General features: G+C 36.8%; 67 protein-coding genes and 1 tRNA gene (2 of these 68 running past the window's edge). 40 read left to right on the forward strand and 28 right to left on the reverse strand.

Annotated elements, in window-relative coordinates:
- Positions 1–572, reverse strand: the 5' portion of a protein-coding gene (locus G7B20_RS01060) for a hypothetical protein (protein WP_164108184.1). 751 nt of this gene lie to the left of the window's left edge; only the first 572 of its 1,323 coding nucleotides appear in the window; its start codon is at positions 570–572; the stop codon falls past the left edge of the window.
- A 262-nt stretch (positions 573–834) separates the two neighbouring features.
- Positions 835–1,554, reverse strand: a complete 720-nt coding sequence (locus tag G7B20_RS01065; RefSeq protein WP_164108185.1) for a DDE-type integrase/transposase/recombinase — start codon at positions 1,552–1,554, stop codon at positions 835–837.
- A 623-nt stretch (positions 1,555–2,177) separates the two neighbouring features.
- Here G7B20_RS01065 and G7B20_RS01070 point away from each other — a divergent pair.
- The 4 genes from G7B20_RS01070 to G7B20_RS01085 all read left to right on the forward strand — a co-directional run bounded on the left by G7B20_RS01070 (position 2,178) and on the right by G7B20_RS01085 (position 3,837).
- On the forward strand, positions 2,178–2,603 hold the full coding sequence (locus G7B20_RS01070; RefSeq protein WP_164108186.1) for an OmpA family protein: 426 nt from the start codon (positions 2,178–2,180) through the stop codon (positions 2,601–2,603).
- 85 nt (positions 2,604–2,688) lie between these two features.
- A complete protein-coding gene (locus G7B20_RS01075; RefSeq protein ID WP_164108187.1) occupies positions 2,689–2,994 on the forward strand; it encodes a hypothetical protein in 306 nt (101 codons plus the stop codon).
- A gap of 276 nt (positions 2,995–3,270) precedes the next feature.
- Positions 3,271–3,609 (forward strand): hypothetical protein, encoded by a 339-nt coding sequence (locus G7B20_RS01080; RefSeq protein ID WP_164108188.1) that lies wholly within the window; start codon positions 3,271–3,273, stop codon positions 3,607–3,609.
- Between the two features lie 36 nt (positions 3,610–3,645).
- On the forward strand, positions 3,646–3,837 hold the full coding sequence (locus tag G7B20_RS01085; protein WP_164108189.1) for a hypothetical protein: 192 nt from the start codon (positions 3,646–3,648) through the stop codon (positions 3,835–3,837).
- Positions 3,838–4,054: 217 nt separating this feature from the next.
- Here the strand turns inward: G7B20_RS01085 and pgl are convergent, their stop codons facing one another.
- Genes pgl through gndA form a run of 3 tightly spaced genes read right to left on the reverse strand, consistent with a single transcriptional unit; the run spans position 4,055 to position 7,766 of the window.
- Positions 4,055–4,789 carry a 6-phosphogluconolactonase gene (pgl, locus tag G7B20_RS01090; protein ID WP_164108190.1) on the reverse strand — a complete coding sequence of 245 codons (735 nt, stop codon included), beginning with the start codon at positions 4,787–4,789 and terminating at the stop codon, positions 4,055–4,057.
- A 32-nt stretch (positions 4,790–4,821) separates the two neighbouring features.
- The gene (gene zwf / locus G7B20_RS01095; RefSeq protein ID WP_164108191.1) at positions 4,822–6,333 is read right to left on the reverse strand and encodes a glucose-6-phosphate dehydrogenase; all 1,512 of its coding nucleotides are present in this window, start codon (positions 6,331–6,333) and stop codon (positions 4,822–4,824) included.
- A gap of 29 nt (positions 6,334–6,362) precedes the next feature.
- The gene (gene gndA, locus G7B20_RS01100; protein WP_164108192.1) at positions 6,363–7,766 is read right to left on the reverse strand and encodes an NADP-dependent phosphogluconate dehydrogenase; all 1,404 of its coding nucleotides are present in this window, start codon (positions 7,764–7,766) and stop codon (positions 6,363–6,365) included.
- 472 nt (positions 7,767–8,238) lie between these two features.
- On the opposite strand from gndA, the gene G7B20_RS01105 reads away from it, so the two are divergent.
- Positions 8,239–9,213, forward strand: a complete 975-nt coding sequence (locus G7B20_RS01105) for a YeiH family protein (RefSeq protein ID WP_205600161.1) — start codon at positions 8,239–8,241, stop codon at positions 9,211–9,213.
- 44 nt (positions 9,214–9,257) lie between these two features.
- Entirely contained in the window at positions 9,258–9,515 is a 258-nt protein-coding gene (locus tag G7B20_RS01110) for a VOC family protein (RefSeq protein ID WP_240452768.1), read from the forward strand.
- 116 nt (positions 9,516–9,631) lie between these two features.
- Here G7B20_RS01110 and G7B20_RS01115 read toward each other — a convergent pair whose 3' ends face one another.
- The 4 genes from G7B20_RS01115 to G7B20_RS01130 all read right to left on the reverse strand — a co-directional run bounded on the left by G7B20_RS01115 (position 9,632) and on the right by G7B20_RS01130 (position 12,429).
- Entirely contained in the window at positions 9,632–10,663 is a 1,032-nt protein-coding gene (locus tag G7B20_RS01115; RefSeq protein WP_164108193.1) for a threonine aldolase family protein, read from the reverse strand.
- A gap of 78 nt (positions 10,664–10,741) precedes the next feature.
- Entirely contained in the window at positions 10,742–11,272 is a 531-nt protein-coding gene (locus G7B20_RS01120) for a hypothetical protein (protein WP_164108194.1), read from the reverse strand.
- A gap of 146 nt (positions 11,273–11,418) precedes the next feature.
- Positions 11,419–12,030: a GNAT family N-acetyltransferase gene (locus G7B20_RS01125; RefSeq protein ID WP_164108195.1), complete on the reverse strand. Its 612-nt coding sequence runs from the start codon at positions 12,028–12,030 to the stop codon at positions 11,419–11,421.
- Positions 12,031–12,216: 186 nt separating this feature from the next.
- Entirely contained in the window at positions 12,217–12,429 is a 213-nt protein-coding gene (locus tag G7B20_RS01130; protein WP_164108196.1) for a hypothetical protein, read from the reverse strand.
- A gap of 212 nt (positions 12,430–12,641) precedes the next feature.
- On the opposite strand from G7B20_RS01130, the gene G7B20_RS19550 reads away from it, so the two are divergent.
- Positions 12,642–13,109 (forward strand): metallophosphoesterase family protein, encoded by a 468-nt coding sequence (locus G7B20_RS19550; protein WP_262886551.1) that lies wholly within the window; start codon positions 12,642–12,644, stop codon positions 13,107–13,109.
- An 11-nt stretch (positions 13,110–13,120) separates the two neighbouring features.
- Complete coding sequence (locus G7B20_RS19555; RefSeq protein ID WP_262886550.1) at positions 13,121–13,375, forward strand: metallophosphoesterase family protein; 255 nt, start codon at positions 13,121–13,123, stop codon at positions 13,373–13,375.
- On the opposite strand, the gene G7B20_RS01140 is transcribed toward G7B20_RS19555, so the two are convergent.
- Complete coding sequence (locus G7B20_RS01140) at positions 13,370–13,564, reverse strand: hypothetical protein (protein ID WP_164108197.1); 195 nt, start codon at positions 13,562–13,564, stop codon at positions 13,370–13,372. The two genes, G7B20_RS19555 and G7B20_RS01140, sit on opposite strands and share 6 nt — an antisense overlap.
- Positions 13,565–13,967: 403 nt before the next feature.
- On the opposite strand from G7B20_RS01140, the gene G7B20_RS01145 reads away from it, so the two are divergent.
- Entirely contained in the window at positions 13,968–14,501 is a 534-nt protein-coding gene (locus G7B20_RS01145) for a hypothetical protein (RefSeq protein WP_164108198.1), read from the forward strand.
- Positions 14,502–14,575: 74 nt separating this feature from the next.
- On the opposite strand, the gene G7B20_RS01150 is transcribed toward G7B20_RS01145, so the two are convergent.
- Both G7B20_RS01150 and G7B20_RS01155 read right to left on the reverse strand, forming a co-directional pair.
- Complete coding sequence (locus G7B20_RS01150; protein WP_164108199.1) at positions 14,576–15,910, reverse strand: GH1 family beta-glucosidase; 1,335 nt, start codon at positions 15,908–15,910, stop codon at positions 14,576–14,578.
- A 227-nt stretch (positions 15,911–16,137) separates the two neighbouring features.
- The gene (locus G7B20_RS01155) at positions 16,138–16,884 is read right to left on the reverse strand and encodes a DeoR/GlpR family DNA-binding transcription regulator (RefSeq protein ID WP_164108200.1); all 747 of its coding nucleotides are present in this window, start codon (positions 16,882–16,884) and stop codon (positions 16,138–16,140) included.
- A gap of 152 nt (positions 16,885–17,036) precedes the next feature.
- Here G7B20_RS01155 and G7B20_RS01160 point away from each other — a divergent pair, with 152 nt between their 5' ends.
- The 3 genes from G7B20_RS01160 (at position 17,037) to G7B20_RS19655 (ending at position 20,807) form a co-directional block, all read left to right on the forward strand.
- On the forward strand, positions 17,037–17,567 hold the full coding sequence (locus G7B20_RS01160) for a 5' nucleotidase, NT5C type (protein WP_164108201.1): 531 nt from the start codon (positions 17,037–17,039) through the stop codon (positions 17,565–17,567).
- 271 nt (positions 17,568–17,838) lie between these two features.
- Positions 17,839–20,031 (forward strand): WG repeat-containing protein, encoded by a 2,193-nt coding sequence (locus G7B20_RS01165; protein WP_164108202.1) that lies wholly within the window; start codon positions 17,839–17,841, stop codon positions 20,029–20,031.
- 338 nt (positions 20,032–20,369) lie between these two features.
- Positions 20,370–20,807, forward strand: a complete 438-nt coding sequence (locus G7B20_RS19655) for an STAS domain-containing protein (RefSeq protein WP_240452767.1) — start codon at positions 20,370–20,372, stop codon at positions 20,805–20,807.
- A gap of 229 nt (positions 20,808–21,036) precedes the next feature.
- Here G7B20_RS19655 and G7B20_RS01175 read toward each other — a convergent pair whose 3' ends face one another.
- Entirely contained in the window at positions 21,037–21,408 is a 372-nt protein-coding gene (locus G7B20_RS01175) for a DUF1801 domain-containing protein (RefSeq protein WP_164108203.1), read from the reverse strand.
- Positions 21,409–21,529: 121 nt separating this feature from the next.
- On the opposite strand from G7B20_RS01175, the gene G7B20_RS01180 reads away from it, so the two are divergent.
- Entirely contained in the window at positions 21,530–22,012 is a 483-nt protein-coding gene (locus G7B20_RS01180; protein ID WP_164108204.1) for a hypothetical protein, read from the forward strand.
- Between the two features lie 8 nt (positions 22,013–22,020).
- Here G7B20_RS01180 and G7B20_RS01185 read toward each other — a convergent pair whose 3' ends face one another.
- The gene (locus tag G7B20_RS01185) at positions 22,021–22,701 is read right to left on the reverse strand and encodes a class I SAM-dependent methyltransferase (protein WP_164108205.1); all 681 of its coding nucleotides are present in this window, start codon (positions 22,699–22,701) and stop codon (positions 22,021–22,023) included.
- 206 nt (positions 22,702–22,907) lie between these two features.
- On the opposite strand from G7B20_RS01185, the gene G7B20_RS01190 reads away from it, so the two are divergent.
- Positions 22,908–23,363: a GNAT family N-acetyltransferase gene (locus G7B20_RS01190; protein WP_164108206.1), complete on the forward strand. Its 456-nt coding sequence runs from the start codon at positions 22,908–22,910 to the stop codon at positions 23,361–23,363.
- 42 nt (positions 23,364–23,405) lie between these two features.
- Here the strand turns inward: G7B20_RS01190 and G7B20_RS01195 are convergent, their stop codons facing one another.
- The 7 genes from G7B20_RS01195 to G7B20_RS01225 form a co-directional block, all read right to left on the reverse strand.
- Positions 23,406–23,657, reverse strand: a complete 252-nt coding sequence (locus G7B20_RS01195) for a DUF1456 family protein (protein ID WP_164108207.1) — start codon at positions 23,655–23,657, stop codon at positions 23,406–23,408.
- A gap of 247 nt (positions 23,658–23,904) precedes the next feature.
- On the reverse strand, positions 23,905–25,014 hold the full coding sequence (locus G7B20_RS01200) for a cytochrome-c peroxidase (protein ID WP_164108208.1): 1,110 nt from the start codon (positions 25,012–25,014) through the stop codon (positions 23,905–23,907).
- Positions 25,015–25,020: 6 nt separating this feature from the next.
- Complete coding sequence (locus tag G7B20_RS01205; protein ID WP_164108209.1) at positions 25,021–25,968, reverse strand: hypothetical protein; 948 nt, start codon at positions 25,966–25,968, stop codon at positions 25,021–25,023.
- An 80-nt stretch (positions 25,969–26,048) separates the two neighbouring features.
- Positions 26,049–26,630, reverse strand: a complete 582-nt coding sequence (locus G7B20_RS01210) for a hypothetical protein (protein ID WP_164108210.1) — start codon at positions 26,628–26,630, stop codon at positions 26,049–26,051.
- A gap of 64 nt (positions 26,631–26,694) precedes the next feature.
- Entirely contained in the window at positions 26,695–27,678 is a 984-nt protein-coding gene (locus G7B20_RS01215) for a hypothetical protein (RefSeq protein ID WP_164108211.1), read from the reverse strand.
- 20 nt (positions 27,679–27,698) lie between these two features.
- The gene (locus G7B20_RS01220; RefSeq protein WP_164108212.1) at positions 27,699–28,496 is read right to left on the reverse strand and encodes an HmuY family protein; all 798 of its coding nucleotides are present in this window, start codon (positions 28,494–28,496) and stop codon (positions 27,699–27,701) included.
- Between the two features lie 222 nt (positions 28,497–28,718).
- Positions 28,719–29,144, reverse strand: coding sequence for a nuclear transport factor 2 family protein (locus G7B20_RS01225; RefSeq protein WP_164108213.1), 426 nt, complete (start codon positions 29,142–29,144; stop codon positions 28,719–28,721).
- Between the two features lie 325 nt (positions 29,145–29,469).
- Between G7B20_RS01225 and G7B20_RS01230 the strand changes: the two genes are divergently transcribed.
- Both G7B20_RS01230 and G7B20_RS01235 read left to right on the forward strand, forming a co-directional pair.
- Positions 29,470–30,552, forward strand: a complete 1,083-nt coding sequence (locus G7B20_RS01230) for a hypothetical protein (protein WP_164108214.1) — start codon at positions 29,470–29,472, stop codon at positions 30,550–30,552.
- Positions 30,553–30,616: 64 nt separating this feature from the next.
- Positions 30,617–32,179 (forward strand): M20/M25/M40 family metallo-hydrolase, encoded by a 1,563-nt coding sequence (locus tag G7B20_RS01235; protein WP_164108215.1) that lies wholly within the window; start codon positions 30,617–30,619, stop codon positions 32,177–32,179.
- A gap of 306 nt (positions 32,180–32,485) precedes the next feature.
- Here G7B20_RS01235 and G7B20_RS01240 read toward each other — a convergent pair.
- Together G7B20_RS01240 and G7B20_RS01245 are read right to left on the reverse strand one after the other, a co-directional pair.
- Positions 32,486–32,570 (reverse strand) — tRNA-Ser (locus tag G7B20_RS01240).
- 123 nt (positions 32,571–32,693) lie between these two features.
- Complete coding sequence (locus G7B20_RS01245) at positions 32,694–33,578, reverse strand: bestrophin family protein (RefSeq protein WP_164108216.1); 885 nt, start codon at positions 33,576–33,578, stop codon at positions 32,694–32,696.
- A 188-nt stretch (positions 33,579–33,766) separates the two neighbouring features.
- On the opposite strand from G7B20_RS01245, the gene G7B20_RS01250 reads away from it, so the two are divergent.
- A complete protein-coding gene (locus G7B20_RS01250; protein ID WP_164108217.1) occupies positions 33,767–34,621 on the forward strand; it encodes a glycoside hydrolase family 25 protein in 855 nt (284 codons plus the stop codon).
- Between the two features lie 46 nt (positions 34,622–34,667).
- Positions 34,668–34,967, forward strand: a complete 300-nt coding sequence (gene trxA / locus G7B20_RS01255; protein ID WP_164108218.1) for a thioredoxin — start codon at positions 34,668–34,670, stop codon at positions 34,965–34,967.
- On the opposite strand, the gene G7B20_RS01260 is transcribed toward trxA, so the two are convergent.
- The gene (locus G7B20_RS01260) at positions 34,964–36,286 is read right to left on the reverse strand and encodes a hemolysin family protein (RefSeq protein WP_164108219.1); all 1,323 of its coding nucleotides are present in this window, start codon (positions 36,284–36,286) and stop codon (positions 34,964–34,966) included. The genes trxA and G7B20_RS01260 overlap by 4 nt on opposite strands.
- Before the next feature lie 186 nt (positions 36,287–36,472).
- Here G7B20_RS01260 and G7B20_RS01265 point away from each other — a divergent pair, with 186 nt between their 5' ends.
- Together G7B20_RS01265 and G7B20_RS01270 are read left to right on the forward strand one after the other, a co-directional pair.
- Complete coding sequence (locus G7B20_RS01265; RefSeq protein WP_164108220.1) at positions 36,473–37,582, forward strand: phosphotransferase enzyme family protein; 1,110 nt, start codon at positions 36,473–36,475, stop codon at positions 37,580–37,582.
- A 92-nt stretch (positions 37,583–37,674) separates the two neighbouring features.
- Positions 37,675–38,301, forward strand: coding sequence for a carbohydrate-binding family 9-like protein (locus tag G7B20_RS01270; protein ID WP_164108221.1), 627 nt, complete (start codon positions 37,675–37,677; stop codon positions 38,299–38,301).
- 70 nt (positions 38,302–38,371) lie between these two features.
- Here G7B20_RS01270 and G7B20_RS01275 read toward each other — a convergent pair whose 3' ends face one another.
- Genes G7B20_RS01275 through G7B20_RS01290 form a run of 4 tightly spaced genes read right to left on the reverse strand, consistent with a single transcriptional unit; the run spans position 38,372 to position 42,284 of the window.
- On the reverse strand, positions 38,372–39,277 hold the full coding sequence (locus tag G7B20_RS01275) for a serine hydrolase (RefSeq protein ID WP_164108222.1): 906 nt from the start codon (positions 39,275–39,277) through the stop codon (positions 38,372–38,374).
- A gap of 9 nt (positions 39,278–39,286) precedes the next feature.
- Complete coding sequence (locus G7B20_RS01280) at positions 39,287–39,976, reverse strand: carboxypeptidase-like regulatory domain-containing protein (protein WP_164108223.1); 690 nt, start codon at positions 39,974–39,976, stop codon at positions 39,287–39,289.
- 2 nt (positions 39,977–39,978) lie between these two features.
- Positions 39,979–41,934 carry a M1 family metallopeptidase gene (locus tag G7B20_RS01285; protein ID WP_164108224.1) on the reverse strand — a complete coding sequence of 652 codons (1,956 nt, stop codon included), beginning with the start codon at positions 41,932–41,934 and terminating at the stop codon, positions 39,979–39,981.
- On the reverse strand, positions 41,934–42,284 hold the full coding sequence (locus G7B20_RS01290) for a Spx/MgsR family RNA polymerase-binding regulatory protein (RefSeq protein WP_164108225.1): 351 nt from the start codon (positions 42,282–42,284) through the stop codon (positions 41,934–41,936). Before G7B20_RS01290 ends, G7B20_RS01285 begins: the two co-directional genes overlap by 1 nt.
- Positions 42,285–42,491: 207 nt before the next feature.
- On the opposite strand from G7B20_RS01290, the gene fbaA reads away from it, so the two are divergent.
- The 20 genes from fbaA to G7B20_RS01390 form a co-directional block, all read left to right on the forward strand.
- Positions 42,492–43,571 carry a class II fructose-bisphosphate aldolase gene (fbaA, locus tag G7B20_RS01295; RefSeq protein ID WP_164108226.1) on the forward strand — a complete coding sequence of 360 codons (1,080 nt, stop codon included), beginning with the start codon at positions 42,492–42,494 and terminating at the stop codon, positions 43,569–43,571.
- A gap of 239 nt (positions 43,572–43,810) precedes the next feature.
- Positions 43,811–44,905, forward strand: coding sequence for a tyrosine-type recombinase/integrase (locus tag G7B20_RS01300; protein ID WP_164108227.1), 1,095 nt, complete (start codon positions 43,811–43,813; stop codon positions 44,903–44,905).
- A gap of 1,077 nt (positions 44,906–45,982) precedes the next feature.
- Positions 45,983–46,849, forward strand: coding sequence for a hypothetical protein (locus G7B20_RS01305; protein ID WP_164108228.1), 867 nt, complete (start codon positions 45,983–45,985; stop codon positions 46,847–46,849).
- The gene (locus tag G7B20_RS01310) at positions 46,839–47,279 is read left to right on the forward strand and encodes a hypothetical protein (RefSeq protein WP_164108229.1); all 441 of its coding nucleotides are present in this window, start codon (positions 46,839–46,841) and stop codon (positions 47,277–47,279) included. Before G7B20_RS01305 ends, G7B20_RS01310 begins: the two co-directional genes overlap by 11 nt.
- A 167-nt stretch (positions 47,280–47,446) precedes the next feature.
- Positions 47,447–47,773, forward strand: a complete 327-nt coding sequence (locus tag G7B20_RS01315; RefSeq protein ID WP_164108230.1) for a hypothetical protein — start codon at positions 47,447–47,449, stop codon at positions 47,771–47,773.
- Between the two features lie 114 nt (positions 47,774–47,887).
- A complete protein-coding gene (locus G7B20_RS01320) occupies positions 47,888–48,448 on the forward strand; it encodes a hypothetical protein (RefSeq protein WP_164108231.1) in 561 nt (186 codons plus the stop codon).
- Positions 48,449–48,543: 95 nt separating this feature from the next.
- Positions 48,544–48,771 carry a hypothetical protein gene (locus tag G7B20_RS01325; protein ID WP_164108232.1) on the forward strand — a complete coding sequence of 76 codons (228 nt, stop codon included), beginning with the start codon at positions 48,544–48,546 and terminating at the stop codon, positions 48,769–48,771.
- Positions 48,772–48,773: 2 nt separating this feature from the next.
- Positions 48,774–49,115 (forward strand): hypothetical protein, encoded by a 342-nt coding sequence (locus tag G7B20_RS01330; protein ID WP_164108233.1) that lies wholly within the window; start codon positions 48,774–48,776, stop codon positions 49,113–49,115.
- A gap of 6 nt (positions 49,116–49,121) precedes the next feature.
- Entirely contained in the window at positions 49,122–49,523 is a 402-nt protein-coding gene (locus G7B20_RS01335) for a hypothetical protein (RefSeq protein ID WP_164108234.1), read from the forward strand.
- Entirely contained in the window at positions 49,513–49,674 is a 162-nt protein-coding gene (locus G7B20_RS01340) for a hypothetical protein (protein ID WP_164108235.1), read from the forward strand. The genes G7B20_RS01335 and G7B20_RS01340 overlap by 11 nt, the downstream gene beginning before the upstream one ends.
- Before the next feature lie 255 nt (positions 49,675–49,929).
- Positions 49,930–50,589, forward strand: a complete 660-nt coding sequence (locus G7B20_RS01345; RefSeq protein WP_164108236.1) for a hypothetical protein — start codon at positions 49,930–49,932, stop codon at positions 50,587–50,589.
- Positions 50,590–50,592: 3 nt separating this feature from the next.
- Positions 50,593–51,087 (forward strand): hypothetical protein, encoded by a 495-nt coding sequence (locus G7B20_RS01350; protein ID WP_164108237.1) that lies wholly within the window; start codon positions 50,593–50,595, stop codon positions 51,085–51,087.
- Positions 51,087–51,593, forward strand: a complete 507-nt coding sequence (locus tag G7B20_RS01355) for a hypothetical protein (RefSeq protein WP_164108238.1) — start codon at positions 51,087–51,089, stop codon at positions 51,591–51,593. Before G7B20_RS01350 ends, G7B20_RS01355 begins: the two co-directional genes overlap by 1 nt.
- 20 nt (positions 51,594–51,613) lie before the next feature.
- Positions 51,614–51,910 (forward strand): hypothetical protein, encoded by a 297-nt coding sequence (locus G7B20_RS01360; protein ID WP_164108239.1) that lies wholly within the window; start codon positions 51,614–51,616, stop codon positions 51,908–51,910.
- Between the two features lie 103 nt (positions 51,911–52,013).
- Positions 52,014–52,367 carry a DUF5681 domain-containing protein gene (locus tag G7B20_RS01365; RefSeq protein WP_164108240.1) on the forward strand — a complete coding sequence of 118 codons (354 nt, stop codon included), beginning with the start codon at positions 52,014–52,016 and terminating at the stop codon, positions 52,365–52,367.
- Positions 52,367–53,569, forward strand: a complete 1,203-nt coding sequence (locus G7B20_RS01370) for a terminase large subunit domain-containing protein (protein WP_164108241.1) — start codon at positions 52,367–52,369, stop codon at positions 53,567–53,569. Before G7B20_RS01365 ends, G7B20_RS01370 begins: the two co-directional genes overlap by 1 nt.
- A gap of 26 nt (positions 53,570–53,595) precedes the next feature.
- Positions 53,596–54,117: a hypothetical protein gene (locus G7B20_RS01375; protein WP_164108242.1), complete on the forward strand. Its 522-nt coding sequence runs from the start codon at positions 53,596–53,598 to the stop codon at positions 54,115–54,117.
- 180 nt (positions 54,118–54,297) lie between these two features.
- Complete coding sequence (locus tag G7B20_RS01380; protein ID WP_164108243.1) at positions 54,298–54,933, forward strand: hypothetical protein; 636 nt, start codon at positions 54,298–54,300, stop codon at positions 54,931–54,933.
- An 81-nt stretch (positions 54,934–55,014) separates the two neighbouring features.
- Positions 55,015–56,349: a hypothetical protein gene (locus G7B20_RS01385; protein WP_164108244.1), complete on the forward strand. Its 1,335-nt coding sequence runs from the start codon at positions 55,015–55,017 to the stop codon at positions 56,347–56,349.
- A gap of 77 nt (positions 56,350–56,426) precedes the next feature.
- On the forward strand, positions 56,427–56,842 hold the start of the coding sequence (locus tag G7B20_RS01390; protein WP_164108245.1) for a hypothetical protein. The gene runs 5,467 nt beyond the window's last position; the window shows 416 of its 5,883 coding nt (coding positions 1–416); it begins with the start codon at positions 56,427–56,429; its stop codon lies beyond the right edge, outside the window.

A 56,842-nucleotide genomic window follows, 5' to 3' on the forward strand; every position in this document is an offset into this window, starting at 1 on the left:
GATACTTCAACACAAACCTCATTACAACTTTGCCCTATTACTTTAGTAACGCAGGATTCTCCTCCTTCTGAGTGCTCAGGTACAGAAGTACAGACTTGACCATATATCGGTGTACAGACGGTAGTACATTGTTGATAAGTACCGGTTGAACTTGAGCTTGTTATCAAATCCGATGACTTTACATTTGCTAAAGCCATTTTATTATTTTTACTTGATCTAGATAATGAATATCGAGCAATCATCCTAACATTCATATAATATTCTAGGCCTATCACCTCCCCGTTAAGTTTCTTATATTCAATATAACCAACAAAAGCCTTGTCAAGAGTGTTTAGTGTCATTCTTTCGCCTGTTTTATAGTAATTTAAATCTTCTATACAACCTGCTTCTGGAATATAAGTTATGATAAGAGTATTTATATCGGTCTTAACTTCACTTTTTTCCTTCTCAAAGTAAATTAAATTACTATAAGAGTAAGCAACTCGAAGTTCTTTGGTTTGATCTGTATCTTCAACAAACCTTTTTACAATGTTGTATAAGTTTATATTATTATTAGTAGTCAGATAAGGCACTTCAATACTTCTAAATTATTTAAGGTATATGTATTTTTCCTATTCCAATCAACTTCCCCTGTTGCCGCAAAATAAAGATCGTTAACTGTATGTCTTGAAACAAATCAGGACAAACTGTTAAGGCGTGTTTCTTATTTATAAATCTATTAATTTTTGTTTTAGATATTGTGCTTATCTGTTACTAATGGCGATTTTTTTCAATCGTTCTCTCTGTTTTAATATCAGTTCTCCACGACCATAATATACGTCAGCAGGAGTTAGGTTATTTAAGGCCTCGTGATAACGTTCCAAACTCTTGGAGGGCTTCTTTTAGCTCTTCTGGTGAATAGTAATTGTTCAATTTGACCACATTTTTCATTGTTCTGTTGTATCTTTCAATTTTTACCTGGGTCTGTGGATGAGCGGGGCTGCCATGGATCTGCTTCATTTCCAGTTCTTCGGTCAGATACCTGCCAAGATCCTTAGAGATATAGCACGATCCATTATCTGACAATAATTTAGGCTTAACCTTTGTCTTTAACTTCGCCTTTTCAATCGCTGTGTCTACATTGCGTATCACGTCCTCATGTTTCATTGATGGACAGAGCTCCCAATGTACAATGTAGGGGCTGTAGTCGTCCAATATGGTGCTTAAATAATAATCTCCCCAGCCTTTTATCCTGAAATAGGTAAAATCTGTCTGCCACATTTCATGTACAATACTGGTCTTACCCTTGAATTCATCGGATGCACTGATCAAAATATGGTATGGAGCGCTTATCAGTCCCTTGTTTTTAAGGATTCTGTAGACAGAGGATTCAGAAATAAAAATCTGATGTTCGTCTGTAATGTGACGAGCCAACTCAAGTGCCGATAAATCAACCTTATCCAGGGCAACCTCGACAACGAATTCTTTAATCTGCTCGGCTGTAATGATTCTGCGGGTACTACGACGTACATCCTTGATAAAATTCTCCGGGATTGTTTTTTTCGGTCTTCCCATCCTGAATAAAGTTAATGTTTTTTAGGAAAACACTCTCTTAGTTTTTAATAAATTATGTCCAAATTATGCTGACGATTTACAGTCCCGGTGAAAAAATTCTTTTTTACGATGATTTCGCGCAGGATGCCATCGGCGATTTCCCGGTACGCTGGAACACCAATGGAGGCAGTGAAATCGTTACGCTTAAAAACCAGTAGGGAAAATGGCTGAAAGTACCAGATAATTCGACCAGCTTCCTAGAATTAGATGGAAAGCTGCTGCAAAAATTTACCATAGAATTTGATTTACTTTATCCCGTATCGGGAGAAAGACCACCTGTTACGTTTGGGTTTTCGGAAGTGGTCAATCCTGCAAAAAACACGATCCAACACAAAAGTGTTTTTTACTTTCTAATTCCACCATCCGTGAAGGAGTTCGTCGGTTATTCCACCAGTTTATATTCGGGACGGGGAACGACTCAGGAATGTGCAGTTAATAAAATGGCAGGTAATAAAATTAGGGTGAGTATTGACGTAAACGGAAATCGTCTTCGCTTGTATTTGAATGATCAGAAGATGTTTGATCTGCCAAAGTGATTTGACAATAGCAGCTATCGCAACAACTTTTATTTTAGGGCATCACCTTTGATACCGAAACCCACAGATGCTTTTTACATAAGCAACCTTCGTATTGCTGAAGCAGGAATGGATGCCAGAAGTACGCTATTGAAAGAAGGGAAATACGTTACCTCGGGAATTTACTTTGCTACGGCTTCGGCAAGGATAGAGCCTGAATCGCACGGTGTATTTAAGGAAATAGCCGATATGAAGAAGAACAATTCTGTGAAAATTGAAATTATAGGACATACGGATAATCTAGGGAACGCTGTTGCTAACCAAAAGCTTTCGGAACAACGTGCCATAGCGGTAAAAACGTATCTGAACGAGACTTTTAATATCGACAGGAACAGGATATCGACGTCGGGAAAAGGAGCCATTGAGCTGGCTGTAAGCAATGCGACTGCCGAGGGAGAAGCTCAAAATCGACGGGTGGAATTTCTAACCTTGTGAATGCAACATACACAACAGTTTAACTTAAAAAACGTCAATTACGCGATATTTCATAGTAGCCTACTTTCTATTGCTTATTCAATCCATGTACGCACAGGAAAAAAAGAAAGTAGAGGTTTTTGAACAGCCTGAGAAAGCGAAACCTTTTGAACCAGACGATAAGATCTGTTTTGATTACAAAGTTAGCTTTAAAGGGAACTTTATCGGAAGAGATGCAACTGTATGTTTTTTAATCAATACAGAAATAGGTGCAATCTTGGGTTTTGGCTTTGATATCTATGGGAAGTCCGGTTACAATTATGATCTTAACAGCCCCAATTTTAATGCTTCTCTGCAGACACTTAAAGGAAATCTGTACTATTATTACAATGGTAGTGAGAAAATTCCGTGAAAAAATGGAATTGGTCGGATCAAGTATCATGTACGAACCTCCAATACGGAGCCGGGAAGTAACGGAAGAATTCTTACTGGAAAGAAATTTCTATATAAGGATGAATGTCGGGAGTTTGCAGGTGGCGAGTTTAAGGGAAGAAAATATGTAGCGGATGATGGCTTTGCAATCTACCTACTTGATAACGATAATTTTCCGGAAACTTTTGAGTCTTTTCAATTTCTAGACGCCTATGGAATCGGGTTTCTTGAAATATCGAAGGGCAATTTCCTCATTTTGGGTTATGATGCAGACGGTAAAATTGGATCGGAAACGGTTTCTTTCCAGAAAGTAGCTGGGAGCAAATGTTTTCATGCGACACAGTTTAGAAAAGATGAGCACACCACGATGATCACTTATCTTGAAGAGAATGAAACCGAATCAGATGAAATCCAGAAGAGGATCAGTAAAGCTAAAAGGGTTGCTGAAACAAGTAAAAGCGATTGTGCGTCTTTAAAGTTGAAATTTCATGATGAAGAAAAGCGGCAAAACGATCAGCAGAAAGAGCAAATGCAATATTTGAAAAACGAAAAGGTAGATTATCAGAAAAAGCAGGATAAGCAGGCTTCTTTCTGAAAATACGAGGCATATGCTACGTTTAAAAAGCTCCGGATGGAAGCAGCATACAAGCTCTGTGAATTGCAGGAGTCGATCAGGAAGGATGCTTATAAAAATGATGCAGAAAAAGCTAAGGCATTCGAGAAAAAAAGCTGTCTTGAAGGTAAAGTCATCGATCTCGAAAAGTTAGAAGCAAAATGGGAGACAGCAAAAGCCGGTTATCGAAATAATAATGCAAGTCTCTAGGAAGAACAGCGAAGGATAATGCAGGAGACTATTGAGGTCATGAAAAAATACAAATGTGGTTAAATATGAAATATCCATGTAGCATAACTGCACAAACACGAATGAAAATAGTTTGGATCCGCCAGCTGGCGGATGACAATTAAAAGTCAAATTATTTACATATGAAAATGGTCCCAAAACTATGAGTTATGGGACCATCTGTGCTATAAAAAATCGTTTAATTCGAAGATGTAATTTTCAATCTACTCGCAGCGGCTTTATCAGTCAAAAATACCAGTGTCCCATTGATCGGAGCCAATAGTTGCGACGGGTATTCCTGTGGATTGCGTTCACCCTCTAATACCTCATACAAAGCATCGGTTTTCTTCTTACCGAATGTAAGTACGGCAATATTCTTGGCTTTATTAATGAGCGGTGCGGTTAAGGTGATACGATACATACTTTGAGGTTCTAGATAATAGGCATCTACCCACTTTTTGTCTTCATTAAGCACATCTGTGTGCGGAAATAAGGAGGCAGTGTGACCATCGTCTCCCATACCCAATAAGATGAGATCAAAAACTCCATCTTCACCCACAATAGCTTTTATTTCTGCCTCGTATTGTACAGCATGCTCCTCCGGTGATAATGTCTCAGAATACATCTTGTAGATATGATCCTTTGGGATTGGCACATAATTTAAGAGGGTGTCAAAAGCCATCTTGGTGTTGCTACGCTCATCGTCAAATGGTACCCAACGCTCATCACCCCAAAATACGAAAACCTTTTGCCAATCTATCATCGCTTGATATTCCGAGGAGGCAAGTATTTTATGAAGAGCTATAGGAGATGAACCTCCAGTAAGTGCTACTGTAAATTTATCTTTTTCAGCTATAGCCTGTTTTGCGGTTGCAATGAATAATGTAGCAGCGGCTTCAATAAGTTGTTGTGTATTGTCAAATATCTGTATCAATTCTTCAAACTTTTAATATACGACTAGTGAAACTAAGAATTTTTATGGTGTGCGTTTACAGCCCATACATGACCGTTTTGAGCAACCAAGGCTTCTGCATTTTCAGGCCCCCAAGTGCCTGATGCATAGTTCGGAAAGTCAAGGGTATTTCTACTTTCCCATGCTTCCTGTATCGGTGTGATCACATCCCAAGCCTCTTCGACCTGATCCGAACGCATGAATAATGTCGCATCACCATTAAGAGCATCAAGCAGTAATGTCTCGTAGGCCTCTGGCGATTGGGTCGAACACGTATCGTAATCGAAAACCATCTCCGAAGGGTTCAATGCCATGGTCAAGCCTGGACGCTTGGTCATAAAGCGTAAACGGATATCCATCTGAGGTTGAATATTGATAGTTAGTTTGTTTGGCATCAAATTATCAACCTGACCATTGGAGAAGGTCGAGTGAGGAACAGGCTTAAATTGTATGGTGATCGAAGAGTGTTTCTCCTGCATACGTTTTCCCGTACGTAAGTAGAAAGGTACACCTTGCCAACGCCAATTATCCAAAAAGAACTTGACAGCAACAAAAGTTTCCGTGTTTGATTTTGGGTTTACACCTTCTTCATCCCGGTATCCTGGTACTTTTTTACCTTGTAACCAACCTTCGCCATACTGGCCTCTTACCGCATAACGTTGTACCTCCTCTGGTTTGATACGTCGTATCGCTCTTAATACATCAACTTTACGGTTACGTATCTCTTCAGATTTGAATGAAGCAGGAGCTTCCATAGCCACCATACATAATATCTGCAAGAGGTGGTTTTGAACCATATCTTTAAGTGCTCCCGCACTTTCGTAAAACCCGCCACGATTTTCTACACCAACTTGCTCAGCAACAGTTATCTGAACGGAATCAATAAAGTTTCTATTCCATAGGGGTTCAAATAATGCATTTCCAAATCGGAAAGCTAGGATATTCTGTACTGTTTCCTTACCTAAGTAATGATCTATTCTATAGATCTGTTTCTCCTGAAAGGTCTGCCTCAATAATTTATTCAAGGCAACTGCCGTCTCTTTATCGTTTCCGAATGGCTTTTCGATGACGATACGATCCTTATCAGGTAGGCTAGCTAGACCGGATTCATTGATATGTAGTGTCGCGGCTTCAATATAGCGAGGAGCGACTGATAGATAAAATAATCTATTTGCCCGTTCGCCCCACAATTCATCTAAAGCATCCAATTGGGCAGCTAAATCTTTGTAGGAATTGATATCTTCGATATTTGATTGAAAATAGGAAATATTAGGATTGAATGTTTCCCACTTTTGTTGCTCCGGTGCTCCAGTTCTTGAAAACTCGGTCAACCCTTCTTGCAGATGCTGCCTGTAAGATGCATTGTCAAGTTCCGTCCGACCTAATCCGATAATTGCGAATTTTTCAGGCATCCAATCGTCCAAAAACAAATTGTAAAAAGCAGGTATCAATTTACGCTTCGCCAAATCTCCCGTTCCTCCGAAAATAACAATAATGGAAGGTCTGGCTTTTTTACTAGTTTTCATTGTAATATTAAAAAGGTAATCAATTTATCTTAGTCCCATTGCGTATGAAACGAACCTTCACGATCGATACGTTCATACGTATGTGCGCCAAAGTAATCCCGTTGAGCTTGTATAATATTTGTAGGCATACGCTCCGAACGGTACGAATCGAAATAAGCCAAAGCATTCATATACGCTGCAAATGGAATACCGCAGTCTACCGCATATTTAACAATGTCCCTTGCGTTTGCTTGTTTCGAAGATACGTTTTGCGCTATAGTGTCATCCAGAAGAATGTTTCGTAAAGAAGGATTGCGATCATAGGCCTGTCTAAAGTCTTCTAAAGCTGCAGCACGGATAATACATCCTCCGCGCCATATTTTCGCAACCTGTTCTAAGTTCAATCCGTAGCTATAGGTTTCTGAAGCGATAGTAAGTTGAGCCAGTCCCTGTGCATAGGTATTTAACATGGCAAAATAGAAAGCATCTTTTAATTGCTCGATAACTAGATTTTCGTCTATGCTTTTTCCGGTTGCCGTCCAATTTAATTTTTTCGCTGCTTGTATACGTTCAGGTTTTAATTTTGACATATCACGCATAGTGACAGCGGCATCGATCACTGGTATCGGAGCCTGTAGATCCATAGCATTTTGTGATGTCCATTTACCGGTACCTTTGGATTTGGCCCAGTCCGAAATCACATTAACTAAACGCTGACCATCTTCATCAAATTTGTTCAGGATCTCTCCGGTAATTTCAACTAAGAAGGACTGTAATTCGGTACTATTCCAATCTGCGAATGTTTGTTGGATTTTAGCATCACTGATACCCAAGCCCCGCTTCATAAGATCATAAGTCTCTGCAATTAATTGCATGATACCATACTCGATCCCATTATGAACCATTTTGACATAGTTTCCAGCAGAACCATTCCCTAAGTAAGCAACACAAGGTTCACCATTTACTTTGGCCGTTACTGCTTCGAAAATTGGGCGTAAACGCTCGTAGGCATTTTTGTCCCCTCCTGGCATTAAGCTAGGACCGAAACGTGCACCCTTCTCACCTCCTGATATACCCATTCCGAAGAAGTGTATGTTCTTTTGAGATAACTCTAAGAAACGACGATCTGTGTCTGGAAAATAAGAGTTACCGCCATCGATGATAATATCACCCTTTTCAAGATGAGGAAGTAGACTTGCTATTGCACCATCAACAGGTTTGCCAGCGGGAACCAAAAGCATGATTGCCCGAGGTCTGCGGATCAACTGCGTGAATTCCTCTACCTGAGTTGTTGCTTTTACGCGTTGGTTGTCATTAATTTCTTCTTGTAAGGATTGTACTTTAGCAGAGTCTAGGTCCAGTCCTGCTACGGCAAATTTGTTGTCGGCCATGTTTAGAAGGAGATTTCTTCCCATAACACCTAGACCGACTATACCAAAATCATATAATTCCATAAAATTTTTATCTGTTGATGCAGATTTTTATCGTTTCGATCGTACTAACTTAATGAGAGAGAATTTGCATCAGATAGCTCCCTCTAATTAATCATCAAAGATATAAATCTTTTCGTTGAAAATACCTGTTTTTTACTCCTTTCGAGGTCGGGGGATCGACTATAATGTTTTTGTTTCTTGAGGCAGAAATCATTTCTGTATACCTTTCCTGAATCAACATCGTGTTTTGTTATAACTAAACGTTATACCCTATGGGATTTTATCGTTTTCTTTTCAGCTGTATAGCCCTGTACTTTGTATAAAAATAGTTGCTATATGAAATATCCATGTAGCAGAACTGCACAAACACCAATGACCGCGGAGCAGTATGCACACCAACAGTAATAAATTCGTGTATAATGTAATTACTTCGTGAGCTCGTTATACTCGGTTTGGATATTCCATATGGCCGTTTTAAAAAAAATATATACTAATGAATAATCGCATGTTTTTCCGAAAGGATATATTTAAGAAGAGTCTATCTGTTCACGAGCTTATTTTTGTCAGTTTAGGCTTTTTGTGTTTATCGCCGCTAATATCGCCGCCAATAGCATTATTGATCGGAATTCTTACAGCGCAATGGCTGGGCAATCCATTTCCAGATTTTACACACAAACTTACCCATATTTTATTACAGGTATCTGTCGTAGGACTGGGGTTTGGTATGGACGTAGAGTCGGCAATTCATGCCAGCAAAAGTGGTTTTATTTTAACGGTTATTTCCTTGTTCGCCATACTGTTTCTAGGTTATTTTATAGGTCGGTTGTTACGTATAGATAGGAAAATAGCTTTTTTGATTACCGTAGGGACAGCAATATGCGGGGGGAGTGCTATTGCTGCAATGTCTCCCGTGATAAAGGCCAAGGAAGGACAGATTAGTGTAGCATTGGCTACTATTTTTATTTTAAATTCCATTGCGTTATTTGTTTTCCCTATAGTTGGACATTTCTTTAACCTTTCACAAGAACAGTTTGGTCTTTGGAGTGCAGTGGCTATTCAGGATACCAGTTCTGTTGTCGGTGCAGCGAGCAAATATGGCGAGGAGGCGCTGCAGATTGCTACCTCAGTCAAGTTGACACGTGCACTGTGGATCATACCTGTTACATTTTTTAGCGCTTTGGTTTTTAAAAGCAAGGGAAACCGTATACAGGTCCCTTACTTTATCGGCCTCTTTGTATTAGCTATTATTGGCAATACTTATGTCGCTCCTCTACACAAGATCGCTCCTTATATCGTGTACATGTCCAAAAGTGGACTTACAGCAGTATTGTTTTTAATCGGAGCTGGGCTTTCTGCCAAAGTGATAAAGTCTGTAGGTCCTAAACCATTTATTTTGGGACTTGTACTATGGGGACTGATAGCTATACCATCCTTGTTATTTATCCTTTGTTTTTTTGCTAAATGTTAGATGTAGATATTGTATATTTATATACTCTTTTACATGTACAAAAAATGTCAGTAACAAATCCTGTAGTATTTTTCGAAATACCGATAAAGGATTTAGATCGTGTCGAATCTTTCTATTCCAATGTCTTTGGTTTTATCTTTGAAAGGGAGCTGATAGATGATTATGAGATGGCATTATTTCCTTTTACAGACTCGAAGGGAGGAGTATCAGGTTCTTTGGCTAAAGGACATGTATCTGTACCGAGTAAAAACCGGGCTATCCTCTATTTTAAGACGAAAGATATTGATGATAGGGATTCGTAAAGCAGAGGAACAGGGGCAAGTGTATTGTATACCAAGACGGCCAAAGATAAATACGGTTTCTTCGTTGCCGAAATTGAAGATTCAGAAGGAAACAGAATTGCTTTGCATCAAGAGTTTTAACGTCTAATGGATCTTAGATCTGAAATAAATTCATCAACTACCTTTTCTGGGGTAGCCCAAGAAGTTATCAAACGTACGGCGGAATGTTGATCATCGACTCTCTTCCATTCAAAAAATAGGTATTTCTTAAGTAGTTCATCAATAATGTGTCTAGGTAGAATTGGGAAGATCTGATTTGTCGTCGAAGGGGTCAAAAAAATGAATTCTTCTTCTGTCGCGGCCTTTACGATTTTCATCGCCATTTTGTTAGCATGATCTGCCAATTCAAAGTAAAGCCCCTCCCGAAATAATTCGAGAAACTGAATACCTAATATTCTTCCTTTTGCCAATAAGGCACCCTTTTGTTTTAATGCGTAGTCAAAATCAGGATAGAGCATAGGATCATTGAAGATTACCGCCTCACCCAATAAAGCCCCGTTTTTCGTTGCTCCGATGTAGAATACATCGGTCAATCGACTGATGTCAACCATTGTTAGGTCATTATCTGATGCCATGAGTGCATTTCCTATCCGTGCACCATCTAGGAATAAGAGAAGTCCCTCTTGTCGGCAATAGCGTGATAATGTCTCTAATTCATCTTTATAATATATTGTTCCGATCTCTGTCGAATTGGAAATATAAACTACTCTTGGTTTAACAACATGCGGTCTTAAGGTATGGTTTTCTATGATAACTTTGATATCAGTTGGTTTAAGCTTGCCATCCTCTGTTGTTACTGTAATAACTCGGTGTCCAGTAGCCTCGATAGCTCCAGCTTCATGAGCAAAAATATGTCCCGATAGTGCGCTGATGACTGCTTCATGAGATTTCAACAGACAAGATAATACCAACAGATTCGTCTGTGTACCTCCAGATAAGAAATAAACTTCAGCATTGGGATTTTCAATCTCTTTTTTAAGAATTTCTTTAGCTTCTAAACTAAATGCATCGTCTCCATAGCCCAGTTGTTGTACAAGGTTGGTTGAGGCAAGTTTATTTAAAATATTTGGGTGCGTTCCTTCTGAATAGTCGTTCTTAAAGTTATACATGTTAGAATTCGCTTTGACCGGATAAGCACAAATATAGAAAGATAGCTTTACAGTTGTCTAGTCCAGAATAGAAATAAACTAGGATATCGTTAAGAATCTTTTATAGTGATCCCAATATGCTTCTGGAAGGGTAGAGGTCGTTTTTAACCAAAATTGTTCTCTGATTTTAGTTTTTGATTCCTGATCTTTATTTTCAAAATTACCTTTTAATAATAGATACAGTTCAAAAAAAAGTTGTAAAAACTGTTGGTCTGTTTTTGCACATTTCAGGTTGATACAATCACCATATACATAATATATAACAACTTCTCCTGACGGGATATGATACCCCAAACGATCACCTATAGTATCCCAACCGAAGAATATATAATCTCCATATACTTCAGGTTCTGGATCAAAAGTGATATCAAAAATGTTTAACCTGGAGACATCGAAATTGTAAATAAGATTTAATATTTCATTTCCATAGTCTTTGTAGTTAGTTTTTAAATCTGAAATTTGAGCATCACTTAAAATGTTATTTAATAATTCGGTCTCAAATTTGTCTTGCAGATTTGAAATTTGAGGCTGGTTTGCTCTGATGTTAAGCACAAATTCTTTTGCCGTCATAGTTGTAAGTTAATCTTTGTGTCTAATCTTTTGTATCTCTTATAATTTTCCCCAATACAAAAGTGACGCTTTATTTTAAATAAAATTTACGGGAATCCGTATTTCGTTCTGTTGAAATTGAAACAATGTGATTTCATGCGGTTGATCTATGTTAATTTCAAGAATAACTTGTTTTCAGCGTGATCGTACCATTCAGCTCGTAGCGAACTGAAAACAGCACTGTCCCTCCGGGTATGATCTGCTCTGTACATATTGCTTCGGAGCAAACCTTCAAAGGTGCAGCCTAGACTCAATAGGGCTTGTATACTACGTTTGTTTTCATTATCGGCTTTAAATTGTATGCGTTCCATGTGGAGTGTATCAAAAGCAAATTTTAACAATAGATATTTAGCATGTTTGTTCAGACCTGTTCCCTGAAATTTCTTACCGTACCAAGTATAGCCGATGGAGCATACCTTTTGGTTTAGATCTATTTCATACAATCGGGTAGAACCCGCTGTTTCTCTTTGTTGTTTGTCAAAAACGATAAACGCATGTTCTTTACCCTCTTTCTTCTTTTGCAAGGTATTAGCGATGTAAGTAGCCATTTTTTGCTTGCTTGTAGGTTGCTCCAATGAGAATTTCCAGATTTCAGGCTCGTGATCTGAAAACTGAGCCAGATCATCCAAGTGGATCTCGGAAAGTGTATGTAAGGCAATCCTTTCATTTTCGAGGATATATCTTTCTTGCAAAGATTGGTCTTTGGGCTCTGTCTTCATGTCTTTCTGCTACTAATGTTATATTATTCCTTTTTTAAGTCTTTGAGTAGGACGCGGCCAAAATAGAAGATAAGGATCGCTCCAAGTGCTAGACATACGGTCAGGATGATCCTATCATAGTTCTCTTTTTTCGTAGGTGTATTTTTAGAGAGTTCCTCCACTTTGTCTAGCTTGGCAAGAGGTAAGTCAGATGATAGATTGAGGGCGATTGGTATCTCTTGTGATAAAAACTCTGGTAATGGAGGAGGAGTCGGTACGATTTTTTCTATCAGATTCTCTTCCCTGATTAACGGTACTCGGTCTGGCTAGGCCTTCTCTCAATCCCTTGATTTCTTCTTTCTGCCTATTTAGTAAGTATACCATAACGGTAAATCCAAGTACAATCAATAATATTTCCATAAACTAGGGTTTCGTTTCAGCTTTCGTGCTAAAATCGTACCAAGGTGCAAAAACTTATGAATGACTTTTTACTTGCCAAATAATTTTCAAAAGAACCCTTTTCCCTCTTTTCCGAGATGCCAAGAGATAATTGTTCCACAGATTAGATTAAAAGCACTTCTCTGCAGAAAGATGATTTGATATCTTTGTTTTTTCATAAATAAGCAAATTTGGTGAAATCAATACAAGTAGCAGTAATTAGTGATATCCATGGTAATCTTACAGCGTTAGAACATGTTCTAACCGATATTTGTCAAAAAGGGATACCGCAAATATATTGTTTAGGTGATTTGGTAGACTTTGCACCTTGGGGCAATGAAGTGATTTTTCTACTTAAACAGAGGGAGATCCCTTGCTTACTGGGCAATCACGATGAGCTTATTGCTTTTGATTATCCGGTGGTACCTTTGACACATCATGATGCGGTAGAGACGGCAAATCGTGATATTGCGATTGCATTCTCCAAACGGACTATTTCTCGGGAAAATAAGTTATGGCTTTCAAACCTTCCTTTTGAGCTTTCTCTGACATTTAAAATAGACGGTATATTCAAGCGTGTTTTATTAGTGCATGCAACCCCAGCAGTAATGAAGAATACCTATTTGAAGAAGATGATAAAGGAGCTATATTATCGGAATTAGCAAGGAGAGGCATGGACGTCCTCGTCATGGGGCATACCCATCATTCCTACATACAGAAATTCCCTGAAGCTCTTTTGGTCAATTGTGGGTCGGTAGGTCGTAGTAAGGAAGCGGATAGGAAAGCGACATACACCATTTTGACTATTTCTGCTGATGGCATAATCGCTGAAATTCACAAAGTGGAATATCCGAAACACGCTGTAGCAAATGCTATCTACAATAGTGAGATTCCTGATTTCTATGTCAATTTCTTATTGAAATCATGATTTTCTATCACAGATCTCCTTTTTGAGTTTCATGTAATGATCTTTGTCATCGTCTTCTCCCAAGAGGAATCCCCATGGTTTTAATTCTAAGATACGGTCAAAGACAATTTTACAGATCTCAAGGATGGGAATGGCCAAGAACATTCCTGATATTCCCCATAGTAACTCTCCGAAAAAGATAGCCATCATAGCTACCATGGAGTTTACCTGAACTTTAGAACACTCCTAAATTCGGGGAGAGGTCATAATACTGCTTAACGTACAGGCTAATTTGATGTAAAAAGGGAGAGTTAAGAATTTCGTCATATCCACAATTTGATTTTAGAGAACAAATATCAAACCAATAAAGTCTGAAATAAAAATCAGAAAATAATATGGAATTACAAATCAAAGACTCTTGATCATTTGCTGAAAATATATTTTCGTAAATTAGAGGAATAGATTGTTAATGAACAAACATGATGATTACAAGTAGAAGGAAATATGGAACAGTTTTCGTTAAAACGTATGTCTTCAGAACAATGGGAAGATTATCAATTTGTGTATATATACTGGATTTGGTTAATTTGTATTCTTAAATTTTTATATATCTATGAAGCAGTTCCGTTTTATTATTTTTTTATTAGCTAGTTTATTTTTTATTGCTTGTCAATCTACCAGTCCAGATAAATTTTTTGGACAAGTGGTACTCAACACAAATCTGATTGCCGATTTTGATCCGGCAACTTTTGGCAAACGTCTTCAACAAGAGACGGTCGAATTCCCTGATATCCCATCTAGTAAGAAGAATGGAGATGAAGCACAACAGATTGTCAATCTGAAAGTCCTAACGGTAGAGAAGGCCATCAAAGACATCAAGGGGTTAACGGTATCGGATGATGACGCAAAGGCTTTGCAAGAGCAATCTATTCAATTATTTGAAGCGGTACTTCCCGTTTATAAAAATGAATACGCAGCTTACGCGAAGCTTTGCGATACCAAGGGGACGGATGAAGAAAAACAACAAATTATTGAAACAATTGAAAAGGAATACTTGCCTAAAGTAGAAGGTTTGTTCGAGAATGTTTATGGTTTAGGAAAGAAATATGCCGATAAGCATCAATTGAATGTTAAATGGGGGTATTAGAAAATAAAAACTTCGTTTGATTGAATATAAAGCCACTAAAGAGCATACTTTAGTGGCTTTGTTTCGCTAATTATTTAGCGGAGAAAGTTTCCGTACCAATGTCCGGATGCTTTGATAATACGTTGCTGCGTTTTAAAATCAACATGTACCAGTCCAAATCGGGGATGATATCCTTCGGCCCATTCAAAGTTGTCTAAGAAAGTCCAGACAAAATAGCCTTTAATATTTACACCTTCATTTTTCGCGCGGAATACCTGTTCGATAACATCTTTTAGGTATTGTGTCCTTTGTAAATCATCGACACGGCCATCTTCAACTAGATCCTTAAATGCCGCCCCATTTTCGGTGATAATAAGCGGAGGAATATTAGGGTAAGCATCAAATTTCTTAAGTATATGATACATCGATTCAGGATAGATTTCCCAGTTCATAGCCGTTGTTTCAACCTTTCGTTTTTTTGCACTTACAATCTTAGCACGTAAGAAGGGAACAAATAGCGAATGCCGTATCACCTCTCGGGTGTAATTCTGTACACCAATAAAGTCCATATCAAATTTTAAATCCGTATCGTCGCCCTGTTTCATATAGCGTTCGATTCGATTTAAGACCTTGATCTCTTGAGTAGGGTATCCCATTCCCAATAGAGGCTCAATGAAATAGCGATTGAGCAGTACATCTGCTTTTCTCGCGGCAATGATGTCTCTTTCCTTCGTAGAGTAAGGTTCGACATGGGAGCAGGAGAAGGTCGTGCCGACATAACTTTCTTTTTGCAGTGATTTGATGATTCTGCCTCCGTGGGCTTGAGCCAATGCTGCATGATGCGCCGCAGCTAGAAAGTTGTTCAAGCCTTTTCTACCAGGTGCGTGTACTCCAAAAAAATAACCCGCAGCTGTAAATACAGTAGGCTCATTGAGGACTATCCAGTTTTTTACACGATCGCCAAAATACTTGACACAGAGAGCCACATACTCGCCAAACCAATCTTTTACATCTCGGTTTGTCCAGCCACCCTTTTCTTCGAGTGTATGGGGGAGGTCCCAGTGATATAGTGTAACCCAAGGAGTGATTCCCAAGCTTAGCGAATAATTGATAAGTCTATTGTAAAAATCGATACCAGCCTGATTTACGTTTCCTATCCCATCGGGTTGTATTCTGCTCCAAGCAATAGAAAATCTATAGTTAGGAATATGCATACTCCGCATCAGTTTCAGGTCATCTTCATACCGATAGTAGAAATCGCAAGCGATATTGCCATGCTGATTATGTACAATTTTATTTTTCTTTTGGACAAAAATATCCCAGATAGAGGGACCTTTTGCATCATGGTCATGCGCTCCTTCTATTTGATAAGCTGCGGTAGAAACACCCCAAATAAAATTCTTACCAAAAGTGTTTTTAGTTATTAACATCTATTTCAATTTGTTCGATTAGCTTCTGTGTGACCGAAGTGGCGAATAAAATGAGCTGAACCGGGCTAAAAATAGACGATAGACAACGTTCTGAAAAAAGTAGATTATTGTTTTCATGGCCATGTAAATTTATTAATCCTGTTTTGGAATAATGTTTACATAAATCTACTGGTTTTCTGTTAATTGTATATTATGTAAAGATTAAGATTATGCGAAGAAATCAGAAACTATAGAATTTCTATTCCCAGTTTTGCCAGTGCTTTAGTTCCTGGCGTACCTTTTGAATTCTCCGTTATTAAGGTGTGCATACAGTCTGTCTGGGCTACAAAATAGGGGGATTCACTATTTATTTTGTCCGAAGTACATAACCCCACGGTTTTGATGCTGTGACTCATCATCGCTAGCTTTATTTCTGCGTCTTCCAGGTCCTTGCAGGAAACGTTATCTGGGGCAATGCTGCATATTCCTAAAAAGTAGATATCCACTTTAAATTTAGCAATACCTTGCAGTGTCTCGTTGCCGTAGGTTGCAAACGAAGTTTTATTGAGCTTTCCGCCTAAAAAAATAAGCTCCGCAGTAGGATGATCTTCAATAGCATTAGCGACGGGAAAACTATTGGTGATGATTGTTACTTTTAAGTCTAGAGGTAGAATTTTAGCTAATTCTAAAACAGATGTTCCGCCGTCAAAGAATAGCACTTGTCCACTTTTGATGAGTGATACTGCTTTCTGTGCGATAATTTTCTTTTGATCGATATCGGTATTCTCCCGATCCCGATAATGATGGGGAATACGGGATACAGATACTGCCCCACCACGAACGGCACGTAGTAAGCCTTTGTTGTCAAGTTCTTTGATATCTCGTCTTATTGTATCCTCTGAAACAGCTAGTTTTTTAGATAGCGATTGAAAGGAAGACGAGCCATTGGTAACGGTCTCTTTAACAATAATATTATGACGATCCTCTTTTAACATAAGGCAAACCTACATAAATTCAATATTGTACGCAATATAATCGCGCGGTAATGTAAAATTGATAAGATTTATTGTTTCTATATATTGCTGTTATTTGCAATGTTTTGCTTTGTATTTCTAAGTTTTGCTATATTTGATTAAAATTATAAGATATGCATAATAGAAAAACAATAGCGTTGAATATGGATGGGGTCTTGGCCGACAATCTGGATCATTATCTCAATTATTATCACCAAGAGACAGGTATACAGCTTACTGAAGCGGATGTATTAGGATTACCTGAAGGAGAATGTGTGCCCGATAAAACAGCGGTGAGACGTTACATTGGCTCCGAAGGTTTTTTTAGAACACTTCCTGTAGCAAAGGACGCACAAGAGGTCGTGAAAGAACTACACGATAGATACGATGTTTTTGTGGTATCGGCAGCGATGGAGTTTCCGTGGAGCCTTCGGGAAAAAAGAGACTGGTTAGCTGAGTATTTTCCATTTATCTCTTGGCATAATATTGTCTTCTGTGGACATAAGCATATTATCAATACCGACTATCTAATCGATGATCATGTTAAGAATTTGCTTACTTTTAAAGGAAAAGGTTTAATGTTTAATAGTTTTCACAATATCAATGAACATCGGTTTGAACGTCTGCAGGATTGGAAGGACGTACATCGGTATTTCCTAAGATAGTTTTGCCGCTTAGTCCGTTTTTTGACGTTTATCGGATCTTTTGATGGGAGGCTGGAGGGCTAGACCCATACTCAGGTAGGGGTGTTATAAACTATAGATATAACTGTATTCAGGGATTTTATAGTGACAAATAATAGCGATATTTGAGTATATTTTGTTGTATATGAAGTTTATGGTCTGCCTTTTTTTATTATTTCAGTTTAGCCTGAGTTACACTCAGGAATATCAAGTTGTAGAATCTATAGACTTTGGGGATTACCTTTCTCCCCTAATGAAAATTAAGAAATTAGGTAAAACTTATTATTACCATCCAGCTAGTGATTTTTGGATAGATGATGTCGAAGAGCATTCCGCAGGTTTGTTTGTTGTTGTTAAGGACGATAAATATGGTATGTTGAGAGAGGATGGAAAAGTACTGCTGCCCTGTGTATACGACCATATCAAGCTCGAGACACGTTATGAAGGACAATGGGAGGAAGGGATAGCTTATGACTATAAATTTGCGGTTTTGAAGCGTAAAGGTAGCGTTGGGGTAGCAGATGAACAAGGAACTATTATTGTTCTCTTTGATTATGAAGACGCTAAAGTCATCAATAAGGCAGTGATAGCGGTATCTCGAAAAGAAGTATGGGGCTGGGTTTCTGCGCGGACAGGACAATTATTACAAGAACCACAATTCGAGTATGTAACAAATTTCTATAATGATGATTTCGTAGAGATTAGGAACGGCGAACAGGCCGGATTGGCAAAAGCGACAGGTGATGTCATTATCCCTATAAAGTACGATGATTATATGCGTATACTTTACGATGGGGAGGAGGTCCGCTTTGAAGCGAATATTTCAACTTGTTCCTATGTCTTTGATACTACCGGGAATGTGCTGATCTCCGGTCATGAGCTCTATCGGGCTATCGAAGGGTCTAGTTTATTGGTGTTTAAAGAAAAGGATTATTTAGGCATTATAGATCCTGTGTCCAAAAAAGTGATTGTACCAGCTTCGTTGGAGTATATTGGCGGATTTAATCGTAATCTAGCGAGAGCAAAAAAGAAGGGGCAATACGGTGTGATTGGTGCACAAGGAGAGATAGTGCTTGATTTTGAATACGATGAAGTCAGCTTCTTAAAGGCTGATGGCAGATATACCGATGAATCTGTCCCAACAATTTCCTTGGGCGGGCGAAGGAGTGCTTACGATCGTGACCCCAAATGGAAAGCCCGTATGGACTACGAAAGCGAAGTTCATAAAATGCCTTATTTAATAGCAGCAATGAATGACGGACAGAAGGGGATTTATAACTGTGAGGGAAAATCTATTCTTCCTATGGGCAAGTATAGCGGTATAGATGCACATTATTATAATGGAAAGACGGTTTATCGAGTAGAAAATCAAGGTAAAATAGGAGTAGCTGATGAGCTTGGCGAGGAAATTCTTCCTCTGGATTATGTTGTTGAAAACTCCTATCAGTTTTCAAATAGGGGCGTAGAATACCAACCTCAGGTGCTTAAGCGGTATTTGGCTTTCTCTAAAGGAAAGCGGGAAGGAAGTTACCTTGAGCAAATCGGACTCTTCGATTTGGAGACGAAAAAGCTAATTATACCAATGGCTGAGCAGTATATCGATATACTAAATGAAGAGTGGATGCTAGTGCGTAAACGTTTGGAAAACTATGATAATGCCTTTTACAGTTATAATATAAAGCAAAATCGGATGGACACTTTATTACATCAAATAGCGGAATGTCATTTGGTAGATAATCGCTATTGGCTGCTCGAGATGAAGAATAAGGAGTATAAGCTCGTCGATTTACAAGGTAGACTGATCTATGAAAATCCAACATGGAGGACCGATGCGGGGTATAACTTACTTCGTTTTCCGACATACAATGATAAAAATCATGGCGGATTTTACAGCGGATTGAAGAAAATATATGGTGAAGACGGAAATCTGTTTATCAATGAACGCGGGGAAGAAAAACGATTCGAGGGCATAGAGCAGGTCGATGCATTCTATGAAGGAGTGGCATTGGCAGCTAAGCGTGATGTCGGGAGAGAAGGTGAAAGAACGAAATATAAATATGGGATGATTGATGTAGCAGGTCGCGTGGTACTGCCTTTTGAGTATGATAATGTGTATGCTACAGGGAGCGAAGATGGTATTTTGCAAATACAGAAGGGAATGCACTATGGCCTGGCACGTCGTGACGGTCATATCTTACTGGAATCTATTTTTGATTATGTAGAGCTGAGTGCCAGCTATCCGAATATTATGCTGGCACAGGATGGTAAGTCAGGCATGGCCGATAAAAACGGAAATAGGATTGTCACTGCTATTTATGATGACATCCGTAGAAATTATCACGGCAAAGACAAAACATGGCCCATTATCGTGAAAAAGAATGACTGGTATTATGTAATGGATAAAGATGGTAATAAAGCTTCGGTCAAAGCCAAAGAAAAAGAATAGACAATAAAAGGCGGTCTTTAGGACCACCTTTTATTGTCTATTCTGCACCGCCTCCCAACGAACGGTAGAAGGCATTTATACTATTTAGTTTTTTTCGGTGGAATGGGGGGGGCTATGGTAGCGCAAACTTTGGTCAATATCGGAGCAGGAGCCCGTACTCGTCTATCTGCTTTCATCGGTGCTATTCCCCATCATACTGGTGATATTAGTGGGAGTTCCATTTATTGAACAGATTCCTATGGCCGCATTGGTAGGAGTGATGATGATGATAGGTATTAAAACCTTTCAATGGGGCAACCTTCGGATGATAAACAAATTTCCGAAATAAGATATTTTTTGTGGGTGTTCTGGTATCTGCAATAACGGTAATCCTTCATAATCTAGCATTTGCTGTGCTGGTCGGTGTGGTTATATCAGCTTTGGTACTTGCTTGGGAGAATGCAAAACGGATTCGTGCACGTAAATACACCGATGAGCATGGGGTAAAACATTACGAAATAATGGGTCCTCTTTTTTTCGGTTCGACTACGGCTTTTTTGGAAAAGTTTGATGTGGCTGAAGATCCTAATGAAGTAATCATAGATTTCAAAGCGAGTAAAGAAGCAGATATGTCAGCGATAGATACATTGCATAAGCTGACCGAAAAATATAATCAACAGGGTAAAACGCTTCGATTACGTCACCTCATTGCTGACTGTCGTAAATTATTGAAAAATGCAGAGGGAGTGATCGAGGTCAATAGAATAGAAGACCCGACTTATGACGTGATGGTCTAGCAGTGAAAAGGAGGTTATGTTTTCGATAAAAGACAAAATCTCAAAATCAATTAAGGTTTATTCGGTTACCTTTACCACTTAGCTACTTACCTTAGTTGATCGGAATACTAGTATTGTATGCTTACTCAGATAGTCAAGAATTGGTTTATCAAAGAGTTTAATACTTGGTTGTAATTTTAGGTGCTTTGATAGCTAGATGAATTTTGATAACTAAGGGCTAAGTCGAAACTTAGCCCTTAGTTTTAATAGTACCATTGCGATACAGTTCTAAAGCGTCATCCAGTATCTCGGTTACGGTATCAATCGCAATGTCCTGATTGGGATCAATACGTAATATTTTCATACGGGAGCGGTCGCCTACCTCAAGTTCAGGATGTGCCAATAGGTTTCCTTCGACAAAAAGAATGTAAGGCTCAGCGTTCTTTTTATCAACCCAAAGATAACAGCATGCCTTGTTTTTATAACAAAAGCAGGGCATACCATATTTGGTGGTTTCCATCATATGAGCATCTCTACGAAGGATGATTGAACGCAAGGCTAATAAGCAACTTTTATTCGGTTCCGATTTATCGAGATAGAAGTTATGCAAATATTCTTCCATTTTAGTCTGTTTTTTATGCAATCTAACACTTATTATAGACTAATGTTCGATTTGTAATTGTTTGTCTGACAAGAAATAATCTAATGATAAATTAAGGCATATATATTGCTATAGTTTGTTCATGAAGAGATATTGTCTGTGTCTATTATTAGCTGTGTTTATCGGTATATCGGGAGCCGTTGCCCAAATTTTCAGTTTAGGAATGAAGCAAGATAAAAGGCCTATGTTTCAGGCCGCACTGAATGTGCCTCTTGTGTTCAATACCGATAAGAATTATGATTTTACGGTAGGGGTAGATTATACCAGTAAAAATTCTAAACTGCCTTCGGGGTTAGCCCCGCAGCTCGGTTTTGTTCGGTATATAGTTGATAATAGATACAAAGACTTCTTGGTCTCGGCCAATGTGCAGACCGGCTATCTATTTGATTTTAATAAAGGAATGGACAATCAGTTTCGTGTGAGTCCACACCTCTATGTAGAGTATCAGGGATTTTTCCACTGTAAAGTAGGCTATGATTATGCTATGCCCCTACAGAAAGGCTATCCTTTTGTTTCTATCGGTATCGGCGGACTGATGATGTTTCGGCATTTTAGTATCATGTAATCCAGTTATTATCCATTTTCACTTTTCACAGCATGCACCGTTAGGAAAGTACGTTTTACAGGTGTTCCATCTTTACTGATCGTATCATCATGGTACGTCATAGATTGTATCTCTTCAAATCCAATCTCATAGAGGTATTCTGCAAGTTCGTCGTCCGTATATAAAGTAAATCCATGCTGTATAAAAGGAAGCTTTGATCCAAACTCCTTTTCTACGAAAGTGAGTACCAACTGGCCTTCATCTTGTAATGTACGGTGTATTTCTCGTAGTGAAAGCTCAATGTCAGGCCAGAAATACAAGGTGTTTACAGAAAAAATATGCGTAAAATGATTGTCCGGGAAAGGGAGCGAGCCACTGCCATCTACTTTAGTGAAGTGAGCCCTGCCGGTCTCGATGGCAGATTGGTTGTGGCGAATAGCGAGATCTTGCATGGCCTCCGACACCTCGATGCCGTAGTATTTTATACTAGGCGATACATCGAGAAGTTGAGCGATATGCTTACCATTACCGAAACCGATCTCCAGTATCGTGCTCTTATCCGTTAAGGTCAACGTATAGATCGCTTCCTGTATCATGGTATGGTTGGAGGTGGACATATTGTCTGCAATGGCTTCGGCCTGATGTCCCGAAGGACAGCGGAGCTGCGATGCCAGTTCCTGCATAGCATCTTTATTTTCCTTATCATTCATACGCTTTATGCATCTTTTTTTAATACTGTGCTAAATATAGTTATCATATCTAATAAAATACGTCGTATCTAGTTTTTAAATAGCTTTTTCGAGACTGAATAGGAATGCTATTTATATTTTTTAGGAATTAGATCGATCAGTTATGTAATCATCACCTGTTAAATCCCTACATTTGAAAAATTGAACATAAAATAGCCAGTGATAAAATGGAACAGCACATAGTAATTAAGTCTTTTGAGGAGTTGACGAATAGGGAACTTTATGAGATACTAAGGCTAAGAAGTGCGGTTTTTGTGGTAGAACAAACCTGTATTTATCAAGATATCGACGGTAAAGACGAGTCATGCCATCACGTGATGTTATATATAGGGAATAATCTTGCGGCCTATAGTCGGGTTGTACCTGCGGGACTTTCTTATGAAGAAATCTCTCTGGGGAGGGTTTTGGTCAATCCGGATTTCAGAGGACAGGGACTAGGAAAGACTATTGTTCAAGAAACAATACAGGCTTGTTATGCTATTTTGGGCAAAGCTGATATAAAAATAGGAGCGCAGTACCACCTGTTAACTATGTACCAGTCGTTGGGTTTTGAACCCCAGGGCGAGCCCTACGATGAAGACGGAATAGAACATGTCGATATGCTAAAGCCATATTTGGAATAGTTTCCTTTTAATTTTTCTATTGTTTCTCTTCCTTTTTAGTTCTTATAGGTCAGATGGTGCCTTTGAATTAGGACTAGTCCGAGGCCCGCGTTTATAAATAATTAGACCGTTGAGAAAATTCCGTAGTAGCTGATCGCCGCAAGGTTTAAAATTGGGGTGATCATCCTTACGGAATATTGCTCCCAACTCAGTTTTCGTTACCCTAAAGTCCACCAAGGATAATACCTCAATAATATCGTCGTCTGTAAATTTTAAAGCTACACGGAGCTTTTTCATAATATCATTATTACTCATGTCGTAAAAGTATGAAAACTATGTGAAAAAATAACCAGGCAACTAATCATTCTATCGAATGAATGATGAACCATGGAACCTTGTTGGCTTAGATCTATATCAGGATTGTAACACACTGATTTTGGATATCATGTTATATATGTTTAGTTTTGCCTTTGAACTAAAATAATGACATCTCTCCGTTAATTTTATATTAAAAGAGAGAAAAGGCCTCTTTGCTCCAGAGCAGAGGGGCCTTATGTTTTTATTAAGGTAGAACAGGTCTGCTGATTTCGGTAGTTTTGCTGCTCAATGTGCGTAAAAAAGCTATTATGGCCTGTTGCTCCTCGGTTGTAAGTTGTAAAGGTTGTGCCAAATTCGAGAGTTGACCATTCACCTTTTGTCGTCCAGAGTGAGGCATGCCACGGTTCTTTAGGTCGAGGATTTCTGCAAGTGTAGCTATTTCACCATTATGCCAGTAGGGAGCGGTATGGACAGTATTGCGCAGTCCCGGCGTTCTGAATTTGCCAAGGTCAACCTCTAATTTCGTAGCTTCATATCGGCCGTTATCCAGTTTACCGTTCCAGTCTAATGCATACCCGAGATTATGGTATTGAAGATCTGTAAAGAATGGGCCATTATGGCAATTGATACATTTTCCTTTTGTGCGAAACAAGTGTAGCCCCCTTAACTGTTCATCACTTAAAGCCGTGTACTCTCCTTTTAGAAAAGAATCGAATATTGTAGTACTGCTGTTTATTGATTTAGAGAAAGCCGTAAGGGCATCCAAGATTCGCTCTTTTGTTATTTGTTCATCGCCGTATGCTTGTTTGAACATAACGCCGTAACCCGAGATAAGTTGCAGTGCCCATGGTAAAGATTCCAAATTGCCCCCCATCTCTATAGGAGATTCAATGGCTTCTGCGATCTGCTCGGCGTAAGTATCTGCGCGGCCGTCATGAAATAATCCACCATCTAGATACCATACATTCTCCATGGTGGGCGTGTTGCGGTGATGAACACCTACACCTACTGCGACTTTTTTTTGATCGATCCAGTGCGTGTTTGGATTATGGCATGAGGCACAGCTATTGTCACCTCGTCCCAAACGGTTGTCAAAAAAAAGTACTTTGCCTAGTTGTATCAATTCAGGCCTAGCGCTAGAGGGATTGACCGGTAACTCCGCCAGTTCTCTTTGTGAGATACCTGTGTACCATTCCGCTTTGGGCCAATTGGCTGTGGTAGTACTGTAGCGCTCCCTCAACTTGCGATTATCCTCCTCATAAGGATCTACAGGTTTGGGATCGGGTGTGGACTTCGAACAGGATATCCACAGCAAGGTCATTATGCCCCAAAAAAAGCTATGTGCTTTGTACATGTCAGTTTACTCAATAACAAAGCTTGGAATAGGATATCTAATAGCTTTTGTTTTAACTTCTTGTATAAGTATCTGCAAATTTCCTTTGCTGGCATCTGTTGGAATCTTAAAGCTCAGTTTTGTGCCCTGTAATTTTATCTTGCCAGGCCATACCGAAGCTGTTGGATCTGTATGATATTGTGCGGATATCTCGTACTGCTCGTCCTTGTAGTATGCTGCGCCTTTTGAGTCTCTTAGATCTAAGCTGATGGTTTCACCTGGAGCTCCTGATGTAGGTACCTGTGCACGATCGATCAAAGAATTGAGATCCGGTCTTAGCAAAGTATAAGGACCATTGCTTACGTTACGCTTGCCGGTTACTAATTTAATATGGTACTGCCCTGTGTCAATATCCAACGTTACCGGAACATACATGGTTATAGAGGAGTTCGTTATCCTATTGATATCAGTTATTTCCGTCTCTTTGCTGCCTTGAACCAGGTAAAGTTTTGTGTTTTCCGTATTTGGAAGAAAATAATCGCCTTGTATGTTAAAATCAATATTGAATTTAAACGCTGCGTGATTAACCAACGAAAAGTAAGGAGGAGGTTGTCCGCCCTCAGTACGTAGGGTGTAGGTCTTTTTCTCTCCGTTTTGCGCAGTGACCGTGTATTTGGTACCCTCGTTGTAGGTAACTTTTATTCCGGAAGCCGGACTGATCTTTGCCTGCTGGGATATCTGTATAGTCGGTGTAATAAACTCAGGTTCGTCTTTGAGCGGAGTCCAATAAATAATAATTTCTTCCCCTTTGATAACGGCGTGAAGTGGCTTTCCGTTGGCATCTGGAATTGTAAATGCCTCAATATCATTATAGGGTAAGTCTGGGTATTCTTTTTTGCAGGATGATAGTCCGGTAGCCAGCGCAAAGCAAAGGAAAGGGTATTTGAACAATTGGAATGTAGATTTTAAGTTCATTTTTATTATTTTAAAAAGACCTCCCAAAAGGTCTCACCATGTTTCTTTTGGGAGGGGTATTAATAGATAAAAAGTATAGATTACAGTTTGCGCACATTGATAGTGTTAGTGCCCTGTATAGTCAACGGCGAAGTTGTAATCGTAGCTGCGGTAGCCGATTCCAATGTAAATGCCCAGATCTCACCCAATGCATTACGAACTAGCATAACGACACCTGGAATAGATGTTGCAGTCTGACCTACGTAAGTATACCATACATTGTTTCCTGCTGGAGCGGTAATAGTGGAAGCTCCTGTCCAATCAGTAGCTGTGACATCACAGATGTCTGTGTTATCAAGTTTTCTCAATTCAAAGCCTACATTAGTGGTGACAAAGGAGTTGACACGATCCGTGAATATCAGCTGAGCCGAAGTCGAAGATGTCGTACTCTGTGTAGCCGAGGTCGTACCGAGCGTAACGTATACATTTCCAAAACTGGATGGTGTACGTGGGCTACCGATATTTCCTAATACGGCATACTCATACCCACAAGGAATAACGGCTACCGTAACCGGTTGATCTGGAGATATAGTATTTATTTCCGATTTAGTATTAAAAGAGAACATAAGTGTAGCCATAGCCGTAAGAGCTAGTGCGTTGCGGAAAAATTGGGTTCTTTTCATTTTGTGGTTTTTTTTAAAATTGAACTAAAATATACATGACATCCCTCAGGGGATAAACAAGGTGCTATTTTGGATTGACGGCTAGATTCAATGATCCGGTTTGATTAGGCCATCCTTTATAGGTGGCTACTCCATCATAGTAGGCTTGACCTAGTGGAAAATCTTCTGGAATACGCAGTGTAATGGATTCTAAGTCATGTTTGACGATTTTGAAATCGTAGACTTGTCCATTCGCCGTTACTTTGACCGATTGCGGATCAAGGATTAGCATAAAGGGAATCGCTCTATAGGTAATTTCACCTCCCTGCTTGACGACCTGAGATGTGGAGAAGTTTATTTTCGGTGCCCTGTATCGAATATTAATAGGATCGGCCAATGTCATACTGTGACCCAGGTAATCGAGTTTAACGTCGTGATAACCCGTGTCTATATTTGCCGGGATAGGTAGATTGGTGAGATTATAGAGATTTATTTTGTTTGCGATAGGTACTAGTCTGACATTGTTGTGCAAGCTATTTAGAATGACTTCTTTTTTTGTATTCCTGGATTGTAAGGTTGCTTTTACCAAGGTTGGGTTGTTGCCATAAAAGTTTCCATGGATAAAAGGTAGTACCTGTAATGGATAAGTCAGCGGTTGGTTCTTAGGGTATCCAAATATTCCCCAAATTGCTTCCAGTGTCGGTGTGCTTTGTGGCTCTATATGAAGTGTATAACTGCTACGTGTGCCGTTGCTGGCGATTACGGTGTAAGTATGGTTTTTGGTCTCTGTACCGATTGGTACAATTTCTTCCGCGAGTTTTGCACCTGTGGATAATTTTATCTCAGGATCAATCAGTTCTAAACCGTAATAAAAAGGAACGTATAACGTGATTGTTTTGGCAGCATGATCTATCGCAGCATAGAGACTCTCACCTGCAGGAACATTGGAAACTTTGTATTCCAATATACGATCTGCTGCTAATGGTTCCAAGTCGACCGTCTTCGTACAGGAGTTAAAGGTGAAAAGTGTTAGAAACAGCCAGCAATAGATTTTAATTATATTCATCATTTCAGTACAGGTTAATAAGATTAGTTTTTGATTTCAAATTTGGTGCTGCCTGCTTTGGCGAGTACGTAGTCAAAGGTGAACAATGGCTTTTCCGTCTTTCTTTTCCATTTATCTCTATCGAGTTCATTCTTATAGAGACTACGTATTCTTATTTTAGCATAATTTCCTTTAGCTGTGCGAACTATGATGGTACGGGGTTCTATAGTTTTCTTTGTTCCATTAGTGGTGGTAATAGAAAGTTCTTTGTCCAATGCATAAGCGATGTGCTCATTGTCGAATGTGCCATCACGAACTAATAAACCACTGAAATCGTAGAGATACCAACCAATTTTATCACCGATATCCCCATTCTCGTCAGGACCAAAGGCCACGCTCAGCGTACTAAAATTTTCATTAGTCGGAATATCGATAACATCTTCAAATTTTTTCTTGACGAGAAATACAGCACCCAGGCCTGGACCACCGAAGCCGAAATTGTCTTTATTCGAACCATTGTTTCCACCTACATAGGAGCGGTACACACTGGAGAAAGAAAGATCCCAACGGTTGGTACGTTTCAAGGTTTGGCTTATGGCTTGGTTTTGTTCGAGACTGAAGAATATCGGTTCCTGTTCGCTATCTGGTTTGGCGCCCTCCGGCAAAGACTCTCCAAAATTGGAAACGGTGATCAGACGGTTGAACATTTTTTCATCGGTAGGAATATCTACTTCCTGATCGGGATTATTATTCTTACTGCAGGAGCTACCAATGGAAGCAAAAAGTAAAAGTAATAGAACATAGGGACTGATAGTATATGTTCTTCGGGATGAGTTACACATTTTTATTTATTATGTTTATTTAAATCAATTCTAAATAATAGCAAATATACACTGTTAAACAGAAAGGTAGTATATGAAAACTGGTATTTAATTTATGGAAAGCGATTTCGATTGCTAAAGAGCGGGGCAAAATTATTGAAATCGTATTAAAGCAAAAAAGCCCCGATTTTTCGGAGCTTTTATATGTGAGGAATTAACTTTTCTAGAGAAAATTTCTAATTGTTATGGGTATGTTGTCACCACTTTGCTTACTTTCCATCCTTCTTTGGTCTGTACCATCGTGATGTAGTCTACACGGGTGAAATTTTCAAACTTCATGGTGGCTTTTGCTACAGATGTCGTACCAGCTTCGTCCAGTATTTCATAGGTAGTTTTACAGTTGTACTTTATGTCTTTATTCGCTTTCAAGAATGCAAGGTATTCAGATCTGTTTGATGACTGATTGGCTGCTGCATTTGTATATGCAAAATCCGGTGTAAAAAGGTGTTTGTTGAATTCGACGTTACCTAGAGAGATGGCTTCTACATAAGTAAGTGCGATTTTCTTCGTATTCACATCTTTCAATGGGTTGACTGTTTCTTTTGCAAATGAACTGAAAGAAAATGCTAGCGTGAATAATGTTGCGATGGTTGCGATAGTCCGTTTCATAGTTGTAATTTTTTTAGTTGTTGTTATTTTTTGTTTTAACTCTTGTCGTATTTGTTGATTCAAAAGTAGGGTAGAATCCGCTGTGACGAAATGATCTTTCGACCAGTATTTTCTATTTCTCGGTAAAATCGCTGATTATTTCGGTGAAAAATGAGACTATTGTTTTACCGAGTTAGGAGAGGGGGACTTGTATTAAAAATTGAGGAATATGGTCGAAGTAAGTAGTCTTTTGTTTAATTTAGATTATTATATACCTCTTATGTTAAAAAGATACATCTTCAGTTTGGTCATTTGTTTGCTGTTTTCAACGAGCAGTTTTTCTCAAATGAAATTCAAGTTTAATAATGTAGATACAATAAGCGCATTAAATAGGAATCTGATCGATTTTTTTGGAAAATATATCGATGTGAAGTCTGCAGGGAAGGACGATTCAGATTTTTGGTTCCAAGAGGAAAATTTCAATTTACCGAGAAATGACAGCTATGAGCCGTGGCTTTACAATATGTTTTCTTATCGAATACAGACAATTTTGGGACTGTCAAAGGTCTCCGAGAATCAATATAACGTCAAAGTAATGTTGGAAACAAATACGGATAGCGTCTCTACCATGGTTTACGCTATACAGAACTACATTATCAAGCAAACTTCATCTGGCTTGAAAATGCAGGATATCCTCGGATTTAGACTCAATAATGAAAATTACCAGTTAAAAAAAGATCAATACTTTGATTTTTATTATCCCAAAGATCATCCTTTTCTAACAAAGGACATCGATCAGATTAACAACTATGTAAAAAAAATAGAAACGTACTTTGGCAAAGAAGTTCCTTTTAAATTACGATATGTTTACGCACCAGGATGTGAGGCTTTGTTTTACATGCGAGGTTATGATTATGTCGCCAATATGATGTCGACCAAAAGTACGGTATGTGGCTTGACTGACCCACAGAATCGTATCTTGTTTAGTTCGGATACTACTTTGCATAAACATGAACTTTTACGTCTGTTAACGGTATTGTATCCTAAGTACCCGGCTATAGTGATGGATGGATTCACCAATTTAATAGGCGGAGCTGCAGGCAAACCCATTATGTATCATCTACGTAAACTAGCCCCATACATTCTTGAAAATCCCAAAGTTTTAGATGATTTGAACGCCTTTTATTATTATGATGATGAGACAAACCCTCATTTTGTATTTAATGCTATAGCAACCAACTATTTTATCCAAAGAAATGGAGAACAAGCGTTGAAGGAGTTTATGCGGAGAGAAGATATGAGAAAGGACAATGTTTCTGATTTTTTGAAAAAGCACTGCGGGGTAGATGATGTCAAATTGTTCTTCTTACAACAATTTCGAACCTATTCCGATCCCGAAAAAGATCTTGAATTTATTAATATTCTGTAGCTTATTTTATAAGAATTACGAATACTTGTATAGTAAATAACAAACAACTTATAAACTGATGAGAATGATATTATCTAAGCACAACGCTTTAAAAACCGTTGCCCTAGCATGTATGCTGGCGTGTAGTACTTCTATTGTTGCGCAGAATAAAGACGCAATAGTTTCGGCTATCGTTCAGGAAGCAAATACAAACTCGCAATTGGAAAACTATGCTTTTGAATTGGTAGATATGATTGGGCCGCGTATGGTGGGAAGCCCACAGATGCAACAAGCGCATGATTGGGTAGTCAAGAAATACATTGCACTGGGAGTAGACGCGCGCAATGAAGCCTATGGCGAATGGCGTTCGTGGGATAGGGGTACCTCACAGGCGACTATGGTATTTCCGAGGACAAAATCATTGGAGGGTACGCAATTGGCGTTTAGCCCGATGACAAAGGGAAAGGGAGTCGAGGCCGAAGTGATTGCGATGCCTGTATTTAATTCCGCAGCAGATTTTCAGGCTTGGTTAAAAACCATAAAAGGGAAGATGGTCTTGATCGGAATGAACCCCTTATCTGGTCGGTCGGAAGCCAATTGGAAAGAATCAGCCTCATCAGAAGGCTATACAAAATATCTGTCCCAAAAGAATGAACAGCTTAAAAAATGGGATCTTAGTATGTCTTATACCGAAAGCAGTCGACGTACCCTACCTATCATTCTAGAGACAGCAGGTGCGGTCGGTGTCATTGATTCTTATTGGACTGAATTACCCGGATTGACCCGGATATTTGATGCAAAATCGAAGCAGATTCCTGTTTTTAACATTGCCTTGGAGGATTACGGATTACTATATCGTATGGCAGAGCGTGGTGTCAAACCGAGGGTACTTTTAGAGGGTAACTCTAAAGAGCTCGGAACAGCGAAGACGTATAATAGTATAGCTGAAATAAAGAGCAAGGAAAAACCGAATGAATACGTGGTCTTGTCCGCCCACCTTGATTCTTGGGACGGAGGAAACGGGGCTACCGATAATGCCACAGGGGTGATCACGATGATGGAAGCGGTACGTATCTTGCGAAAAATATATCCTGATAATAAACGGACCATCTTGGTCGGAAACTGGGGTAGCGAGGAGCAGGGGTTGAATGGTTCTTCGGCTTTTGTAGAAGATCATCCCGAGATCGCTAAGAATATCCAGGTCGTATGGAATCAGGATAATGGTACGGGACGTATTGTACGCATTGCCGGTAGTGGTTTTGAAAAATCGTATGAATATATAGGCCGTTGGCTTCAATATCTGCCGGAAGAGTTTCGTCGGGAAATCCAGACAACTTTCCCCGGTATGCCAGGCACGGGGGGAAGTGACCATTCTTCGTTTGTCCAAAGAGGGATACCAGCTTTTGGTCTGTCATCGACATCATGGGATTATGGTAAGTTGACTTGGCATACCAACCGAGATACCTACGATAAGATTGTCTTTGACGAAGTGAAGCAGAATGCAATTATCGTTGCGATTCTTACCTATTTAGCCTGTGAAGAGCCGGAATTGGTGCCACGGGATAAAATAGTCTTACCGATAGATAAACAAGGCAAACAAATGGAGTGGCCGACTAATATCAAAGCCAAAAGAACCAGCGGTAATTAATTTACCGATTGGAATACTTCTGAGCCTTCAATCAAATTGAAGGCTCAGCTGTTTTTAGAGAAGTAGTAGGGAGATGTACCAATAATGTACTAAAGAGGTACTGTATATACCTACGCTATACCGAAGGTAGGAGGCACTTGAACGGACTTTAGCGGACTTAAGGGGACTTTGAGCGAGGGATTGGCTCAGTCCCACAGGGCACCTGCACGAAACCGAGAGCCTTCTAGAATCGAACCCCGGCCATCCCTTCTGGTTCTCATCCCTCTAAACGCAAAAAACCTCCATCTTTCGATGAAGGTTTTTCTGCGGAGAGCGAGGGATTCGAACCCCCGAACCTGTGACAGTTAACGGTTTTCAAGACCGCCGCATTCGACCACTCTGCCAGCTCTCCGCCACAAAAGTAGAAAAACTAACTAATTCTGCAAAACTAAAATAGACACTAACTTCTTACCGCTTGAAAATGAGAGCGATTAATTTGTTTTTACCTGTTGGAGCAATTAAAAACAGGCAAAAATCAAGGTAAAAGAAGTTCTCCGCTATGTTTTTTTATGTTCGCAGTTATCTTATCGATAGGTAAATCATCCGAATCTCGACCGAAAGGCTCTTCAATAGATTCGCCTATCATCTCGATGCTGATAAGGACATAAAATATAAAGGGAACAGCTAGTGCAACGAAATAACCAATCGAAAACACATAGCCAAAAGGTAGAGTAGCGGTGTAAATGATGATAAATATTTTAATAAATGAGCTGTAAGCAATAGGGATCGGAGTGTTCTTGATTCTTTCGCAGGCTCCACATACGCCAGTCATCGCTGTGAGTTCATCATTGAGCATTCGGAATTGTTCACCCGTAATGATATGCTGTATGTAAAGGTTGTTTGTCTTCCTGAAGATGAGTGATGCGACCTGGTTGGGACCGTGCTTCTTATCATCTAGTCCGTTTAGTTCGGGATGTAAGGCTTCATCAAGCATAAACTTGGTATATTCCGAGCGGAGGAAGTTGTACAGTGTTTCGGCATAGAGTGGTATTGCTTTTCTGTAAAAGCTACGATTTACCTTATCATCAAGAGGCAACATGGCATTGAGCTTGATCGCCAATGAGCGGCTGACATTAGTCAATGCTCCCCACTGTTTACGAGCCTCCCACCAGCGATCGTAAGCTGTATTGGTGCGAAATACCAATATCAGAGAGAGTACAAATCCCAATAGACTATGGACTATAGTGATGTTCTTGACCCAGCTTTTGTCAGATAGTTTGAGGTATTCTAGTTCGAGATAAGCTACCCCCCAGGAAAATAATGCCGTAACAACTAATAACGGAGCTATTTTTTTGATGTAATCTGATTTATAGAAGTAACCGATGAGATTAAACCAATCTTTAGGATTGTAAACTTTCATATGTATATAATTATCTTCGATGAGCTCGCAAGCTCGGTTTGCTTTTTAATGGCCCTTAACTTGTCCCGACTTGTCGGGATGGAATATCTAGGGTACAGCTGTTCTTGGTGGTATAAGTTGTAATTAATAGTTATTTCATACATAAAAGTATTGTTTGGAACTGATAAATACATTATTTTCGGTGCAATATGGCAAAATATCAGAAAAGGAGCAAGGAGAAATTGGCATCAGCCGCCAGTGATAGAAAGCCTTATTTGATTTGGAGTATTCTCATACCCATTGGATTGATTTTTCTGTTTGCACTCTGGCATTATCGCACCGGGATTTTCTATTATTTCAAAGCTATCGTTGGGAAAGAAGCCCGTTTTACGGATTCGGATAAAAATAAGCACGATGCCCGAAATATATTTTTGATGTCGGAACACCGTGACAAAATATTTGGAGTAGATGTGAGCGAGTATCAGGGCAAGATCGATTGGCCGTCCGTAGTGCATATCAATGGAGAGTTTCCCGTGGATTTCATTTTTGTTCGTGCCACGATGGGGCAGCGGAATAAGGATAAGAGATTTCAGAAAAATTGGGTCGGCGTGCAACAACAAAATAAGTTGCGTGGAGCTTATCATTATTTTAGACCTAATGAAAATTCAGTAAAGCAAGCTCAGAATTTTATAAATACAGTGAAGCTGGAGTCGGGCGATTTGCCGCCTGTGCTTGATATTGAAGAACGTCCGAAGAGTCAGTCAATGGATAGTTTGAAAGTAGGGTTAAAGCGTTGGTTGGATAAAGTGGAAGAGCACTACAAAGTCAAGCCTATTGTCTATTCAGGAGATAGCTATTTCTCTGATTTTTTGGAAAAAGAATTTGCAGACTATACGCTGTGGATCGCAAACTATAATTTTTGGGTAGAGAAACCTAAAAGGCATTGGGATTTTTGGCAGTTTTCAGAACGCGGAGCTGTGTCTGGAATTAGGGGATATGTTGATCTGAATATGTTTCAGGGGGATATTGAAGATCTAGAAAAGCTGTGTATTCCTTTCAAGTAGTGAGCATAGTAAAACAAAAGAAGTTTTTATTGGTTATTGTAATAATATGGCAAATTTTAACGAGTTGATTCAAAAAAATAAGTTGGTGCTTATCGATTTTTCTGCGGCCTGGTGTGGTCCTTGCCAGACGCTGGCTCCAATATTAAAAGAAGTAAAAGATCACTTTGGTGAGCAGTTGTCTATATTGAAGGTTGACGTAGACCGAAATCAAGCTCTATCCAAGAACTTTGCTGTGCAAGGGGTTCCCACAATGATTTTATATAAAGATGGCATGCAGGTGTGGAGACAAAGTGGATTGCTCACTAAATCACAATTGTTGGCTGTCATCGACCAGTACCGGAATTAGTCTATATTCGATATTTCGTTTTTGTTGTCGTGTATTTTGGATAAAGCGATTTTATCTATACGGTTGCCATCCATATCTAACACTTCTAGACGATAGTCTTTATAGAATACAGTCTCTCCTTCGACAGGCATATGATCTAATAGTAAAAATACAAGTCCGGCGAGGGTGGTGATGTTACCAAGCTCTTCTTCATCTTCTTCGGAGATTCCAATTTCGAATTTTTCAAAAAAGTCATCGAGTTGATAGCGGCCTTCAAGAATATACGTGCCATCTTCACGCTGTCTGAATAACTTAGATTTGCTGTTTGATGAATATTCATCAAAACCTCCTACCAAACCTGTCATAATATCTTTTAACGTTATTATTCCTTGGGGGCTTCCGTATTCATCTATGACTACAGCTTGCAAAACGCTTCCGTATTTTAGAACTTCAAGAACGGAGTAGATGCTGCTATTTTCATTGACAAATGGGATCGGGTGCACCAGCTTCTCCAAGTCTATTTTGCCTTCATTTAAAATGGCTTTCAATAAGCTCTTAGCATGTACTATCCCTTTGATCTGGTCAAAATTGCCATCACAAACTGGGTATTCGGTGTGCTCATTCTTAATGATGTATGCTTTGATATCTTCAATAGAGTCCTCCAGATCTAAATAAGCTATATCGCTACGGTGTACCATCATATTGATCGCTTTTTTGTCTCCTATGTTAAGAATACGGTCTACCATATCGTGTTCAAAATCTTCAATGATACCGCTGTCCACGCCTTCGTCCACGAGCGCTTTGATCTCTTCTTCGGTAACGGTGTTTTTCGAAACTTTGATATTAAGTAGTTTTACGATAAAGTCGGTAGAGGCCGATAGCACCCACACAAAAGGCTTAACAATTTTACTCAGCGTATCCATTGGTATTGCTACCAGAGAAGCATATTTTTCCGGAATAGCCATGCCGATGCGTTTGGGTACTAATTCACCAATTACCAAGGATAGATATGTGATGAGGATAACTACAAGAAGGACAGATAAAGATTGGCTATAAGGAGCTAGTACAGGAATGGTTTGTAACACGCCAGCTATATAGGTGGAGATGGACCCGCCGGAGAAAAAACCGGTTAATATGCCTATTAATGTAATACCAATCTGTACGGTAGAAAGGAATTGATTAGGGTGTTCTTTGAGTTTTAGAGCCCGTTTTGCACCGAGGTTATTGTTCGCTGTAGCTTGTAGTCGAGCTTTTCGGCTGGAGACGATAGCAATTTCGGATGCAGAAAAAATACCATTTAATAAAATGAGTAGAAGAATGATGATTATTTCAGTTATCATGTGGATATACAGGGTATATTTTACGAATATAGTAAATCGGCAAAATAAAACGTAGAATATTCTGTTATATATTATCTTAAATTGTGCAAACGTTTGATTGAAAAAAAAGCTTTCTTTAATGTTTTGAATTATGGATATTGCATTAATTTAAACTGTTTTTGAATAAAATAATTATAAATCTTATCTATGTCAGTGTACGATTCCGAGGAAGTGGAGAGTGTAGCAAGTAATTTTGAATTAAGTAGTAAGGTTGTTAGTATAGAGCGTTTTGGGTCTGGACATATAAATGATACTTTTAGACTTAAGATGGAAGATGAAAAAACTTCCTATTTACTGCAGCGGATTAACCATCATATTTTCCCCAATGTAGAGGGGTTGATGCACAATATTGACTTAGTCACGACGCATCTTAAATCTGTTTTGAAAGGAGTGGTGACGGATGTTGATAAACATACCCTGACCATTATTCCTACGAAATCGGGAACAAAATATCTTAGAGATCCAAAGGGCGATTATTGGAGGGTTTTTATCTTGTTGGAAGGAACCAAAAGTTATGATATCGTGGAGACCGCCCGCCAGGCTTTTTCGGGCGGATTGGCGTTTGGAAGATTTCAAAAGCAACTCTCCACATTGGATGCGACCAAATTAGTTGAAATACTACCTAATTTTCATAATATTGACTTTCGTCTATCCAATTTAAGAAAAGCGATAGTGGAAAATAAAGCAGGTCGTCTGAATGAAGTTAAGGATATATTGGATTATATCTTTGAACGGGAAGAGCGCATGCGACGTGTTATCGTGATGGGAAAAAATAACGAATTGCCATTGCGTATCACGCATAATGACACCAAATTTAACAATGTATTGTTGGATCAGGATGATAATGTGCAGTGTGTTATTGACTTGGATACGGTAATGCCGGGATATATAGCCTATGATTTTGGGGATGCTATCCGCACTATTATAAATTCAGCCGCAGAGGATGAAAAGGATCTGAATAAAGTGGTCTTAAACGTACCTTTATTTCAGGCTTATACAGATGGATATTTTAGTGAGGCGAAGGACTTTTTGACAGAAAAGGAAATAGAGTCCTTGTGGTATGGCGTTTTGTTGTTGCCGTATATGCAGGCTGTCCGGTTTTTAACCGACTATATCGATGGTGATCTTTATTATAAGACCTATTATGCGGATCATAATTTGGTTAGGACAAATACGCAGTTGAAATTAGTGAAAGAATTGGAGGCTTATGAGGACGAGTTGAAAGAGATTTTAAGTCAGAGCCTGATCAATCAATAACAGACGAAAGCGATTAAATTGTCTTGTAATTTTGCTGACATACGTTCGCGAATACAATGAATTTTAATTAAGTTTGGTTATAACTTAAAATTATGAAGAAGCTCACTGTTGAAAAGATAACAGATATAGGTGAAGACTTTAAGAAATTGGAAGCTGCATTCGAAAAACTTACTTGGAATGCAATAGACCAGTGTCCTTGGGAGTCTGAGTTTCCGTATCGTCCGGAAGCTGAATTTCAGATGGCACACGCTGAAAAATACATTTATATCCATTACAAGGTGAAAGAGGAGTTTGTGAAGGGACAGTATATCCGTCCGAATGAAAATGTATGGGAAGATAGTTGTGTGGAGTTTTTTCTTTCGTTGGATCAAAAACAGACCTATTACAACTTTGAATTTAATGTGTTGGCGACAGGATTGATTGGTTATGGTCCTGCTGAAAAATCGCAACGTAATCGATTGGATGATGTGGTGGTCGAGACTGTGGATGCCCGTGTTCAGGTAGTAAAGAAAGGGGGCGCAAAGGTGTGGGAAAACTACCTCGTGATCCCTAAAGATATCTTTGGAGAGATTCCTTACTCAGGAAAAACATATCATGCTAACTTCTATAAGTGTGGAGACGGGTTGCCTGATCCGCATTTTATGGCTTGGAATAATATCGCTAATGCTACCCCTAATTTTCATTTGCCTGAATTCTTTGGCGAGCTTTTTTTCGTTTAACGCGAACGCGGCTGGGAATAACTATTTTTATATAAATAAACTAAATAAGGTGTCCAATGGGACACCTTATTTAGTTTATGGGTTTAAAGCTTTGAAAGGGATGTTTGGGTTCGAAATGATTCCAGATTATGTTAGAGAGTTTTCTTGTCAACTCCTCAGCTTCATTATCATCTGTCCACCTGGCATCTTTATTATTTTTTGTTAGTATACAGAACACATAGTCCCCACTAGGTGCATTGACTAATACTACCTCACCCCGTGCCTGATCTACCGAACCCGTCTTTGCAATGGTACTGACCCAAGCTGGTAGTTGGGATAGTGATCTACCATTGTAAAACTGATTTTTGAGGTATCTGTACATTTTGTCCGAATGGCGGGCATCTATTACTTGTCCGTTTCGTATCAGCGTGAACAGTTTAGCCATTTCTCGAGGAGTGGTCTGTCCCCAACCATATTCTTCCCATATCTTTTCACGGCCCGGAGTTCTAGAGTTGACCTTTGTATGTGGCAAGCCGAGCTGGTCCATCAACGGGTTGATGGCTGTTCCGCCACCAGAAAGTTCTTGTAGCCAGATAGAGGTAACATTATCGCTATAGGTAAGCATGAGCGAAATCATGGTAGAGAGATCGGTCTGTGCACTGTCTTTATAGAATTGCATGAGACCTGATCCTCCATAAGCTCTTTTGTCGGAATATTGAAACGCTTGATTTAACTTCAGTTCTCCTTGAGCAATCTTTTGAAATACGCCTACTAAAATCGGTACCTTAACAATGCTGGCGGTAGGGAAGACTGTGTCTGCATTTATAGAGACTATTTTGTCCGTCCTCAGGTGCTGTACATAAATACCGACATCTCCTTGGAAGCCATTGATTTCCTTCTTTATTTTTTTTTCGAGCGTCCGATCGATTTTCTGGGCATAAACCGCGGTGCTGGCTAACCATAAAAGCGAAATTATACTGCTTAATTTTAACGCCATATCGAGTGCTTACTTATCCGATTTAAACTTTTTATAGGAGTCGAGAATGTACAATTTTAAATCCTCATTAGAGGCTTTTTTGGTGAAATCCAGTGTAGGTCTAAACCGCTCTCTAAAAAGCGCAATCTCATCTGGACTGAGCGGTATAGTGGTGGCTATTAGCTGTGTCGTGAACCTACGATCGATTTCCCTCTTCTCCTGTTCAGCGACCAACAGGTTGAGATTGCTACGCGCCTCTTTAGCTTTTTTGCCGAATAATCTGGACGGAGAAACACGTAGACCTCCACGCTGTTGACTTACATCTACGGCTTTACCTTCATTTTGTGCTTTAGCAATTTCAGCGGCTAATCTGCTGTCCGTCATTCGACTTACCACGACCTCGTCAATCAAAATTAAACTCTCATCCCGTGTCATGTATACCCGTCGGATATTGTCTTCGTAGTAGAATATGGTATCCTGTTTGTATCCCGGGTTCGAAAAGACAAGATAGTCGTTCAGTTGTCCCGAAATTTTAAAACTTCCATCTCTATCTGATTGCACGATCTGCTGCGTTCTCAGGTTTTTTATGGTAGTATTCCAAAGCGGATTACTACTCACTAGTTCGTAGACGTATCCTTTTATCTCCTGGGCCTGTACGCTGGATAATTGTAGCCCAATTGTCAAGCATATTGCTATTAGTATTTTATTTATCGTTTTCATTTTTAATTTGCTGGCCATGTGTTGTTATCTGGATTGGTGTCCGGAAAAACGCTACGTGGATCTAATTTTACTTGGGTGAGTTTTTCTGTGCTTTGGAGTTTGAACGTCCATTTGTTATTTCGTTCCCAAATTTCAACAGGGAGCTTAACAGTGATTTTTTTGCCGCTTTCAGTTGTAGCCTCTAATTCTACAGGCATAGGGAGCTTGTCCAGATTTTCTACCGTGACGATAGCTCCTTTTGCTGGGTCAAGCTCGATATAATGTACGTCTGTAATAGCTTGGTCCATCTGCCAATTGTTTTGAAACAGGCCTCGCCAAAACCAATTTAGATTCTCCCCGGTTTCATTCTCAATAGTCCGAAAGAAATCATTTGGTGATGGGTGTTTATAAGCCCAGTGTTCGATGTATTTACGAAAAGCCTTATCAAAGCGGTCTTTTCCGATGATTTCGTTCCTTAATAAATGTAGAGCAAAAGCGGGTTTGTAATAAACAAGGTATCCTATATTACGCTCTTTCATTGTTTGTGGACTGTTTATCACCGGTTCCAGTGCAGGGTTAAATAAAGCCAAAGATAGACTGTTTTTTTTGCCATACTTCATCGCATATTCTCCCTTATTAAAGACTTCTGTGGAGATGTCATTAATGAAGGTGTTAAAGCCTTCATCCATCCAGCCATGTAGTCTTTCATTGCTGCCTACGATCATTGGAAACCAGTTGTGCCCAAATTCATGATCCGTCACACCCCATAAGTTTCCTGCTTTGGCTTTATAGCCACAAAAAGAAAGTGCCGGGTACTCCATGCCGCCTACATTAGAAGCGACATTTACCGCGACAGGGTAGGGGTATTCAAACCATTTCTGCGAGTAATGTTCGATAGAGGCCTTTGTGTATTCTGTTGATCGTTCCCAAGCATTCCCGCCATTACTTTCTTTCGGGTAAGCGGACATCGCAAGGGCGGACTTTCCTGAAGGTAGTTTTATGCGGGCTGCATCAATAATAAAAGCAGGAGACGATGCCCAAGCGACGTCATGCGCATTTTTTAAATTATATTTCCATGTTAATTCCTTCTTGTTCGGACGGGAAGACTTTTGAGTAACTTCTCCTTCATTGCGTATCATCAGAGTACGGTCCGAAGTTTTTGCTGAATTATAACGCTGAAGTTGTTCTGTTGTCCAGACTTCTTCCGGATTTAATAGCTCGCCGCCTAATACAACGATATGGTTGGCCGGTGCGGTAATCTCTACATCGTAATCTCCAAACTCTAGATAAAATTCTCCGGGTCCCGTGTAGGGATGGGTATTCCATCCTAAAATATCATCGAATACGCATACACGAGGATACCATTGGGCTATTGCATAAATTTTTCCATTAGTGGTGGGTAGAATGCCGGTACGGTCAGCACCATATTCAGGGATAGAAAACTCAAAATCCATACTTAACGTAATGGTTCCGCCTTTGGATTTTAGAGGCGCTGCCAAGTCTATACGCATCCGCGTATCGGATATGGTGTAGGAAGGCTTCTGATTCTGATCAGAAATCTTTATATTATTAATCTTATACCCACCCTCAAACTTGTTGTTTGAACTGCCGTAACGACTGTCAGTTAAAGGGATAGTGGCTTGTCCTCTCGACTCATTGCTAAAGAGGTTCTGGTCCAACTGAAGCCAAATAAAGTCTAGGTTCTCTGGACTATTGTTGGTATACTTGATCTGTACTGATCCTGAAATTCGATCCAATTGATCGTTGAGCTTTGCTTTTATAACATAGCTAGCGGCATTTTGCCAGTAAGCAGACCCTGGTTTACCACTTGCAGAGCGGTATTCTGTACCGTTTGAAGTGTAGAAGTTAGGTCCGAAAGCTTCTGAATAATTGTATGCACTCTTTTGCTGTGCAAAGGAAGGGATCGTAAGTGATGCCAAACCTATGTAAAGTAAATATTTGAATGTTTTACGAATCATTATTTTGACAGTTTTTCTTGATATAAAGTTTCATCAAATCCCAGTATTATATCATTACTTAGCTCGATAATGGGTCTTTTAATCATACTGTTGTTGCGTAGAAGTACCTGGTTTGCAGTATCAGCATCGATGACGTTGGCTTGTTCTTCAGGGCTTAGTTTTTTCCAGGTTGTCCCTTTTTTATTAACTAATTTTTCCCAATCGACACTTTTTTCCCAAGCTTCCAGTTTTTCAAGGGTAGCAGGTTCCTTTTTGTAATCGTGAAACGTGTAAGCAATTTGATTTTCATTCATCCAATCCAGAGCCTTTTTTACTGTATTGCAATTTTTGATTCCGTATATGTCCAGCATGCCGTATTTTAATTGAGTTTATATTTGTTAAACTTAGATAATTTTGATCTCATATGCAATAGAAATCTCTTCTGTAGCTGTGCTGTCAGGTGAGTCAAAGACAATTGATCGGGTTTTCTTAGTGTATTTTTTACACTACTATTTTCATTCTCATTTAAAACACTTAACTTTATCCAATCAAAGAAGTAAAACTAAAAGAAAAAAATCATGAGCCTAAAAGATTATAAAGGTGTACTAACCGGGGACCAAGTTCAAGAGTTGTTTGAAATCGCTAAAGAGCACAAGTTTGCCCTTCCAGCTGTAAACATAATAGGTACAAACTCTATCAATGCAGTAATGGAGACTGCAAAGGCAGTGAATTCACCGGTGATCATTCAATTGTCAAATGGTGGTGCTCAGTTTTATGCTGGAAAGTCTTTAAATAATGACGGACTGAAAGCTTGTATACTGGGAGCTGTCTCGGCTGCACAACATGTTCATTTGTTGGCAGAGCATTATGGTGTTGCTGTTATTTTGCATACAGACCATGCCGCCAAGAAATTGTTGCCTTGGATTGATGGTCTTTTGGATGCCGGCGAGAAGTTTTTTGCAGCAAACGGTAAGCCTTTGTTTTCTTCGCATATGTTAGATTTGTCAGAAGAGCCTATTGAAGAAAATATAGAAATTTCTAAACGCTATTTGGAGCGTATGAAGCCTCTAGGTATGACCATAGAAATCGAATTAGGAGTGACAGGTGGAGAAGAAGATGGGGTAGATAACTCGGATGTGGATAGCTCCAAATTATATACACAGCCAGAAGAGGTAGCTTATGCTTATGAAGAGTTGTCAAAAGTTTCTGATAAATTTACAGTAGCGGCTGCTTTTGGTAATGTGCATGGTGTGTACAAACCAGGAAATGTAAAGTTACAACCTGTGATTTTACAGAATTCGCAAGACCATATTCGTGAAAAATATAGCCTGACAGCAGATAAGCCAGTTAATTTCGTATTCCACGGTGGATCAGGGTCATCTCCAGAGGAAATTGCGGAAGCAATTTCGTATGGTGCGATCAAGATGAATATCGATACGGATATGCAATGGGCATTCTGGGACGGTGTACGGGGTTACGAAGCAAAGAATCATGATTATCTACAGGGACAAATTGGAAGTCCTGAGGGAACTGATTCGCCAAATAAAAAGTATTATGATCCACGTGTGTGGTTGCGTAAGGGCGAAGAGGCTTTTGTAACGAGATTGACTCAGGCTTTTGAAGAATTAAACGCAGTCAATGTAAATAGTAAATTGTAAATCCTTTGTTTATAAAATAGGCAAAAGGCTATCCTTCATTGGGGTAGCTTTTTTTGGAAAAATGGTCTCCGATTAAAAAAAGAATCGTTAAAAAACAAGCTTTTTCAAAAAAAAGTCACTTAAATACAGTATATTGTTTTTAAGTGCTTTTTTGATGTTTAAAATAACTTTTTTAAATAAAGTGTGTCAAAGTGTGACAAAGTTTTTATATGTTTGCAGTATCAAATAAGAACAACGTTATGAAGCACCCTATTGTACACACTGACATAAAAGGTAGCAAAGATGCTAAAGGCTATACAATTTATTGCACTGCTACTATTGCAGGTAAAAAAGTAAGATTAAGAAAGAGAGTAAAAGAAGATGATTTTGATGACATTAAAGAATATTGGGAAAAGCTTTTAAAAAAAGGGTTAAACCCTTTAGTTGAAGAGGAAGAAAAGCAATACCATAATCTTACAACTGAATTAACAGTTACTGAAGCATTGCAAAGATTCAATGATGGTAATAATCATGTGTCAGGTACAACAGATGCATTTAAAAATAAAATAGGCCTATTAGAAAAAGATTATGGTGATTATCTAGTTAATCAAATTACCCCCTTACACTTAGAGGAAGTATTATTGAAAAAAATAAAAAGTGGTGATTGGTCACAAAGCACAATCAAACACGCTTATATGGTTTTTTCAACCTTTTTCAACTATTGTGTTAAAGCAAAATTTTGTCCTGAAAATCCTGTACACTTTATGAATAAACGGCTTAAAGCAATTAAAGATGCTAAAGCACGATATGTACCATTTTCTGATGAACATATGCCCCTTATAATGGATGAAATTAGACGGTTACGTGGTACTAAAGGTGATGATGTTTATTTGTTAGTAAATTTGATTTATCACGGTTGTATAAGGGTTAAAGAAGCTAGGCACCTGAAAGTAGGGGATTTTGATTTAGATAAAAATGAAATAACAATTAGAGGTACAGTTAGTAAAACTAGAACACTTGGAGTTGTACCAATTTTTCCTGCATTACGTGAAGTACTGTTAGATTATGAGATTGATAGAAGAGATAAAACTGAATCACTATTTAGGAGAAATAGCACATCAAGATTCAGGAAATACTTTGTTGATATACTTGAATATTTGGAGTTAGAAAATGAAGGGTATAGCCTGTATTGCTTCAAACATACTTCATGTGTACACAAGGTTATTAAGAATAAATGGCAACCTCACCAAATTCAGAAGCTTTGCCGTCATAGTAGTCTTGCTATGACAATGGAATACCTGAAAAAATTGGATTTGTTCACAGACTTTGATAATGTTGAATCAACAGCTATTTAATACTATTCAATTTAAGACATTTTAAGGCTACTACACGGTAGCCTTTTTTATTTAATATCAATATATCAATCCTGAATAATAATTGATTGTAGAGCCTGTATGCAGGTGGTGGGGGCGGAACCCTGTCTATGTTGATATCACTGTAACAATATACCGTGAGGTATTTATTTATGTTGGTGATAATGTTTATCCTGTAACACTGTTTTATCCTATTGAAGAAATTTTATTTTATTTTCAAATTGAAGTATAGAATTAAACTTAGTAATTACATTGTTTATACCTGTTGAAATAATAAGATAAACATAGTAATTACCTATTGAAGATATTAATTTAATCTATTTAGTTTTATTCAATTTAATGAGTTATAAGAGACTTTAGTCTCAAGCTAAACATTGATATGAACATTGAATAATAATTCATTCTATAACCTTATTTCTACCTTATGTTGATATTAAGAATAAACATAGTTTAAACCTGTTGAAGATATTATTATATCAATTGTTTCAACCAAATTTTTTAATTATTTAAACCTAATTGAAGATATTAATTCAATCTATGATGTTTAATTTAATGAGTTACTACTTACAGTATGTCAATTGTTTATTGTTAACCCTACATTATCACAATCAAAACCAGAATCATTTTCATTCCCATTATCAAAACCATTATCAGAACCATAGGATGTAGACAGTAATCACGCCTGAAAGGTGACTGAAACATGCCTGAACTATGACTGAATATATGACTAGATTAATGCCTGAAAGGTGACTGAAACATGCCTGAACTATGACTGAAGGGTGATAGTATTATTTTTAAAATAAAAATCATCATCAAACTTGTTTTTTTTCAATGTTGATATATATTTGATAATATACAAATACTTTGTTTAAATTTTTTCTTTCTAATTATCAATTAGTTATAATTATTTTTTGGATAAGATGAAAAAATATATTTCAACTACTAAAAGTCAGAGTATTTATAATAAAAAAGAAACAATGTTATCATCAGGGATAGGAGTAATTAACCTATCCCAATTTGAAAGGATGGTAACAGAAAGATTTAAAAAAAAATAAAAAGATGATAACAGAAGTAAAAAAAGAATCACCAAGTAATGGTATAAAAGAAGAAAAAAATATTATAACTATTGGAGTACCACAGGACGTAATAGAAGATATAGAAATTGCAACAATTGGAAAAACACAACTATTTAGAAGTAAGGCTTTATTTTTAGTTTGGTTGATTAATAGGGGTGATAAATTAATAGGTCAAAAAGATTTTAATAATAAGTATTACCAATTACACACAAATGAACATAGAAAGTTGTTTGGCAGTGATGATTTGGAAAAGTTGAAGAAGCTATTGATAGCTAACAATATAATAAAACAAACAGGTAATGCATCTGCTGAAGCAGGAAAATGTAATACATATCAGGCTGTTAAATGGTGGAAATTTAAAGGTAAAAATACAGAATTAATACACTTACCAACATCTTATGCTTTCCTTCAGAAGTTTAAGGAAATGAATTTTTGGGTGCTACCTAAAAGGGAACAAAAAATAGTTAAAGAATCATTAAATAATATAGAAAATAACTTAATTCAACAGGTAGAAGTAGAAAAACATGAAGTTGATGATGATAAACCATTTTTTGAAGTTGAAGAAGTAGTAATTGATATACCTGAAGATGTAAAGGTTATACAAATGATTACAGCAGTAAATGTAACTGAAGAAAATGAAATAAAATATACACCAACAAATACACCTGCAATTGATGAATATATAACACTTCAGAAGAATATGGGAGCAATAGAAAGTGTGGCAATTGAAAAGGCATTAAGAAAGTTTATTTTACCTGTTCAACCTGAAAGTTATAAGGAACAAACAAAAGTAAATATTCAATTTGCTGTAGATAGAATTTTTAAAAAGAAGTTAGTAAATGAAAATTAATGATATAACAAATAAACAAAAGTACCTGATAATCAAAAGATATATAAATGAAGGTAAAATACAGGAAAATGATTTTTTAAAGGGGTTTATGAATCAGGTGGCATTGCAGATATCTAAGTTGCACAAGCTTACAACTAAACAGATTGATATATTAGATAAGTATATACATGATGTAGCATGTGGGATAAGTGAGGAAGATGGAAAATTGATTGTTGATTTAAATGCTGAAGCTGATAATATTGATGTGAAAGATTTATTATTTGGTGATAGAGATGAAAGAGCTATGCAAGCACTTGAAAGAATTAAAAAGCAAAAGGAGGAGATGAGGAAATATAAAGAACAAAGTATTACAAATAGCTTGTTAATTAATAATCAAGGTGAATTAATAAAGAAGTTGGAACAAAGACATAACCAACAAAACAATAAATAAATATTCCCAAAATATTTTTTGTTAGGGGTGCAATTCATTTTGCATCCCTTTTTTATGTCCTTTATATAATTTCAACGCTGATATATATTAGTTATAAGTAGTTAAAAAAAAGTGAAAATAAATATGTCACTTTTCATTTAGCTGACTATTTATAATAAAAATGAATAATGAATAGAGAAAAAATAAGAGGATTATTATTGATTGCTATATGTATAATAGCAATATATTTTTTAGGTAATATTTTTTTAGGTAACGTTAATAAAAGGTATCAAAAAAAGAAAGAAATAATTGAAATGGTTGCTGAAACTATTTACAATATGAAAGTTAAAGTCGGAAAAGATACTTTAGATGTCGTTGGAGTAAATAAAGATTTAAAAATAATGTTGTCAAATGGTGCAGTATGTGATGAAGAGTATATGTATCAAAATTTAGTAAATAAGTCTGATACTGTTACACTTCAACAACTTTCAAAAGATGTAAAGGATAGCCAATAAAGCTATCCTTTTTTTATGGACTTTAAAAACCATCCACCCTACATTATTTTATAATAAAAAAAATAAATATTGGCACTTTTTCATTTAGCTGACTATTTATGAGAAAAATGAATAATGGATAAATTTAAATTAATGGATGAAATAGGGATTAGTTTGTTTTTAAAACTTTTTCCCAAGACTGAAGAAAAGATAATAATACCTGATGACCAATTTTCAAAGTATGATTTAATAGTTAGAGGTGAAGAACATGATAAATATGTAGAATTGAAATGCCTGAAGCAGGTAATATCACAGACCCTAACTAACCTAATTACAGTATCAGATTTTGATTATCTAACTAAAGAAGTACCAACAGGTGATAAATCACTTTATTGCCTCTTTGATGATAATGTGTGTGTTGTTTATGACCTAAAGGCGGTTCACCACCTGAATTTATATACAATTGAAAAGAGGGGTAATTATAAATCTGAAATGAACCAAAATGATTATCACACTTCAGACTATGTGATAATTGATTACGCTGAATGCCTGAAGGCAGGCATTGTTAAATGTTATGTTAAAAGTGGCAGTAAGCAATTAGCAGATTTCAAAATAACTGAAGTTTTAAAAAAATTAAAAACAGGTATAACAGAAGAGTTTTTAGATGATATTTTAGAAAAGATAAAAATAATCTAACTGCTAATCAGAGCTTTAAAAATAATTTTAAAAAATTATGCACTCAAAAAGTGCATTTACTTTTTGAAGGGATATTTATAATAAAGAAGATACAAATGGAAATAGAAAACTTGATGTTTGAGGTAAAAGATATACTAAACAATGACCAATTGAACATAATATATCTGATTAGCTGTATACAGGATATAAAGGAAAATAAAGAAGGTGATGAAGATGATGGTACAGCTATTAGAATACAATACCTGAAGAACATTCAAAAAGTGATGGAGCAGAAAGAACAATATGAGATTTGCCAAAAAATAGAAGAATTAATAAAAAAATAAAAATGAGAGTAGAAGAAATAAAAGTATTGCAAACAGAAGTAGATAGACTACAACAGGAAGATGTAAAGTTTGCTGTTAAGTACAAGTTGAATAAACTGAATAAAGAGCTAAAAGAAATTACTGAGCAAGCAGAAACAAAAAGAATTGAGCTTTTAAATAAATATGGTGTATTACCTGAAGGGGAATCACAATATATTTTTGAATCTGATGAAAATGCAACAAGTTTTTCAGCAGAATATAATGCTGTAATGAATGAGGATATTGAAATAACACACAGTTTTTCAATTGAAGATTTTGAAAATGTGACAGGGTTTTATAACCAAATTTTTGATTTAATTAATTAAGAAGATATGATAAAAATAAATGATGAAATAAAAGCATTTGGTGGATGGTCTACCACAGATGCAGTAGCTAAAGTAAGTAGCTACACATACAATAAAGGTGTAGAAGTAAGGTATAATACAATGGCAACACCACCAACAGGTGGAAATTCAGAACCTGTAACAATTGAGAATGAAAAAACAACAATTAAAATTCAATTGCAGGTATTTAAAAGCATTGAAGATTATAATGCAGGTGAAGGTTCATTTTCACCTAAAGATTATAGTTTCTTACCGTTAAATTTTGAAATGATTTTAAATAATGATTTTGTATTGAATATTGATAATGTTGAAGTAAAAGTAGTTGAACATTTAACACAACTAGGTAGAAATGTAGAAGTGATTGGTGAAGAAGTAATTGATGAAGAATAAGGAAAATAAAGATTGGATAGATAGATTATTAGAATTGGGTTATACTAAGGATATTATTCTATCTATCCTTATTAATAATGAAAGGGTTAAGGGGAATTTGATAAACCTGATTGAGATTTTAAGTATTAAAGAAGATGGTGGAAGTAATTAGTAGTGCATTTGTGATTGCTTTAGTAGTGAATAGTCTATTGCAAATGCCAGGATACAAGTATTTAAAAAAGTATGGTAGACCCTTAAATTGTGTTTTTTGTATGTGTTTTTGGATTTCAGTAATAATTGGTGTGTTTAACTTACATAGTCTTACCACCTTGCAGATGTTGTTTGTGACATTATCAACACCTTTTTTAGGGTTGTTAATTGAGAGGGTAAAGGATGCTTTACCGATTAAAATAAGTTAAAATAAAGGTTGGATATAAATAAAAGAAGAGATGAAATAATTACCGAGTTATGGGAAACGGGGAGGATTAACGGGTTATATATGGGTATATATTCTAAGAGTAAAGAAAATCCTATTAAAGTATATATCAAAAGGTGGTTAGTAATGAAAGGTATAAAAACAAACCTTAATGAAATGATAGATGATTTTTATTCTGAGTTGTTTGTACACATTTCCAAGATAAAAGCAGAAAGTGTAACAGATAAAAATGGAAAAGTAATGAAAGGAATCGTTGAACTAGCAGAGAACCCACGCCACCTAACCGCTATGATTTGTTGGATTGCAAAATGCCAATTGTTTTTAGAACGCACTGAAAAAAAGAAACATCCTAATGTTAGTTATTTTGAAAAAACTGATTTCAATTCATTAAATAGAATAAATAGTAATGGTATTGAATTAGATGTATTTGTTGAAGAAGAAGATAAAGAAGAAGATTATTCCAATTTCAAAAGAGACTATAACATAACTGTAGAAGAAGTAATTGAACAAATGACCCCTGAAGAATTAGAATTATTCAATGAAGTGGCTTTTAAAAAAGGTAGGATTTTAAAAGCTGAAAAAACAGCATGGGAAAACAAAGAAATTGAAGTTTACAATATTGTAAACAGAATAAAATTTAACAGAAATTAAAAAATGATAAGTATAAAAGAAAAAGAATTATTAGAAGAATTAAAAACAATAGAGGATATCTTAAATAAAATTAAGAACAATGTGCAAAATGTTAGCATTAATACTAATACAGTGAATCAATTGAATAGTATTGCTAAACTAGCACAGGAAGCATATCCACAGACAAAATTTGCACAAAATATTTGTGATGGTTGTAGCAATGATATTTTGAAATTCATCAAAATGATGGTACCAATATATGACAGGTTAATGAGAAATGATGAAGTTGAAGTTATTGATGAAGAAGATAAAGAAGCAGAATTTTATAAAAAATTATTTACTCTACCTGATGGTACACATATTATTGAAGTTGATGAAGAACCAATTGTTGGTAGTGTTGAATACAATGCTAAAAATGTAAATGAGGTTAACCCATTTAATCCAATTGGACATGATAATATTGAAGAAGTAAAAGAATCCGCACCCAAAAAGGCAGGTAGAAAGGCTAAGGGTAAATAATGAGAGCATTGTTAATAACAACAAAAATTACTAAGAAGGTAGAAAAATTACTATCATCACCTGTAATAAGACCTTTTGACAATAACATTGAAGTTCAAACAATTGATAATTTAGATGTTAGAACTAAAAAATATGATATAATCATATTATATAACTTAAAGTTAAAGAATTTTTCTCAGTATAAAAGATTTGAAGATGTGATTGAAACAGAACTAAAACCAACTCTATTAGAATCAGAGTACGGTATAATTAATGAGGTAGGTCATCTAGGTGTTTCAATCGCTGATAATGTGCATGTGTTTTTAGATGAGTATATAATTTATAAAAAAGCAGGCAGAAAGGCTAAGGGTAAAAAAAAAGATGGTGATGAACTATTATTTCTTTTGATGGAACTAATTGAAAAACGTATGATGGATATTAATAATCTTTCTACAAGGTCAGCATTAACATTATATTCAATACTTTTAGAGTATCAAAAACCTAAATTAAGTGCAACAAAAAATTAAACTAAGGGATAGCAAATAATATGAATGAACTACAATTAAAAGGGGAATTTGGTGTTTTACAGCCCTTACACGATGTTGGACTATTAAACAATTTTAGATTTAATATTAATTCACAAACATTGTTTAATGATGTTGATGGGGTATATATACATTTAGATGAATGGAAAACTAAATTGGTACTGATGCCAATTTATAGTAAGTTAGGTGATACAGCAGAAGTAAGAAAACAAAGGAAAAAAAGGTCACTAGATTTGATAAAAAAAATAAAAAAGGTAATACCATTTAACCGTGATGTTAATTTTTGGGATAGCAAATAAAGCTATCCTTTTTTTTTTTGTGTTCTATTTTATAGATGCAATAATGTTGCATTAATATTTATTTGTGGAGAATGCCAATTAAACAACAGGCATAAACAGGGAAATGGCAGGAAGACAACCACAGAAGGCAAATAAAACAAGTATAAAAAAAGGGGTGAGTGGTAACCCTAAAGGAAGACCAAAAGGAGCGTTAAACAAAACAACAGCAAGACAGAAAGCCACTATTGAAATGGTCATGGATTCTTTAGCTGAAACAATAATAGAAGATTTAACACAAGTAAATAGTAGTAGGAGATTGCAGGTATATATAGACCTGATGAATTACATTAAACCTAAATTATCAGCAACAAAAAATGAAACTGAAGTAAAACAGGACACTAAAATTGAAGTGGTTTTTAAACCATATAAATTAAATAAAGGCACTAATGTAGATGATGCAGAAAGTGATGGTAATTAATGCAAATAGTATTACCAATACCACATTCACAAGGTCAACAGGATATATTAGATGCACTTGATACACATCAATTTGTAACTCTATTATGTGGTAGAAGATATGGTAAATCTACTATCAGTATGATATGGTTATTATCGGGTATTCTTAATGGTGAAGAATGTGCATTTATAGCACCTACATTAGATTATGCAAGGGAATTTTTTGATGAAGTAAGTCAAATATTACCACCTGAATTAGTAGAAATTAATAGAAGTCATTACACAATTAAAATACCTGAAACAGGTGGTAAATTAAAATGTTTTTCAGGGGAACCAAATGCAGTAGAAAATGTACGTGGTAAACATTATCACAGGGTGGTTGTAGATGAAAGTGCTAACATCCCTAATCTATCTTATGTGTGGAAAAGCATTATAGTCTTTGTCATTGGTGATTATGGTGGTAAGGTGTTATTTTGTGGTACACCAAAAGGTAAAGATTTCTTCTTTGAGCTATGTAATAAGCAGTCACCAAATTGGAAACACTTTCATAGAACTACATATAATAATCCTTTGATTACAAAGGAAATGTTGGAGATAATGAAAGAAGAATCAGGTAGTGATTACAAACAGGAGATGTTAGCAATTGCAGGTGAAAATGTGGATGCAATAGTTTCTTTGGATGTGATTGAAAGGAACACCATTAAAGAGTATTCAAGCAAACAAACAGTTGTATATGGGTGTGATATTGCATCAAAAAAAGATAGAACTAGTATTATCGGACTTGATGAAGATGGTAAGATGACTTCACACATTCACCTAATTAAAAATAATTGGTTGGAAATATTGGCAACATTAGAATCACTACCTGATAATGTATTAAAAGTTATAGATGGTAGTGGTGGACAGGGAGCATTAGCATTACAATTACTTGCAATAAATAAACCTAATTGGATGGGATTTGAATTTACAGGTGAAAGTAAACCTAAATTATTCATGGAATTAAGACATGCATTAGTAAAGGATAAATTAAAATTTGATGAATTGGTAGCTTCAGAATTATCAACCTTCAATATGACAATCAATCAAAAAAGTAAAAAGATTAGTTTTGATGCAATGTCAGGTATGTTTGATGATACAGTGGATGCTTTAGCTTTAGCATATAAGCACTTAGAAATGGGTAGAACTGCTACACCTGAAGAATTCTTTAATAGATTCTCATTCTAATATTTATCAGTATAAGGAGATAAATAATGATGGAATTACAAGAAATAAAAGAACTACTACCTACTAAATGGAGTGATATTACTTTAGAGAAATATATAGAATTATTTGAAATACTGCCTGATGATGAGGATGTTAATATTATAACAAAAACTGTTGATGCTTATCTATGGGTGTTTATAGGCAAATCATTAATTGATTTAAAACTATCAACTACTGATGTTATTAATATTGTTAATCAAATATTCAGTATAGATAAAGATGTGGAATCAATTAATGAAACTGAATTAAAAAACATTAATGAATTAGATTATGAAACCTTTATAACCTTAATAAAGCTTCAGGAGATGAACAGTTACAAAGTATTTAATCAAATGATTCAATTAATGTTAAAGGATTCAACATATACTGCTGATGATATTAATAAGTGGTCTATGGCTAAAGTACAAGGTTTTTTTTTGTCTTTAGAAAAACAATTGATAGAGTATTTACAACATTCAGTGTACTGTTTAAAGATGAAAAAGCAGAATACACAAGTGAATCAATATTAGATGAAAATAGTAGACTAATAAAAGAACAGTTCAATAAGATGTGGGGATGGCATGAGATGTTAAATAACGTGTGTGATTATATGAAAATTAATATGTTGGAAGGTATGAAACAACCTGTTACAACTATTTTTATGTACGGTACATTATTAAAACAAAAGATTGAAATTATTAAAAAATAACATGGCTAAAAACACAGCTAAAGGTGCAAGTAAGAAAGCACAAATGAATTCATTAATTGATAATATGGTAGCTAATGCAGGTACTAGCAAAGGTACTTTTACATTCAATCTTAATATTGTTGAAGCCATTATTGCAGAGTTTATTGAATGGATTAAAACAGATATAAATGCAGTTAGTGAACATGTTGTTACAGGCTCTATTGGTGAATTATCAGTATTAGTTAATAATATGAATGAATACCAAATTTTGGGTATGGAACATTTGATATATCAAAGTAGAGGTGTAAATGGTACACAGGAAAATCATGGTAGTGTACATAGCTATACCAATTTGAAACCACCTTTAGCACCTGTAATAGCATGGATAAAAGAAAAGCAATTGATAACTAGAAACAATGGTAAATTCTTTCAAGACCCTGTATTTGAAGATATGACAGATGATGACAAAATCAATGCACTTGCAGGTGCTATTAGAATGAGCATCTATAAAAAAGGTTATAAAGGAAAGGGTTATTGGGATAAAAACGTTGATAGATTAAAGCAGGAATTAAATACTAGAGTAAAAGCAAATTTAGGTGAACAAATCAAATTCTATATTTTTAACCAATACGGTGATAATGTACACAAAAAGAAATAGATATCTTCTTATATAATAGTTGCAACATAAACCCCTAAAGGACACCACAGCCAATAGGGGTTTTTTATTGGTTTAATATTTATGATAAAAGAGAAGATAAAAAATATGGCTATAACAATAACTAAAGCACCTTATAATGTATCACCTTCAGGTAATTACAGTTTGTTTACTATTAGTAGTAACATAACTAATTTAATATACTTTCAGCTGGATGTAATAGAGATAAACAATAACAAAATAATAACAAGTAGTAAATACTTTCCAAGACCAAACAACCCTTCAGAGGTATCATTTGATTTATCAACTATATTAAAAAACTTGGTAGAAACAGAAGTAAATAATGATAATGCTGTAATAGCATCTGTTGTTGATGGTACATTAGAATATAGATTAAAAATAACTGAATACATTGCTTCAGGAGCTGATATAATAACGGGTGAAGTATATGATAACTTAAATGATAAATACCTTATATGGGATGCAGAATTAGATAGGGTACTATTCAATAAATACAATCAATATAGCTTCAATGTAAATGATAATCAACCTATACATTTCTTATCAACTAAACAGCAGATAACAAAGCAATCAAGTACTTCAGCAGAATTATTATATTTTCTGAACAGCAACAACATAGCAACTAAGGTTAGGATTAATCTATATAAATCAAATGGAGATTTAAAGGATAGTATTGTTGTACCATTACCTGAAGGGGATTTAATAAGATTGAATGTTTCAGCAAAGATTTTAAATACAATACATGATATTGATTTTAGTGATGTAGGACATTATAGAGTTGAATTATTAAATGATTTGGATGAAGTTAAAAGTGAAACAAAAGCATATATTTTAGAAAATGCACACTGTAGTTATAAACCTATCAATATTATATATAAAAATTCATTAGGTGGTTTTGATTCTTGGCAATTCTATAACCCAATTGAAACGGTAAATATTACTAAAACTACTATGAATACTAATGTATTAAGACCTGATAATAACGGTCAATTGAATGATAATAATAATGGTGTATTGAATAGTGACACTAAGATAATCAACGTCAAAAATAAGAGTACTTTTAAAGTCTTTAGTGACACTTTGAATGATTATGAATCAATTGCATTAAGAGAGATTTACACATCTTCAGCGGTCTTTGTAGAGCTTCAGGATAACACATTAGTACCTATTACAATCAAAGGAAATAGTTATAAGGTACAACAGAAATATACAAATGGAACTAAAGGAATACGGGTTGAATTAGAATTTGAAAGTTTATTTATTCCTTCAAATTATTCATTGGGTAATGGTGTTGAACTAAGTAGTGCAATGTTATTAACAAATGATTTACCTGTACCTGTTACACCTGCATCAGGTATTATATATCACAATAGTAATAATGGTATTCTAACATTATAAATACACTTCTTATAAAGGGATAATCTAACGGTTATCCCTTTTTCTACGCCTTAATATTTATCTGAAAGAAGATAAATATGATTCAGAAAGCAAATATAAATGTAACTGTACTTACAAGGAATGTTACATTAAATCTAGTTGATAAAGAAGCAGGTACATATGGCCATATAATAATCCAACAGGATGAAGTAGGTGGACACTTTTTATTGCTTGGTGAAGGTTTAGAAGGTGATGTGCCATTATATGAATTAGCAGGTAAAAGAACATTAATACAATGGATAGCATTAGAAGATGTTATACATGTATATAGTGAATTATCACCTAATTATGATTCAAGTTTACCACCTAATGGAGGTGGTACAGTCACTGTTGATTTATCAAATTATTACACCAAAACACAAAGTAATGATAGGTATGCACCTATTATTCATAATCATACTATAACATCACTTGATGGTGCTGATTTGTATTTGCATACACATACCAATAAGGA

Origin of the sequence: Sphingobacterium sp. xlx-96 (assembly GCF_011007365.1) — a bacterium.
GTDB lineage: Bacteria > Bacteroidota > Bacteroidia > Sphingobacteriales > Sphingobacteriaceae > Sphingobacterium > Sphingobacterium luzhongxinii.

Coding starts and splice junctions, on each gene's coding strand:
- G7B20_RS01185 (WP_164108205.1), bottom strand. CDS start 22,701: ATGAATGATAAGGAAAATAAAGATGCTATGCAGGAACTGGCATCGCAG.
- G7B20_RS01215 (WP_164108211.1), bottom strand. CDS start 27,678: ATGATGAATATAATTAAAATCTATTGCTGGCTGTTTCTAACACTTTTC.
- G7B20_RS01335 (WP_164108234.1), top strand. CDS start 49,122: ATGATAAAAATAAATGATGAAATAAAAGCATTTGGTGGATGGTCTACC.
- G7B20_RS01275 (WP_164108222.1), bottom strand. CDS start 39,277: ATGGCGTTAAAATTAAGCAGTATAATTTCGCTTTTATGGTTAGCCAGC.
- G7B20_RS01195 (WP_164108207.1), bottom strand. CDS start 23,657: ATGAGTAATAATGATATTATGAAAAAGCTCCGTGTAGCTTTAAAATTT.
- G7B20_RS01305 (WP_164108228.1), top strand. CDS start 45,983: ATGATAACAGAAGTAAAAAAAGAATCACCAAGTAATGGTATAAAAGAA.
- G7B20_RS01300 (WP_164108227.1), top strand. CDS start 43,811: ATGAAGCACCCTATTGTACACACTGACATAAAAGGTAGCAAAGATGCT.
- G7B20_RS01105 (WP_205600161.1), top strand. CDS start 8,239: ATGAATAATCGCATGTTTTTCCGAAAGGATATATTTAAGAAGAGTCTA.
- G7B20_RS01230 (WP_164108214.1), top strand. CDS start 29,470: ATGAAATTCAAGTTTAATAATGTAGATACAATAAGCGCATTAAATAGG.
- G7B20_RS01355 (WP_164108238.1), top strand. CDS start 51,087: ATGAGAGCATTGTTAATAACAACAAAAATTACTAAGAAGGTAGAAAAA.
- G7B20_RS01350 (WP_164108237.1), top strand. CDS start 50,593: ATGATAAGTATAAAAGAAAAAGAATTATTAGAAGAATTAAAAACAATA.
- G7B20_RS01155 (WP_164108200.1), bottom strand. CDS start 16,884: ATGTTAAAAGAGGATCGTCATAATATTATTGTTAAAGAGACCGTTACC.
- zwf (WP_164108191.1), bottom strand. CDS start 6,333: ATGAAAACTAGTAAAAAAGCCAGACCTTCCATTATTGTTATTTTCGGA.
- G7B20_RS19555 (WP_262886550.1), top strand. CDS start 13,121: ATGGACGTCCTCGTCATGGGGCATACCCATCATTCCTACATACAGAAA.
- G7B20_RS01250 (WP_164108217.1), top strand. CDS start 33,767: ATGGCAAAATATCAGAAAAGGAGCAAGGAGAAATTGGCATCAGCCGCC.
- G7B20_RS01075 (WP_164108187.1), top strand. CDS start 2,689: ATGTACGCACAGGAAAAAAAGAAAGTAGAGGTTTTTGAACAGCCTGAG.
- G7B20_RS01270 (WP_164108221.1), top strand. CDS start 37,675: ATGAAGAAGCTCACTGTTGAAAAGATAACAGATATAGGTGAAGACTTT.
- G7B20_RS01365 (WP_164108240.1), top strand. CDS start 52,014: ATGGCAGGAAGACAACCACAGAAGGCAAATAAAACAAGTATAAAAAAA.
- G7B20_RS01115 (WP_164108193.1), bottom strand. CDS start 10,663: ATGTATAACTTTAAGAACGACTATTCAGAAGGAACGCACCCAAATATT.
- G7B20_RS01210 (WP_164108210.1), bottom strand. CDS start 26,630: ATGAAAAGAACCCAATTTTTCCGCAACGCACTAGCTCTTACGGCTATG.
- G7B20_RS01385 (WP_164108244.1), top strand. CDS start 55,015: ATGATAAAAGAGAAGATAAAAAATATGGCTATAACAATAACTAAAGCA.
- G7B20_RS01085 (WP_164108189.1), top strand. CDS start 3,646: ATGGAAGCAGCATACAAGCTCTGTGAATTGCAGGAGTCGATCAGGAAG.
- G7B20_RS01130 (WP_164108196.1), bottom strand. CDS start 12,429: ATGGAAATATTATTGATTGTACTTGGATTTACCGTTATGGTATACTTA.
- G7B20_RS01340 (WP_164108235.1), top strand. CDS start 49,513: ATGAAGAATAAGGAAAATAAAGATTGGATAGATAGATTATTAGAATTG.
- G7B20_RS01260 (WP_164108219.1), bottom strand. CDS start 36,286: ATGATAACTGAAATAATCATCATTCTTCTACTCATTTTATTAAATGGT.
- G7B20_RS01110 (WP_240452768.1), top strand. CDS start 9,258: ATGTCAGTAACAAATCCTGTAGTATTTTTCGAAATACCGATAAAGGAT.
- G7B20_RS01285 (WP_164108224.1), bottom strand. CDS start 41,934: ATGATTCGTAAAACATTCAAATATTTACTTTACATAGGTTTGGCATCA.
- G7B20_RS01225 (WP_164108213.1), bottom strand. CDS start 29,144: ATGAAACGGACTATCGCAACCATCGCAACATTATTCACGCTAGCATTT.
- G7B20_RS01310 (WP_164108229.1), top strand. CDS start 46,839: ATGAAAATTAATGATATAACAAATAAACAAAAGTACCTGATAATCAAA.
- G7B20_RS01165 (WP_164108202.1), top strand. CDS start 17,839: ATGAAAATTAAGAAATTAGGTAAAACTTATTATTACCATCCAGCTAGT.
- gndA (WP_164108192.1), bottom strand. CDS start 7,766: ATGGAATTATATGATTTTGGTATAGTCGGTCTAGGTGTTATGGGAAGA.
- G7B20_RS01150 (WP_164108199.1), bottom strand. CDS start 15,910: ATGTTAATAACTAAAAACACTTTTGGTAAGAATTTTATTTGGGGTGTT.
- fbaA (WP_164108226.1), top strand. CDS start 42,492: ATGAGCCTAAAAGATTATAAAGGTGTACTAACCGGGGACCAAGTTCAA.
- G7B20_RS01125 (WP_164108195.1), bottom strand. CDS start 12,030: ATGAAGACAGAGCCCAAAGACCAATCTTTGCAAGAAAGATATATCCTC.
- G7B20_RS01320 (WP_164108231.1), top strand. CDS start 47,888: ATGGATAAATTTAAATTAATGGATGAAATAGGGATTAGTTTGTTTTTA.
- G7B20_RS01290 (WP_164108225.1), bottom strand. CDS start 42,284: ATGCTGGACATATACGGAATCAAAAATTGCAATACAGTAAAAAAGGCT.
- trxA (WP_164108218.1), top strand. CDS start 34,668: ATGGCAAATTTTAACGAGTTGATTCAAAAAAATAAGTTGGTGCTTATC.
- G7B20_RS01120 (WP_164108194.1), bottom strand. CDS start 11,272: ATGACGGCAAAAGAATTTGTGCTTAACATCAGAGCAAACCAGCCTCAA.
- G7B20_RS01145 (WP_164108198.1), top strand. CDS start 13,968: ATGAAGCAGTTCCGTTTTATTATTTTTTTATTAGCTAGTTTATTTTTT.
- G7B20_RS01065 (WP_164108185.1), bottom strand. CDS start 1,554: ATGGGAAGACCGAAAAAAACAATCCCGGAGAATTTTATCAAGGATGTA.
- G7B20_RS01160 (WP_164108201.1), top strand. CDS start 17,037: ATGCATAATAGAAAAACAATAGCGTTGAATATGGATGGGGTCTTGGCC.
- G7B20_RS01140 (WP_164108197.1), bottom strand. CDS start 13,564: ATGATGGCTATCTTTTTCGGAGAGTTACTATGGGGAATATCAGGAATG.
- G7B20_RS01370 (WP_164108241.1), top strand. CDS start 52,367: ATGCAAATAGTATTACCAATACCACATTCACAAGGTCAACAGGATATA.
- G7B20_RS01380 (WP_164108243.1), top strand. CDS start 54,298: ATGGCTAAAAACACAGCTAAAGGTGCAAGTAAGAAAGCACAAATGAAT.
- G7B20_RS01205 (WP_164108209.1), bottom strand. CDS start 25,968: ATGAACTTAAAATCTACATTCCAATTGTTCAAATACCCTTTCCTTTGC.
- G7B20_RS01200 (WP_164108208.1), bottom strand. CDS start 25,014: ATGTACAAAGCACATAGCTTTTTTTGGGGCATAATGACCTTGCTGTGG.
- G7B20_RS01280 (WP_164108223.1), bottom strand. CDS start 39,976: ATGAAAACGATAAATAAAATACTAATAGCAATATGCTTGACAATTGGG.
- G7B20_RS01190 (WP_164108206.1), top strand. CDS start 22,908: ATGGAACAGCACATAGTAATTAAGTCTTTTGAGGAGTTGACGAATAGG.
- G7B20_RS01180 (WP_164108204.1), top strand. CDS start 21,530: ATGAAGAGATATTGTCTGTGTCTATTATTAGCTGTGTTTATCGGTATA.
- G7B20_RS01330 (WP_164108233.1), top strand. CDS start 48,774: ATGAGAGTAGAAGAAATAAAAGTATTGCAAACAGAAGTAGATAGACTA.
- G7B20_RS01220 (WP_164108212.1), bottom strand. CDS start 28,496: ATGTGTAACTCATCCCGAAGAACATATACTATCAGTCCCTATGTTCTA.
- G7B20_RS01375 (WP_164108242.1), top strand. CDS start 53,596: ATGATGGAATTACAAGAAATAAAAGAACTACTACCTACTAAATGGAGT.
- G7B20_RS01175 (WP_164108203.1), bottom strand. CDS start 21,408: ATGGAAGAATATTTGCATAACTTCTATCTCGATAAATCGGAACCGAAT.
- G7B20_RS01360 (WP_164108239.1), top strand. CDS start 51,614: ATGAATGAACTACAATTAAAAGGGGAATTTGGTGTTTTACAGCCCTTA.
- G7B20_RS01245 (WP_164108216.1), bottom strand. CDS start 33,578: ATGAAAGTTTACAATCCTAAAGATTGGTTTAATCTCATCGGTTACTTC.
- G7B20_RS01235 (WP_164108215.1), top strand. CDS start 30,617: ATGATATTATCTAAGCACAACGCTTTAAAAACCGTTGCCCTAGCATGT.
- G7B20_RS01265 (WP_164108220.1), top strand. CDS start 36,473: ATGTCAGTGTACGATTCCGAGGAAGTGGAGAGTGTAGCAAGTAATTTT.
- G7B20_RS01325 (WP_164108232.1), top strand. CDS start 48,544: ATGGAAATAGAAAACTTGATGTTTGAGGTAAAAGATATACTAAACAAT.
- G7B20_RS01315 (WP_164108230.1), top strand. CDS start 47,447: ATGAATAGAGAAAAAATAAGAGGATTATTATTGATTGCTATATGTATA.